This window comes from Caulobacter sp. Root1455 (genome assembly GCF_001426905.1).
Classification (GTDB): Bacteria; Pseudomonadota; Alphaproteobacteria; order Caulobacterales; family Caulobacteraceae; genus Caulobacter.
In genome coordinates this window covers 56,802-112,166 of record NZ_LMFQ01000020.1, presented here as the reverse complement: position 1 = coordinate 112,166, position 55,365 = coordinate 56,802, and the positions used below count along the sequence as shown (strand labels likewise).

55 protein-coding genes, 1 tRNA gene and 1 pseudogene (2 of these 57 running past the window's edge) are annotated in these 55,365 nt (G+C 68.9%); 31 read left to right on the top strand and 26 right to left on the bottom strand.

The genetic code is table 11. The annotated features are described in order from the left end of the window. Window positions 1-1,000, bottom strand: partial view of a GH92 family glycosyl hydrolase gene (locus tag ASD21_RS09970; protein WP_056440182.1) — the start only. 1,337 nt of this gene lie to the left of the window's left edge; 1,000 of the gene's 2,337 nt are visible here — the first part of the coding sequence; its start codon is at window positions 998-1,000; its stop codon lies off the left edge, out of view. A 246-nt stretch (window positions 1,001-1,246) separates the two neighbouring features. Further along, window positions 1,247-1,915 carry a hypothetical protein gene (locus ASD21_RS09965; RefSeq protein WP_056440180.1) on the bottom strand — a complete coding sequence of 223 codons (669 nt, stop codon included), beginning with the start codon at window positions 1,913-1,915 and terminating at the stop codon, window positions 1,247-1,249. A gap of 501 nt (window positions 1,916-2,416) precedes the next feature. On the opposite strand from ASD21_RS09965, the pseudogene ASD21_RS25235 reads away from it, so the two are divergent. From ASD21_RS25235 to ASD21_RS09950, 4 genes and pseudogenes are all read left to right on the top strand, one after another. After that, window positions 2,417-2,484: pseudogene (locus ASD21_RS25235) on the top strand (hypothetical protein); the annotation flags it as partial. Window positions 2,485-2,972: 488 nt separating this feature from the next. Next, entirely contained in the window at window positions 2,973-3,881 is a 909-nt protein-coding gene (locus ASD21_RS09960) for a hypothetical protein (RefSeq protein WP_156398342.1), read from the top strand. Window positions 3,882-3,986: 105 nt separating this feature from the next. Next, a complete protein-coding gene (locus tag ASD21_RS09955; RefSeq protein WP_056440176.1) occupies window positions 3,987-5,261 on the top strand; it encodes a glutamate-5-semialdehyde dehydrogenase in 1,275 nt (424 codons plus the stop codon). Beyond that, window positions 5,227-5,880, top strand: coding sequence for a nicotinate-nucleotide adenylyltransferase (locus ASD21_RS09950; RefSeq protein WP_056440174.1), 654 nt, complete (start codon window positions 5,227-5,229; stop codon window positions 5,878-5,880). The genes ASD21_RS09955 and ASD21_RS09950 overlap by 35 nt, the downstream gene beginning before the upstream one ends. 34 nt (window positions 5,881-5,914) lie before the next feature. Here ASD21_RS09950 and ASD21_RS09945 read toward each other — a convergent pair whose 3' ends face one another. Further along, window positions 5,915-7,018 (bottom strand): hypothetical protein, encoded by a 1,104-nt coding sequence (locus ASD21_RS09945; RefSeq protein WP_056440172.1) that lies wholly within the window; start codon window positions 7,016-7,018, stop codon window positions 5,915-5,917. A gap of 269 nt (window positions 7,019-7,287) precedes the next feature. Here ASD21_RS09945 and rsfS point away from each other — a divergent pair, with 269 nt between their 5' ends. The 6 genes from rsfS to ASD21_RS09915 all read left to right on the top strand — a co-directional run bounded on the left by rsfS (window position 7,288) and on the right by ASD21_RS09915 (window position 13,366). Beyond that, window positions 7,288-7,716, top strand: coding sequence for a ribosome silencing factor (gene rsfS / locus ASD21_RS09940; RefSeq protein WP_162250233.1), 429 nt, complete (start codon window positions 7,288-7,290; stop codon window positions 7,714-7,716). Between the two features lie 157 nt (window positions 7,717-7,873). Then, on the top strand, window positions 7,874-8,338 hold the full coding sequence (rlmH, locus tag ASD21_RS09935; protein WP_056440170.1) for a 23S rRNA (pseudouridine(1915)-N(3))-methyltransferase RlmH: 465 nt from the start codon (window positions 7,874-7,876) through the stop codon (window positions 8,336-8,338). 231 nt (window positions 8,339-8,569) lie between these two features. Next, window positions 8,570-9,643, top strand: a complete 1,074-nt coding sequence (locus tag ASD21_RS09930; protein ID WP_056440168.1) for a murein hydrolase activator EnvC family protein — start codon at window positions 8,570-8,572, stop codon at window positions 9,641-9,643. A gap of 143 nt (window positions 9,644-9,786) precedes the next feature. Beyond that, window positions 9,787-11,178, top strand: coding sequence for a S41 family peptidase (locus tag ASD21_RS09925; RefSeq protein WP_056440166.1), 1,392 nt, complete (start codon window positions 9,787-9,789; stop codon window positions 11,176-11,178). Between the two features lie 239 nt (window positions 11,179-11,417). Further along, on the top strand, window positions 11,418-12,209 hold the full coding sequence (locus tag ASD21_RS09920; protein WP_056440164.1) for a tryptophan 2,3-dioxygenase: 792 nt from the start codon (window positions 11,418-11,420) through the stop codon (window positions 12,207-12,209). Continuing rightward, on the top strand, window positions 12,185-13,366 hold the full coding sequence (locus tag ASD21_RS09915) for a class V aminotransferase (RefSeq protein WP_056440162.1): 1,182 nt from the start codon (window positions 12,185-12,187) through the stop codon (window positions 13,364-13,366). Before ASD21_RS09920 ends, ASD21_RS09915 begins: the two co-directional genes overlap by 25 nt. A 163-nt stretch (window positions 13,367-13,529) precedes the next feature. Here ASD21_RS09915 and ASD21_RS09910 read toward each other — a convergent pair whose 3' ends face one another. Continuing rightward, window positions 13,530-15,131 carry a GH35 family beta-galactosidase gene (locus ASD21_RS09910; RefSeq protein WP_056440159.1) on the bottom strand — a complete coding sequence of 534 codons (1,602 nt, stop codon included), beginning with the start codon at window positions 15,129-15,131 and terminating at the stop codon, window positions 13,530-13,532. Window positions 15,132-15,298: 167 nt separating this feature from the next. On the opposite strand from ASD21_RS09910, the gene ASD21_RS09905 reads away from it, so the two are divergent. Genes ASD21_RS09905 through ASD21_RS09890 form a run of 4 tightly spaced genes read left to right on the top strand, consistent with a single transcriptional unit; the run spans window position 15,299 to window position 19,474 of the window. Next, window positions 15,299-16,477 carry a divergent polysaccharide deacetylase family protein gene (locus ASD21_RS09905; protein ID WP_056440157.1) on the top strand — a complete coding sequence of 393 codons (1,179 nt, stop codon included), beginning with the start codon at window positions 15,299-15,301 and terminating at the stop codon, window positions 16,475-16,477. Then, complete coding sequence (locus ASD21_RS09900; protein WP_156390681.1) at window positions 16,474-16,989, top strand: RNA pyrophosphohydrolase; 516 nt, start codon at window positions 16,474-16,476, stop codon at window positions 16,987-16,989. Before ASD21_RS09905 ends, ASD21_RS09900 begins: the two co-directional genes overlap by 4 nt. A 27-nt stretch (window positions 16,990-17,016) precedes the next feature. Further along, the gene (locus tag ASD21_RS09895; protein ID WP_056440153.1) at window positions 17,017-18,675 is read left to right on the top strand and encodes an alpha/beta hydrolase; all 1,659 of its coding nucleotides are present in this window, start codon (window positions 17,017-17,019) and stop codon (window positions 18,673-18,675) included. A gap of 49 nt (window positions 18,676-18,724) precedes the next feature. Next, window positions 18,725-19,474, top strand: a complete 750-nt coding sequence (locus ASD21_RS09890; RefSeq protein ID WP_156398341.1) for an alpha/beta fold hydrolase — start codon at window positions 18,725-18,727, stop codon at window positions 19,472-19,474. 15 nt (window positions 19,475-19,489) lie between these two features. Here ASD21_RS09890 and sugE read toward each other — a convergent pair whose 3' ends face one another. The 3 genes from sugE to ASD21_RS09875 all read right to left on the bottom strand — a co-directional run bounded on the left by sugE (window position 19,490) and on the right by ASD21_RS09875 (window position 21,428). Further along, window positions 19,490-19,813: a quaternary ammonium compound efflux SMR transporter SugE gene (sugE, locus tag ASD21_RS09885; RefSeq protein ID WP_056441114.1), complete on the bottom strand. Its 324-nt coding sequence runs from the start codon at window positions 19,811-19,813 to the stop codon at window positions 19,490-19,492. Window positions 19,814-19,996: 183 nt separating this feature from the next. Beyond that, entirely contained in the window at window positions 19,997-20,728 is a 732-nt protein-coding gene (locus ASD21_RS09880; RefSeq protein WP_056440149.1) for a hypothetical protein, read from the bottom strand. A 169-nt stretch (window positions 20,729-20,897) separates the two neighbouring features. Next, entirely contained in the window at window positions 20,898-21,428 is a 531-nt protein-coding gene (locus tag ASD21_RS09875) for an NMCC_0638 family (lipo)protein (protein WP_056440147.1), read from the bottom strand. 303 nt (window positions 21,429-21,731) lie between these two features. Between ASD21_RS09875 and ASD21_RS09870 the strand changes: the two genes are divergently transcribed. Both ASD21_RS09870 and ASD21_RS09865 read left to right on the top strand, forming a co-directional pair. Beyond that, window positions 21,732-22,094, top strand: a complete 363-nt coding sequence (locus ASD21_RS09870; RefSeq protein ID WP_056440145.1) for a response regulator — start codon at window positions 21,732-21,734, stop codon at window positions 22,092-22,094. A 58-nt stretch (window positions 22,095-22,152) separates the two neighbouring features. Then, window positions 22,153-24,996, top strand: a complete 2,844-nt coding sequence (locus tag ASD21_RS09865; RefSeq protein ID WP_327019759.1) for a PAS domain S-box protein — start codon at window positions 22,153-22,155, stop codon at window positions 24,994-24,996. A 109-nt stretch (window positions 24,997-25,105) separates the two neighbouring features. On the opposite strand, the gene ASD21_RS09860 is transcribed toward ASD21_RS09865, so the two are convergent. From ASD21_RS09860 to ASD21_RS09815, 10 genes are all read right to left on the bottom strand, one after another. Beyond that, window positions 25,106-25,366 carry an ATP synthase F1 subunit epsilon gene (locus ASD21_RS09860; protein ID WP_056440141.1) on the bottom strand — a complete coding sequence of 87 codons (261 nt, stop codon included), beginning with the start codon at window positions 25,364-25,366 and terminating at the stop codon, window positions 25,106-25,108. Then, on the bottom strand, window positions 25,366-25,614 hold the full coding sequence (locus ASD21_RS09855; protein WP_056440139.1) for a hypothetical protein: 249 nt from the start codon (window positions 25,612-25,614) through the stop codon (window positions 25,366-25,368). The genes ASD21_RS09860 and ASD21_RS09855 overlap by 1 nt, the downstream gene beginning before the upstream one ends. After that, window positions 25,614-27,236 (bottom strand): F0F1 ATP synthase subunit beta, encoded by a 1,623-nt coding sequence (gene atpD / locus ASD21_RS09850; RefSeq protein WP_056440137.1) that lies wholly within the window; start codon window positions 27,234-27,236, stop codon window positions 25,614-25,616. The genes ASD21_RS09855 and atpD overlap by 1 nt, the downstream gene beginning before the upstream one ends. A gap of 55 nt (window positions 27,237-27,291) precedes the next feature. Further along, window positions 27,292-28,179 (bottom strand): F0F1 ATP synthase subunit gamma, encoded by an 888-nt coding sequence (locus ASD21_RS09845; protein WP_056440135.1) that lies wholly within the window; start codon window positions 28,177-28,179, stop codon window positions 27,292-27,294. Window positions 28,180-28,186: 7 nt separating this feature from the next. Next, on the bottom strand, window positions 28,187-28,816 hold the full coding sequence (locus tag ASD21_RS09840) for a pseudaminic acid biosynthesis-associated methylase (protein WP_056440133.1): 630 nt from the start codon (window positions 28,814-28,816) through the stop codon (window positions 28,187-28,189). 8 nt (window positions 28,817-28,824) lie between these two features. Further along, entirely contained in the window at window positions 28,825-30,357 is a 1,533-nt protein-coding gene (atpA, locus tag ASD21_RS09835; protein ID WP_056440131.1) for a F0F1 ATP synthase subunit alpha, read from the bottom strand. Between the two features lie 47 nt (window positions 30,358-30,404). Beyond that, complete coding sequence (locus tag ASD21_RS09830; RefSeq protein WP_056440129.1) at window positions 30,405-30,959, bottom strand: F0F1 ATP synthase subunit delta; 555 nt, start codon at window positions 30,957-30,959, stop codon at window positions 30,405-30,407. Window positions 30,960-31,171: 212 nt separating this feature from the next. Next, window positions 31,172-31,408: an acyl-CoA thioesterase domain-containing protein gene (locus tag ASD21_RS09825; protein ID WP_056440128.1), complete on the bottom strand. Its 237-nt coding sequence runs from the start codon at window positions 31,406-31,408 to the stop codon at window positions 31,172-31,174. Window positions 31,409-31,579: 171 nt separating this feature from the next. Beyond that, the gene (locus ASD21_RS09820; protein WP_056440126.1) at window positions 31,580-31,915 is read right to left on the bottom strand and encodes a CC_3452 family protein; all 336 of its coding nucleotides are present in this window, start codon (window positions 31,913-31,915) and stop codon (window positions 31,580-31,582) included. 219 nt (window positions 31,916-32,134) lie between these two features. After that, window positions 32,135-33,340: an FAD-dependent oxidoreductase gene (locus ASD21_RS09815; RefSeq protein WP_056440124.1), complete on the bottom strand. Its 1,206-nt coding sequence runs from the start codon at window positions 33,338-33,340 to the stop codon at window positions 32,135-32,137. Window positions 33,341-33,558: 218 nt separating this feature from the next. Here ASD21_RS09815 and ASD21_RS09810 point away from each other — a divergent pair, with 218 nt between their 5' ends. The 5 genes from ASD21_RS09810 to ASD21_RS09790 all read left to right on the top strand — a co-directional run bounded on the left by ASD21_RS09810 (window position 33,559) and on the right by ASD21_RS09790 (window position 37,817). Continuing rightward, a complete protein-coding gene (locus ASD21_RS09810; protein ID WP_056440122.1) occupies window positions 33,559-34,857 on the top strand; it encodes an acyl-CoA dehydrogenase family protein in 1,299 nt (432 codons plus the stop codon). Between the two features lie 193 nt (window positions 34,858-35,050). Then, the gene (locus ASD21_RS09805; RefSeq protein ID WP_156398360.1) at window positions 35,051-35,710 is read left to right on the top strand and encodes a LemA family protein; all 660 of its coding nucleotides are present in this window, start codon (window positions 35,051-35,053) and stop codon (window positions 35,708-35,710) included. A 157-nt stretch (window positions 35,711-35,867) separates the two neighbouring features. Further along, window positions 35,868-36,647 (top strand): TPM domain-containing protein, encoded by a 780-nt coding sequence (locus ASD21_RS09800; protein WP_156398340.1) that lies wholly within the window; start codon window positions 35,868-35,870, stop codon window positions 36,645-36,647. Then, entirely contained in the window at window positions 36,647-37,342 is a 696-nt protein-coding gene (locus ASD21_RS09795) for a TPM domain-containing protein (RefSeq protein ID WP_056440117.1), read from the top strand. Before ASD21_RS09800 ends, ASD21_RS09795 begins: the two co-directional genes overlap by 1 nt. Window positions 37,343-37,394: 52 nt before the next feature. Further along, window positions 37,395-37,817 carry a YybH family protein gene (locus tag ASD21_RS09790; protein WP_056440115.1) on the top strand — a complete coding sequence of 141 codons (423 nt, stop codon included), beginning with the start codon at window positions 37,395-37,397 and terminating at the stop codon, window positions 37,815-37,817. Window positions 37,818-37,866: 49 nt separating this feature from the next. Here the strand turns inward: ASD21_RS09790 and ASD21_RS09785 are convergent, their stop codons facing one another. Continuing rightward, the gene (locus ASD21_RS09785) at window positions 37,867-40,254 is read right to left on the bottom strand and encodes a TonB-dependent receptor (RefSeq protein WP_056440113.1); all 2,388 of its coding nucleotides are present in this window, start codon (window positions 40,252-40,254) and stop codon (window positions 37,867-37,869) included. A gap of 335 nt (window positions 40,255-40,589) precedes the next feature. On the opposite strand from ASD21_RS09785, the gene ASD21_RS09780 reads away from it, so the two are divergent. Further along, a complete protein-coding gene (locus tag ASD21_RS09780) occupies window positions 40,590-41,777 on the top strand; it encodes an acetyl-CoA C-acyltransferase (protein WP_056440111.1) in 1,188 nt (395 codons plus the stop codon). Between the two features lie 248 nt (window positions 41,778-42,025). After that, window positions 42,026-42,160, top strand: coding sequence for a hypothetical protein (locus ASD21_RS25055; RefSeq protein WP_268760966.1), 135 nt, complete (start codon window positions 42,026-42,028; stop codon window positions 42,158-42,160). Here ASD21_RS25055 and ASD21_RS09775 read toward each other — a convergent pair. Beyond that, window positions 42,157-42,684, bottom strand: a complete 528-nt coding sequence (locus ASD21_RS09775; RefSeq protein ID WP_235524867.1) for an HPP family protein — start codon at window positions 42,682-42,684, stop codon at window positions 42,157-42,159. The two genes, ASD21_RS25055 and ASD21_RS09775, sit on opposite strands and share 4 nt — an antisense overlap. A gap of 194 nt (window positions 42,685-42,878) precedes the next feature. Between ASD21_RS09775 and ASD21_RS24435 the strand changes: the two genes are divergently transcribed. After that, window positions 42,879-43,019, top strand: a complete 141-nt coding sequence (locus ASD21_RS24435) for a hypothetical protein (RefSeq protein WP_200941417.1) — start codon at window positions 42,879-42,881, stop codon at window positions 43,017-43,019. A 123-nt stretch (window positions 43,020-43,142) separates the two neighbouring features. On the opposite strand, the gene ASD21_RS09770 is transcribed toward ASD21_RS24435, so the two are convergent. After that, complete coding sequence (locus ASD21_RS09770) at window positions 43,143-43,604, bottom strand: COG3650 family protein (protein ID WP_056440109.1); 462 nt, start codon at window positions 43,602-43,604, stop codon at window positions 43,143-43,145. Window positions 43,605-43,650: 46 nt separating this feature from the next. Here ASD21_RS09770 and ASD21_RS09765 point away from each other — a divergent pair, with 46 nt between their 5' ends. From ASD21_RS09765 to ASD21_RS09755, 3 genes are all read left to right on the top strand, one after another. Then, entirely contained in the window at window positions 43,651-44,778 is a 1,128-nt protein-coding gene (locus ASD21_RS09765) for a DNA cytosine methyltransferase (RefSeq protein WP_056440107.1), read from the top strand. 148 nt (window positions 44,779-44,926) lie between these two features. Then, the gene (cysK, locus tag ASD21_RS09760) at window positions 44,927-45,913 is read left to right on the top strand and encodes a cysteine synthase A (protein WP_056440105.1); all 987 of its coding nucleotides are present in this window, start codon (window positions 44,927-44,929) and stop codon (window positions 45,911-45,913) included. A gap of 43 nt (window positions 45,914-45,956) precedes the next feature. Then, on the top strand, window positions 45,957-46,412 hold the full coding sequence (locus tag ASD21_RS09755) for a very short patch repair endonuclease (protein WP_056440103.1): 456 nt from the start codon (window positions 45,957-45,959) through the stop codon (window positions 46,410-46,412). A gap of 82 nt (window positions 46,413-46,494) precedes the next feature. Here ASD21_RS09755 and ASD21_RS09750 read toward each other — a convergent pair whose 3' ends face one another. The 3 genes from ASD21_RS09750 to ASD21_RS09740 all read right to left on the bottom strand — a co-directional run bounded on the left by ASD21_RS09750 (window position 46,495) and on the right by ASD21_RS09740 (window position 49,053). Then, entirely contained in the window at window positions 46,495-48,273 is a 1,779-nt protein-coding gene (locus tag ASD21_RS09750) for an ATP-binding protein (RefSeq protein WP_442856959.1), read from the bottom strand. Window positions 48,274-48,435: 162 nt separating this feature from the next. Next, a complete protein-coding gene (locus ASD21_RS09745) occupies window positions 48,436-48,726 on the bottom strand; it encodes a DUF167 family protein (RefSeq protein WP_056440101.1) in 291 nt (96 codons plus the stop codon). A 6-nt stretch (window positions 48,727-48,732) separates the two neighbouring features. Continuing rightward, window positions 48,733-49,053 (bottom strand): YggT family protein, encoded by a 321-nt coding sequence (locus tag ASD21_RS09740; RefSeq protein WP_156398338.1) that lies wholly within the window; start codon window positions 49,051-49,053, stop codon window positions 48,733-48,735. A 124-nt stretch (window positions 49,054-49,177) separates the two neighbouring features. Here ASD21_RS09740 and ASD21_RS09735 point away from each other — a divergent pair. From ASD21_RS09735 to ASD21_RS09720, 4 genes are all read left to right on the top strand, one after another. After that, a tRNA-Ala gene (locus ASD21_RS09735) sits at window positions 49,178-49,253 on the top strand. A gap of 154 nt (window positions 49,254-49,407) precedes the next feature. Next, entirely contained in the window at window positions 49,408-51,618 is a 2,211-nt protein-coding gene (locus tag ASD21_RS09730) for a penicillin acylase family protein (protein ID WP_235524866.1), read from the top strand. A 60-nt stretch (window positions 51,619-51,678) separates the two neighbouring features. Next, complete coding sequence (locus ASD21_RS09725; RefSeq protein ID WP_056460369.1) at window positions 51,679-52,140, top strand: hypothetical protein; 462 nt, start codon at window positions 51,679-51,681, stop codon at window positions 52,138-52,140. 13 nt (window positions 52,141-52,153) lie between these two features. After that, window positions 52,154-52,543, top strand: a complete 390-nt coding sequence (locus tag ASD21_RS09720; protein ID WP_056440095.1) for a hypothetical protein — start codon at window positions 52,154-52,156, stop codon at window positions 52,541-52,543. Window positions 52,544-52,572: 29 nt separating this feature from the next. Here ASD21_RS09720 and ASD21_RS09715 read toward each other — a convergent pair whose 3' ends face one another. From ASD21_RS09715 to ASD21_RS09705, 3 genes are all read right to left on the bottom strand, one after another. Then, complete coding sequence (locus ASD21_RS09715) at window positions 52,573-54,351, bottom strand: heparinase II/III family protein (protein WP_082554707.1); 1,779 nt, start codon at window positions 54,349-54,351, stop codon at window positions 52,573-52,575. Between the two features lie 9 nt (window positions 54,352-54,360). After that, window positions 54,361-55,020: a ribulose-phosphate 3-epimerase gene (rpe, locus tag ASD21_RS09710; protein ID WP_056441102.1), complete on the bottom strand. Its 660-nt coding sequence runs from the start codon at window positions 55,018-55,020 to the stop codon at window positions 54,361-54,363. A gap of 91 nt (window positions 55,021-55,111) precedes the next feature. Next, window positions 55,112-55,365, bottom strand: partial view of an RsmB/NOP family class I SAM-dependent RNA methyltransferase gene (locus tag ASD21_RS09705; RefSeq protein WP_056440091.1) — the final stretch only. It continues 1,027 nt past the right edge of the window; only the last 254 of its 1,281 coding nucleotides appear in the window; its start codon lies beyond the right edge, outside the window; it ends in the stop codon at window positions 55,112-55,114.

Below are 55,365 nucleotides of genomic sequence, written 5' to 3'. Positions count from 1 at the left end.
GCGCGGTGTAGACGCTGGTGCGCATCTCGGAGGGCGCGGCGATCTCGACCGCGCCCAGGGCCTTCTCCCAGTCAGCTCTGGTCCGGGCCCGCAGGCCGTCGAAGTCGAAGCCCTTCTCGTCGCTGTCGAGGTTGAGAACCGCGTTGGCCTCGCTGACCGACGAGAGGGCCACCTTGGCCACCAGCGGCCCGTCGATCGTCCCGAAGTCGAAGACCCCGACCAGGGCCCGGCCCTCCATCTGGGCGCGGTCGAAGGCGGTGCGGCCTGGCTGGGCGAAACCCTTGTAGGGAACGGCCTCTTCCTTGTTGTACAGCGCCTTGCCGACCAGGGGCTTGTCGAAGCGGATGGCGAAATAGAGCTGGCGGCCCGGGGCCCAGCCGCGGGTCTCGCGCATGCCCGTCACCGTGCCGTCCTCGGCCACGCGGATCCGCGACCAGCTGACCTTGCCCGGATAGTTGTAGATCGAGGTGCGCAGGTCGAGCAGCACCTGGGCCCGCGCGCCCTTGGCGAAGCTGTAGCGGTGCAGGCCGGTGCGCAGGCCGGCCGTCAGCTCGGCCCGCACCTGGCTGTCGGTCAGGGTCACGGCGTAGTAGCCGGGCTGGGCGACTTCGCCGTCGTGCGAAAAGCGCGAGCGGTAGCCCGAGCCGGGCTTGTCGGCCTCGCCGGGCTCCAGCTTGGCCTCGCCGCTGACCGGGGCCAGCAGGATGTCGCCGAGGTCGGAGTGGCCCGAGCCCGAGAAGTGGGTGTGCGAGAAGCCCAGGATCGTCGGGTCGCTGTAGCGGTAGCCGGCGGCGCGGGCGTAGCTCTGCTTGAACGGCAGGATGTCGGTGTCGGGGCTCAGTTGCACCATGCCGAACGGGGCGACCGCGCCGGGGAAGGTGTGGCCGTCGCCGCCCGTGCCGATGAACGGGTCGACGGCCTCGTAGGGGGTTTTGTCCTGGGCGAAGGCCGCAGACGCCGACAGCGCCGCGATCGCGGCCAGCACCAGTCCAAGACGCATGGGATTCTCCTCCGACTTCGACCCGGACCCTAGCCGGAGGCGACGGGCGGCGTCACTCGATTTGGGAAGTTTGGTTTCGTAAGTCTCCTCCCCTCCAGACCCTGCCCCCGTGGGGGGAGGCGATCGCGCAGCGATCGGTGGGGGGAGTGTCAGGATCGTCGATCCGGGTAGTGGCCGCCATCCGATCACTCCCCCCTCCGTCGCCCTTCGGGCGACACCTCCCCCACGGGGGGAGGACCTTGAACCTCAGAACAGGGCCACGGGGATCATCAGCGCGACGAAGAAGACCAGGGCCTGGACCAGCGCCCAGACCGCGATCCCCGCCGCCCGCAACGGGCCGATCGCCAGGCGGCCGGCGAACCAGCGGGTCTGGGCGGTCAGGAACCAGGCGATCCCGGCCAGCATCAGCAGCAGGCCGTAGACATTGGGGATGTCGTGGCGCTGGAAGATGATCCCGCCGCCGATCACGATCACCGCGCACGGCCCGGCCAGGTAGCACTGGGCGTAGAACGGCGGGCGCAGGCTCTCGCGCGACAGCCGGATGCCCTGGCGGCGCAGCAGGGCGACGGCGGCGACCAGCGGGATCAGGCTGAAGATCAGGGCGCGGAACAGGGCCGCGTTCTGCGGCGAGGCGAAGATCGCGTGCTGCAGCGTCCCGCCGCCTTGCGGCTGGGGCAGGTGCGCGGCCAGGGCGATCAGGTTCATCAGCACGACGGTGATCAGCAGGAACAGCGGCGGCGTCAGGCTGTCGTCGTAGCGCCCGGCCTCGTCGTCGCCTTGCTCGGCGTCGGAATAGGCCATGGTCTCCAACGGCCGGACCAGCACCCGCCACAGGGTCAGCGGATAGAAGACCAGCCACGACGTCGCCTCGAACAGGAACTCCTCGAAGCTGCGCAGGAGTTTCATGAAATCCATGCGGCCCTCGCGTGGCGCGCCGGAGTCGGGGCCCGGCGGGGGGACTTTGGCGGGGATGGCGGCGGGCGGCAATCGGGGGAAAGGCTGACCCGACGAGGTCCTCCCCCCGTGGGGGAGGCGGCCGAAGGCCGGTGGGGGGAGGTGTAGGATCGGCGATCCGGGTTGCGGTCATCTGCCGATCACTCCCCCCTCCGTCGGCTACGCCGACACCTCCCCCACGGGGGGGAGGGACTTGGACACACGGCTTCTCGTTCTCACGCGGCAAGCCGCTGAGGAGATGGAAAGGGTCGCGGAGCGCCGGACATCGTCCGGAGTTTGAAAAAGAATACCGTTTCGACGAAGCCCGATCGCTCCGCGCGGTCGTTATCCGGAAGCCCGCGACGCCTGCTGCTAGGTCAGCCCTCACGCCACGCCGTTTCTGTGTTCCATGCCCGGCCGGCCCTGGAGACGTGAGGTTTGACGAGGTCCCTACGCACGCGAACCCCGCCGCCGACAGAGCTTCCCGCTCGATCGCCCCCCGCCGCCGCATCGGTCGCTGGCCATGCGCCCTTTCCTTGCGTCGAGGTGGGATCAGGATACGGGCGATTGGGAGGGTGAGGACCAAATCGGGTCGAGAAAGTTTATCGCGTTGAAATCGTGGGGGTTTGTTGGCTATGCACCAAGCATAAACCCCTTCCCTCCCCCTCGCGGGGAGGGCGGCCCTGGCAGCGCCAGGGTCGGGTGGGGGGCTGCTGAGTCGGCAGAAAAGTCTCGCGTCCGACACCCTGCACCGATCCCCCACCCGTCGGCTTCGCCGCCACCCTCCCCACAAGGGGGAGGGACTGGGCGTTTGTCGGAAAAGCCCCTGACGTCATCGCCAGCGGCGAGGCCGCGCCTTGAAACCTTGATGGCGAGCCTGCTCTGTCGTCGCGGCGGCGCGACGCGCCGTCCTTGACACGGCCAGACGCCAGAGCTCCGATCCACCAAGGCTTTAAGGCGCGGCCCCATCCGGGGCGGATGGGTCGCCTGACTGGAACCTGAGCGTTGCACGCCACCTCAAGCCGTGCTGACCTCAGACATGAAAGCTTGGCTGATAGCGCTTCTGGCGCTGACACAGATGGGGGCGGCCACGCTGCCCGCGCCGTCCGAACCTTCTCCCGACGATCGAGTTCCACTGGTCGCGATCATCGCGAACCCGTCACTCTATGACGGCCGCCATGTCGAAACCTCCGGTTACCTGAACCTCGAACTCGAGGGTGACGCTCTCTATGTGGGTAAGGACGATTTCGACGCGTTCCAAACTCAGAACGGCGTCTGGTTCAGCGTCCCCAGGATGGACCGAAGCGCTCGGCGTTCGCTAGCTCGCCACTACGTCCACGCGTCGGGCACATTTCACGCCGATCCGAAGGGCGCCTATGGCGCATACCGCGGCACGCTCAGCGTCGAAGGCGTGGAAATCGCCGCCACGCGTCGGCAACTTTCGTTTCTCTACGAGCAGTCCCTATCACCCATTCCATTGCCCTGGCCGCCGGTCATTGGGCTCCTGGTTGGACTTACGGCTTTCGTCTATGGCGGTCACATAATCCGTCGCGCCCTCACGCGTCGCGACGGCGAAAGCCCCCGACTCTCAGCCCACGCTTTTCGCGGTCAATCACGCGCCTGGCTGCTGCTGGTGTGCCTCGTTAGCCTGTTCATGGCGCTTCGGCTGATCGGCAGCGCCCAGATCGTTTCAATGCCGCGTGTTTTTGGCCTTTTCGACATCTGGTTCGCCTTCAGCGTCGTCGAGTGCGTAGTCGGCGCCTGCGGCCTGGCCGCCATGTGGGCGGCTCATGCGACAAGGCGCAGAACCCTATGCGTGATCGCCATCGTTCTGCAGTTGATCGCTCCGGGCGCCCGGGAACTGATGCGGATGGACACGTGGCAAAGTCAGATGACCTACCCCTTTGTCCCCCATGCCAAGGTCTATACCTGGCTTCGCCACCCTTAACCCCCAGCCCCGCTAACACCCCCACCACCCTTTCCCCATTCCCCACACGCCCCAAAGCGCCTAGGTAAGCCTCACTCTGAGCATATCCGGGATCGGAAGGATGGCATGGACGACGCGGGCATGAGCTTGCAGGCGACGATGACGGCGATGGGACAGGCGGCTCGGCACGGGGCGCAGGCCCTGCGCGTGGCCACGCCGGACCAGCGCACCGCCGCCCTGCGCGCCATGGCCGCCGCCATCCGCGCCGACGCGCCCGCCATCCTGGCCGCCAACGCCCGCGACCTTGAAAAGGCCGGGGCCGGCGGCCTGACCGCGCCGATGGTCGAGCGGCTGATGCTGAACGCCGAGCGCCTGGAAGGCGTCGCCGCCGGGGTCGAGGCCGTGGCCGCCATCCCCGACCCGCTGGGCGTCGAGACCGCCCGCTGGACGCGTCCCAACGGCCTGGACATCGCCCGGGTGCGCACCCCGATCGGCGTGATCGCCATGATCTTCGAGAGCCGGCCCAACGTCACCGCCGACGCCGCGGCCCTGTGCGTGCGCTCGGGCAACGCGGTGATCCTGCGCGGCGGGTCCGAATGCATCCAGTCCAACCTCGCCCTCCACGCGGCCATCGCCAAGGGGCTGAAGGCGGCGGGGATCTCGACCGACGCGGTGCAGATCGTCCGCACCCCCGACCGCGACGCGGTGGGCGCGATCCTGGGCGGGCTGGACCGCACGATCGACCTGATCATCCCCCGGGGCGGCAAGAGCCTGGTCGCCCGGGTTCAGCGGGAGGCCCGCGTGGCCGTGCTGGGCCACCTGGAGGGCCTGAACCACGTGTTCGTCCACGCGGCGGCCGACCCCAAGAAGGCCGTCGACATCGTGCTGAACGCCAAGATGCGCCGGGTGTCGGTGTGCGGCGCGGCCGAGACGCTGCTCGTCGACCGCGCGATCGCCGACAAGCTGCTGCCGACCATCGCCGACGCCCTGATCAAGGCCGGCTGCGAGCTGCGCGGCGACGGTCTCTCGCGGGCCATCGAGCCCACGATGAAAGCGGCCGTAGAGGCCGACTGGTCGACCGAATATCTGGCGCCGGTGATCTCGGTGGCCGTGGTCGACGGGGTGGAGGGCGCGGCCGCCCACATCGCCGCCTACGGCTCGGGCCACACCGACGCGATCGTCACGGAAGACGCGGCGGCCGCCGAGCGGTTCGTCGCCCTGGTCGACAGCGCCATCGTGCTGGTCAACGCCTCGACCCAGTTCGCCGACGGCGGCGAGTTCGGCTTCGGGGCCGAGATCGGCATCGCCACCGACAAACTCCATGCCCGCGGTCCGGTCGGGGCCGAGCAACTGACGACATTCAAATATGTGGTTCGCGGGACCGGCCAGACTCGTCCCTGAGGCCGGCCGGCCCGCCGCGCAGCGTCTTGGGCTCCATCTGGAGCCGGGCATGCGCGTCGGGTTGTTCGGCGGCAGCTTCAACCCGGCGCACGAGGGCCACGCCCACGTCGCCGAGACGGCGCTTCGACGCCTGGAGCTGGACCGGGTGATCTGGCTGGTCTCGCCGCAGAACCCGCTGAAGTCGGCGCACGAGACCCGGCCCCTGGTCGAGCGCATGGCCGGGGCGCGCCGCTGGGCGCGGGGCGGCGGCATGATCGTCTCCGACGCCGAGACGCGGCTGGGCTCGCAATATACCATCGACACCCTGCGGGTGCTGCGGGCCCGCTATCCGGGCGTGAAGTTCGTCTGGGTGATGGGCGCCGACAGCCTGGCCACCTTCCATCGCTGGCGGGGCTGGACTCAGATCATGCGCGAGGTTCCGGTGGCGGTGATCTCGCGGCCCTGGATCGCCCTGAAGGCCCGCACCTCGCCGGCCGCCCGCCGCTTCGCCTGGGCCCGCCGGCCCGCCAGCGCCGCGGCGATCCTGGCCGACGCCACCGCCCCGGCCTGGGTCTACCTGACCGGCCCGCTGAACTTCGCCTCGTCGACGGCCCTGCGCGGACGGCAGACGAAGGGGTAGCTCGCCGCTCCGCTCGAGAGCGGCGAGCCCGCCTCTAGGCCAGCGCGAGGGTCACCGACCGCGCGACGCCGTCGCCCCCCTTGAGCCAGAGCCTCAGGTGGGTGTTGTCGGCGATCTCGAACGTCATGTCGCCAGCATTGACCAAGGTCGGGTTCGACGAAGGCTGGAACGTCAGGTGTCCACCCACATAGAAGCTCTCGGCGATGGCGGTCAGGTGGCCGCGCCCGCTGGTGGTCGTGCCGCCGCCGGCGATCAGTCGGACGTCGAAGTCGTTGCCGTTGCCCGACGAGTTGAAGTCGACCAGGGCGTTGCCGGCGACCGTCTTGGAGCCCAGCTCAATCTGGGACGACACCCCGGTGATCTGGACGTTGCCGTTGACGTCGACCTTGAAGTTGGGGGCGGCGAAGGCGGCGTCGGAGAAGGTGAAGCCGCGCAGATCCACGCCGTTGGCGACCTGTCGCGGCCCGCCCGCCGCCCATTCGCTGCCGAACAGGGTGGTGGAGCTCCCGACGGGATCGCTTCCGCTGCGGTCGGTGAACAGCACGCCGTAGCGCCAGCCCACGGCCCCGCCCTGGGCGCCAATCCAGCACGCGGCGTCGACGATCGCCGCGGCGTGGTGAAGGCCCGAGATCAGGCTGGCCGCGCTGGCATAGGCGTAGCTCGAGCCGGCGTAGGAGAAGACGTCCGCCTCGATGGCCGAGACGTTGAGCCAGTTGGTGGCCCCGGCGCCCATGTAGGCGGCGGCCGACATCCCGAACAAGGCGCCCTTGGCGGTCGTCACGGCCAGGCCCGTGCCGTTGTCCGAGCTGAAGGCCGTCCCGAAGCCGGTGACGCCTACATAGTTGCGGTTCAGGTTCGACGTCGAGGTCGGCTGGTCCATCTGGAAGCTGCCGAACACGGCCTGACGGGCGCCGGTGTTGTTGGAGCCGTCGGCGATCAGGTCGTAGCGCAGGCCGTTGAAGAAGTCGTTGTGGGTGTCGCGATTGGTCCTGGCGAAGAAGTTCACGTCGCAGTTGGAGGCGATCTCGTTCGCGTCGCGAGCGGTCGTGACGGTCCCCGAGAACGCGCGGGGCGAGCCCTGGACGTCCCCGTTGGGGCTCATGTCGTGGCGGATCAGGCCGAAGGTTTCGGTAGGCATTTCGAATGTCCTCGTTGGTGTGGAATTTGACCAGGACAGGATCGCCGAGAGCCACGCCAGATTCGGTCGCAACGTGAACATAAAGAGAACATTTTAGAGACTCGGAGTCGGCGAGCGCTCGGCGAAAAGCCATCGATAGCGCGTTCGTCGACGGACCTCGGCGAACGCGCGAGGCCGTCGAAATCGCGCACGTCCACGTTCCCCCTCATCTTTTCGAGTCTTCCATGCTATGGGAGCTATTGCGCGAACCCCATCAAGGAGCATTTCCGCTGCGTAGCGACCCCGCGCCCCAGGCGCACGAGGGAACGGTTTCCCCCGAAACCTCGACCAAGAACGAGTCCGAGCTGGACCTGAGTATCAAGGCGCTCGAGACCCTGATCCTGTCGCGTCTCGACGACGACAAGGCCCAGGACATCGTCCACATCGACCTGACGGACAAGAGCTCGGTCGCCGACAGCCTGATCGTGGCGTCCGGCCGTTCGCATCGTCACGTCGGCGCCCTGGCCGACCACATCATCCGGGCGCTCAAGGAGAGCGGCTTCGGCAAGGCGCGGGTCGAAGGCCTGCCGCACTGCGACTGGGTGCTGATCGACGCCGGCGACGTGGTGGTCCACCTGTTCCGCCCCGAAGTCCGCTCGTTCTACAACATCGAGAAGATCTGGGCCGTCGACGCGCCGCACCGGATGGCGTCGAACTAGGCGTTCGCGGGGCCGCCCTCGTCCTTCGACAAGCTCGGGATGAGGGCTATTTATAGTCTGCGTCACCCTTGAAACCTCATCCTGAGCTGGTCGCCCATTCTTGCTTCGGATCGGCTTAGCCGATCCGGGGGACACGGGGTTTCAACGCAGGGCCTTGATGAAGATCACCCTCCTCACCGTCGGAAGGCTCGGCCGCATGGTCGAGGCGCAGCTGGCCGTGGACTACGCGTCCCGGGCCACCGCGTCCGGCCGCGCCCTGGCGCTGGGACCGGTCGAGATCGTCGAGGTCGAGGCCCGCAAGCCCGGCAAGGCCGCCGAGGCCGAGGTGCTGCGTCCGCACCTGGATGGCGCCTACGTCGTCGCCTGCGACGAGCACGGCAAGGTGCGGCCCAGCCGGGCCTTCGCCGAGCACCTGGGTCGGCTGCGCGACGACGGACACCGCAGGATCGTGTTCCTGATCGGCGGGGCCGACGGCCTGGATCCCTCGATCCTGGACGCGGCCGACGAGAGGCTGGCCTTCGGACCCCAGACCTGGCCCCACGCCCTGGCCCGCGCCATGCTGGCCGAACAGGTCTATCGCGCCGTCACCATCCTGGCGGGCTCGCCGTACCACCGGGATTAGGGTTCGCATCCTAACGCCCGTCATCCTCGGACTTGTTCCGAGGACCCCTAGGCCCGCCGCGCTGCCCGTTGGCGCGAGGCCGCAATCTCACAGCTCTACGGCCCATCGTTCTCTCGGCTGAAACAGGGGTCCTCGGAACAAGTCCGAGGATGACGGGCAGTGAGAGGATGACGACCGGTGGGGGATGGGTTTGGGTTGTCGCTGAAACTCAATGCAGGCATTGATCGCCCCATGTCGCGTCGCGTCGTCCTGATCACCGCCAGCCTCCTGGTCGCCCTGCTGGGCGCGGGCGGCCTCGTCGCGGCCCAGGTCGGCCAGCGCGGGTCGATCAGTCCGAAAGCCCCCACAAGCCAGAAAGCCCGGGACGAGCAGGCCGCCGCCGAGACCCGCCGCGAGATCGTCGACCTGCGCGGCGAGCTGGACGCCCTGGGCCGCCAGCGGGTCGACGCAGGCGACGACGTCGACCTCAAGCGCGCCCGGCTGGAGGCCCTGCACCAGCGCGAGTCGGCCCTGACCGCCGAGCTGGGCCGCGACCGGGGCCAGCTGGCCCGGCTGCTCAGCGCCCTGCAGCTCTTCCGCCGCGATCCGCCGCCGGCCCTGCTGGTCAGCCCCGGCGACGCCCGCGACGCGGTGCGGGCCGCGATCCTGATCCGCGCCATGACCCCCGAGCTGCAGGCCCGCGCCGACGGCTACGCCCGCCAGGCCCGCGCCGTCGCCGCCCTGCGCCGCGAGGCCGCGGCCGCCTCCGAGCAGCTGTTCACCGCCGAAAGCCTGGTCGCCGACCGCAAGGGCGAGCTGGAACGGATGATCGTCGAGAAGACCCAGCTCGAGCGCGCCTACGCCCAGGAGGCCCTGACCGGCGACGACCAGGGCACGCTGGGGGCGCTGACCGACGCCCTGTCGCCCAAGCCGGCGACCGGCCCGCTGAGCCTGAGATCGCCCGCCCCCGGACCGCTGGCCCGGCGCTTCGGCCAGGTGATGCCGGCCGGCGGCCGCGCGGCCGGCCTGACGATCCGCACGGAAAAAGGTCACGTCGTGGCCAGTCCCGCCGCCGCCGTGGTCGAATACGCCGGACCGCTGAACGGCTGGGGCACGGTCTTGATCCTGCGCGCCCAGGGCGCCTACCATCTGGTGCTGGCGGGAATGGACGAGGTTTCCGTCGGACCCGGACAATCTGTCGCACCCGGCGCGACCGTTGGCCGGATGGCGGACCATGGATCTTCGGAGCCAGAACTCTATTTCGAGGTCAGGGAAGATGGCGCCCCCGTCGATCCTGAGCGTTGGTTGAAACAGGGATCGCGGTAAACGGCTTTTTCAGCGATGATGGCCGTCAAATGAACAAAGCTCGGCCTCAGTAACGGGCGGAGCGATAAGTTTGAATGCGACGCTTCGGCGTCGAAAAAAGTTTAATGCGACGCTTCGCGTCGTCAGGGAGCCTTCCAGGCCACATGCGCAAGTACCTGCTCATCGGTGTTTCGGCCTTCGTCCTCGGCGCGGGGACCATGGCCTATGTCAGCCCCATCGCCCAGGCGACCAGTTCGACCAAGGGCCAGACCTACAAGATGCTGGAGCTGTTCGGCGACGTCCTGCAGACGGTCGACGCCCAGTACGTCTCCGAGGTCGACAACAAGAAGCTGATCGAGGCGGCGCTGGACGGCATGCTGACCAGCCTGGATCCGCATTCGGGCTACCTGTCGCCCGACAGCTTCGAGGACATGCAGGACACCACCCGCGGCGAATACGGCGGACTGGGCATCGAGGTCACCAGCGAGGACGGCGTGGTCAAGGTGATCTCGCCGATGGACGGCACGCCCGCCTCGCGGGCCGGCATCCAGGCCGGCGACTACATCACCTCGGTCAACGGCCAGTCGGTGCTGGGCCTGACCGTCAACGAGGCGGTCAAGCAGATGCGCGGCCCGGCCGGCGAGTCCGTCACCCTGACCATCGCCCGCGACAAGACCGACCCGTTCGACGTCAAGCTGACGCGCGAGATCATCAAGCCCAAGGCCGCCATCGCCCGGATGGAAGGCGACTACGGCTATGTGCGCCTGCCCGGCTTCAACGAGAAGGCCACCGACGCCCTGACCACGGCGATCACCGACCTGAAGGCCAAGAACCCCAACATGAAGGGGCTGATCTTCGACCTGCGCAACAATCCCGGCGGCCTGCTCGACCAGGCCGTGGGCGTCTCGGACGTGTTCCTGGACGGCGGCGAGGTGGTCAGCCAGCGCGGCCGCGACCCGCGCGACATCCAACGCTACAACGCCAAGCCCGGCGACCTGCTGAACGGCCTGCCGGTGGTGGTGCTGATCAACCAAGGCTCCGCGTCAGCGGCTGAAATCGTCGCCGGCGCGCTCCAGGACCGCCATCGCGCCGAACTGGTGGGCATCACCAGCTTCGGCAAGGGCTCGGTGCAGACGGTGATCCCGCTGCGCGGCGGGGCCGACGGCGCCCTGAAGCTGACCACGGCCCGCTACTTCACCCCGTCGGGCCGCTCGATCCAGAAGACCGGCATCGCGCCCGACCTGGAAGTGGCCCAGACCAAGGACCAGGCCCAGGACATCGCCAACCGCGTGTGGTTCAGCGAGGCCAGCTTCAAGAACGCGCTGAACGCCGACGAGGGCAAAAGCCGCCAGGGCGTCCACACGCCCGCCGAGGCCCCGCCCGCCGGTTTCGACGAGAAGAAGGGCGACTTCCAGCTGCAGCGCGCGATCGCCGTGCTGCAGGCCGGCTCGGTCCAGTCGGTGCCGAAACTGCCCAAGCCGGCCGCCAAGATCGCCGAAGTCACCGCCAAGGCCGCCGCCGCGGCCGGCAAGGGCCCGCCGATCGAGAAGAAGTAGACCCGTTTCCTTCCTCCCTTGCGGGATGAGGGGGCGCACGGACGCAAGACGCCGCGACAGCCGAAAGGCTGGTCGCGGCGTTTCTGTTCTCCGCCCCCTCGCCCGACCGCCTTCGGCGATCCCGAAGCGGCCGCTTGTTCTGCTTTGCGCGGGCGCCGCGAAACATCGTTTCGCGCCCGAGGCGATCCCCGAGCAAACGAGGACAAATGTGCCGCCCCGAACCGCCTAGGGTCGCCCTCATGGCGCAAGACATGACTTACGCGCGGTACCTCGCGCTGGACCAACTGCTCGCGGCTCAGCAGCCGTTGAGCGACCGTCACGATGAGATGCTGTTCATCGTCATCCACCAGGTCAAGGAGCTGTGGCTCAAGGAGATCATCCACGAGGTGCTCCTGGCCATGCGGCTGATCGCGGACGGCGACGTCGAGCCGGCCTACAAGGCCCTGGCCCGGGTCTCGCGGATCCAGACGGTGATGACCCTGTCGTGGGATGTGCTGGCGACGATGACGCCGGCCGACTATCTCAGTTTCCGGGGCGAGCTGGGCTCCAGCTCCGGCTTCCAGTCGCACCAGTTCCGCACCCTGGAATACCTGCTGGGCCTGAAGGACCAGAGCTTCCTGAAGTTCCACGCCGAGGGCTCGGACGCCCTGGCGCAGCTGCAAGCGGCCCTAGAGGCGCCCAGTCTCTATGACGTCGCCATCGCCCAGCTGGCCAAGGCGGGCCTGGCCGTGCCGGACGCGGTGCTGAACCGCGACTTCGCCCAGGCCTACGCGCCCTCGCCCGAGGTGGAGGCCGCCTGGCTGGAGGTCTATCGCGACACCCCGCGCTATTGGGAGCTGTACCAGCTGGCCGAGAAGCTGGTCGACCTGGACGACGCCCTGGTCACCTGGCGCCACAAGCACGTGCTGACCGTCGAGCGGATCATCGGCGGGCGGCCGGGCACCGGCGGCACCGACGGCATCGGCTACCTGGCCTCGACCCTGCGCCGGCGTTGCTTCCCCGAGCTGTGGTCACTGAGAACCAAGCTGTGAGCCTGGCGCGCAAGGACCTGTTCTCGCGCGCGCTGAGCGTTCCGGATCGGCTGCACATGGCCGCCCATAGCCATCATCTGTGGCCCGACGTCACCCTGGCCGCCCAGGTCGAGGCGTGGGAGGACGCCGCGATCCTGGCCGACCATAAGTGGGACAAGGCGCTGGGCCAGGTCTATCCGGCCGCCCAGGGCCTGGTCGCCCGCGAGCTCTCCTTGCCCTCGCCCGACAGCGTCGTCTTCGCGCCCAACACCCACACCCTGCTGGCGGTGCTGGTGTCGGCGGTCGGCAGGCGGCCCGTCCGGGTGCTGTCGACCGACGGCGAGTTCCACTCGTTCCGCCGCCAGGCCCAGCGCTGGGTCGAGGCCGGCGAGATCGCGCTGACCCTGGTGGAGAGCGACGGCCCAGACTTCGCCGAACGGTTCCTGGCCACCGCGCGTGAGGGTCAGTTCGACCTGATCTTCGTCAGCCATGTGTTCTTCAAGAGCGGCTTGGTCTTCGATCGCGTCTGGGAATTGGCCGACCTGGCCAGGCCCGAGGGACCGTGGGTGGTGGTCGACGGCTATCACGGCTTCCGGGCCGTTCCGACCGACCTGTCGACCGTGGCCGACCGGATCTTCTACTTGGCCGGCGGCTACAAGTACGCCATGGCGGGCGAGGGCGCGGCGTTCCTGCACGCGCCGCCGGGCTTTGGCCCGCGCCCGGCCCTGACCGGCTGGTACGCCGAGTTCGGCGACCTGGAGGGCCCGCCGGGCGGGGTGGGCTATGGGCGCGACGCTGGCCGCTTCCTGGGCGCGACCTTCGACCCGTCGGGTCTCTACCGCTTCGTGGGGGCGGGACGGATGCTGGAGGCCGAGGGCTTGACCACGACGGTGGTGGCCGAGCACGTGGCCGGCCTGCGGCGGAGCCTGCTGGCCCGGATCGCCGCCGGCGCGGCCGGGCCGCTGAAGGACGCCGTCGTCCTCAACCCGCCCGGAGACGGGCCGCAGGCCCGCTTCCTGGCCCTGCGCCACCCCAGCGCCCAGGCCTGGAAACTGGCCCTGGCGGCCCAGGGCGTGGTGGTGGACGTGCGCGACGACGTGCTGCGGGTCGGCCTTTCGATCTATCACGACGAGGCGGACCTGGCGGCGTTCTGCGCGGCCTGCGGGACCTTGGTCTAGGGCGATCGACATTCACGCTGAGTGCGTGGTCCTCGTCCTTCGACAAGCTCGGGATGAGGACCATTTACAGGTCGGAGTCGTAGAAAAACCTCATCCTGAGTTTGTCGAAGGACGAGGTTTTCACCCCAGACGCTGGATGCCGATACGCTCCAAGGAAGCGCCCTCACCGATACCGGTAGAGCCGCACCCGCTGGACGTCCAAGCCGTCCGGGGCCAGGCGCACATGCCGTCCCTGGTGCGTCTGGTCGCCGTTCAGCCAGCGGCCCTCGCGCCAGACGCCGTTCTCGTAGCGGCCTTCGCGCACGCTCTCGATGCCGGCGATCTCGCCCGGCCGGGTCGAGGCGAAGGTCAGGGTGATCCCCGCGCCCGCCACCAGGAACTCGTCGGGCGACAGCCGGATCACCAGCCCGCCATGCGTCTTGACGTCCTGCTTGTCGCGCGGGGTCCAGGGATCGACGAAGCCGACCGTCAGCTTCCAGTCGCCGAACACGGCTTCCTGGGCCTTGTCGTCGACGGCGCCGTCGAAGGTCACGGGCGGGCGGAAGCCGCGCATCGTCCCCTGCCCCCGGTTGGCCAGGATGACCGGCGAGAGCGTGTCCAGCAGGGCGTAGGCCTTGGACAGCGAGCTGTTCTCCGGCTGGTCGACCGACTCGATCGAGAACGGCGAGAAGCCGATGGCGTCGTGCTCGCCGAACGCCCACAGGGCGTTGGCCGGCGCCTCGGGCTTGCCGGCGTTGTTGGCCTCGGGGATGAACAGCGGATTGCCCGGCCGGTCGTAGGGGGCCGCCCGACGGGTGAAGTCGGAAAAGTAGATGTCCGGGGCCTGCAGATCGATCGACGGGGCGGCGGCCCGCCACACCTCGAACAGGTGCGGCAGGGGGCCGGCGCTGGGATAGCCGCCCGGCGCCGCGCCCGGCCTGTTCAGCGCGGCGTTGACGTACATCGGCAGCGGATAGGCCCGCTTGCCGGCGGCGGCCACGGCCTCGACATAGCGGCCGAACGACCAGGCCTGCCACAGCTCCTCGGTCGCCGGCCCGGTACCGAACACCGTCTCCCAGTCGCCCGAACCGGTCTTGCCCAGCGCCTTGAGCAGGGCCGGCGGGACCGGCTTTTTGAACTCGGCCTCGGCCTGGGCCGCGTGGTCGCGGGCCTGGGGGATCATGCCGACCTCGTTCTCGACCTGGACCATGATCACCGTGCGGCGCTCGCCGTCGACGGCTTTCAGGTGGGCCATCAGGGCGGCGAAGGCCTTGGCGTCGGCGGCCTGGTTGGCCGGGCTGACGGGCGACAGGATCTCCAGCGCCGTCCCCTCGGCCGTGCGGGCCCGCGGGAAGCGGGTCGTGTCGCGCTTGACCCAGGCCGGGGCGTAGCTGGACATGCTGTTCTTCCAGCTGCCGAACCACAGCAGGACCAGCCGCGTGTCATGGGCGCGGGCCTGGGCGATCACGCCGTCGACGACCGTGAAGTCGAACCGGCCCTCGACCGGCTCGATCTGGTCCCAGCTGACCGGGGCCAGCAGGGTGTTGAGGTTCAGGGCCTTCAGGGTCGGCCATTGGGCCGCCAGATAGTCCAGGCTCGAGGCGCTGGAATTGCCCAGCTCGCCGCCCAGGATCAGGAACGGCTTGCCGTCGACCAGCAACTGGGTCGTGTCGCCCTGGCGGGCCAGGCGCGGAATGTCCTCGGCGGCGGCGGGCGTGGCCAGCAGGCCGGCGGACAGCGCCAGCGCGCCCAGAGTCGAGACAAGGATCGGGAGGAGGGATCGCATCGGAGGTCAGATGATCCCATGCGAATGGTCGGATCAATGATGAAGATCGACCGTCCTCGTCCTGGCCCCTCCTCCCGGGCTTTCAGGACGTTTTTGGAGGGCCGCGCGCCAGTCCGTCGCACCCCTCGTTAACCATATGTTCGAAGCTTGCCGGCTATCTGGCTCCCATGGCCGTGACCTTCTCTCGCAAGCCCGCCTACAGCGTCGCCGTGTCCGCGGACGACCGCGAGCACGGCGATCTGCGCGCCAGGATCCTGGCGGCGGCGGCCAATCCGTTCATCGGCGCCAGCGCCGCGGCCTTCCTGTTCCTGCTGAGCCTGGCCCTGCTGGTGCTGGTGACCGGCGATCCCAACAAGGGCTCGCCCCTGGTGCGCGCGCCGCTCGACAAACTCGGCACGACCAAGAACATCCCCCAGGGCTGGCGGGAGGCCCTGGTCCCCGAGGGCGACCGCGAGGCGCCGCTGCTGCCCGGCGCCCTGGACCTGTCGAACCTGCCGTTCCTGGGCCACGCCGACGAGCCCGCCGAGGCCGACGCCATCGTTGCCCCCTCGCCGATCGCGGCCGTCACCGGTCCGCTGCCGGCCGCGCCGCTGGCCGGCCTCTACGCGCCCGGTCCCGGCGGCGGCGTCCTGCCGGTGATCGCCGCCGACGGCCGCACGGCGGCCGAGGCCTACGCCCGCCCGTTCACCGCCGACGGCCGTCCGCGCGTCGCCCTGGTGATCGGCGGCCTGGGCCTGAACCCCCAGACCACCCGCGCGGCCATCGAGACCCTGCCGCCCGAGATCACCCTGTCGTTCGCGCCCTATGCCGAGGGCCTGCAGGGCTGGATCGACCTGGCCCGCAGCCACGGCCACGAGGTGCTGCTGGAAGCGCCGATGGAGCCGGTCGACTATCCCGCCAACGATCCGGGCCCCTACACCCTGATCGCCGCCAACCGGCCCGAGGACACCGTGCGCAAGCTGGAGTGGCTGATGTCGCGCGCCACCGGCTATTACGGCCTGACCAACTATCTGGGCTCGCGCTTCGTCACCAGCGACACGGCGATGACCACCTTCACCCTGGCCCTGAAGGCTCGCGGCCTGGCTTTCATCGACGACGGCCAGGCGTCCCTGCGCGGCGGTCCGATCCCCCGCGCTTCGGCCGACCGGATCATCGACGACGAACTGGCGGCCGGCTCGATCGACGGCCAGCTGAAGATGCTGGAGGTCGGCGCGGCCGGTCGCGGCCAGGCCCTGGGTTCGGGCTTCGCCTATCCGGTGACGATCAACCAGGTGCGCCTCTGGGCCGCCGGCCTGGCCGGGAGGGGCTTGCAACTGACCCCCGCCTCGGCCATGGCCAAGCGATGAGCGCCGGCCACACGCCCCCGTCTTCGCCTTTGGGCGAGACCCATCCCGATCATCGCCCCAATGTCGGCGTCGTGCTGTTCCACCCGGACGGCCGCGTCTGGCTGGGCAAGCGTCACAACCAGCCGCCGCCCTACAACTGGCAATTTCCGCAGGGCGGCGTCGACGACGGCGAGGATCTGCTGGCCGCGGCGCGTCGCGAGCTGGCCGAGGAGACCGGCGTCACCTCGATCGAATATCTGGGCCGCACCGAGAACTGGCTGATCTACGACTTTCCCGCCGACTTCGCCGCCTCGAAGAAAGCCCGTGGATTCAAGGGTCAGAAGCAGGTCTGGTTCGCTTTTCGGTTCCTCGGCGACGAGTCCGAGATCGATCTGGAGGCCGACGCCCATGTCGAGTTCGACGCCTGGAAATGGGGCGCTCTCGACGAAACGCCCGAACTGATCGTACCTTTCAAACGAGCGGTATACGAACAGGTCGTTTCCGCGTTTGGTGGGTTCGCGCGCGGCGGCTGAAATCTTGCCGCGCTGGAGGGGTAGGGCATGGCGGACACGATCCTGCTGATCCACGGCTACGGTTGCGCCGGGGACGTCTGGGATCCCATGGCCGCGCGGCTGCGGGCCGAGGGCTACCGCGTCGTCGCGCCGACCATCCGCTCGGCCGTGCGCACGGTCGACGGCCCCCGGGCGGGCCTGGCCGGCCTGACCCTGGCCGACTATGTCGCCGAGATGAGCGCCCTGGCCCAGGCCCTGGCCAAGGAGGACGGCAGGCGGCCGATCGTCTTCGGCCACTCCATGGGCGGACTGATCGCCCAGAAGGTCGCCGAGGCCGGCCACGCCGATCGCCTGGTGCTGTTCGCCCCCGCCTCGCCGGCCGACGCCCGCGGCAAACCCAAGCTCTCGCCGGTCTTCACCTTCCTGAACATGGCCCTACAGTCCAAGCCCGAGACCAGGGCGGGCAAGATGTGGAAGACGGGCTTCAAGTTCGGCGTCATGAACGTCGTGCCGGCCCCGCGCCACGACGCGCTGTACGCGACCATGGTCCACGACAGCGGGCAGGTGCTGGCCGACCTGGCCTGGCCGCACAAGGATCCGAACAGGGCCGCCCATGTCGACGCCGCGAAAGTGACCGTCCCCGTGCTGGTCCTGGCCGGCGCCCTGGACCGCACCACGCCTCTCGAGGACGTGCAGAAGGTCGGCCGGAAATATCCGGCCGCCGACTTCAAGATCTACCCCAACAACGCCCATTACCTCATAGACGAGCCAAACACGATGAGCATTCTCGACGACGTGATCGCCTGGCTGACGGGCAAACCGAAAGCCGCACCGGCCCCGCCCGCGGCTCCCAAGCCCGCTTCGACGCCGGGGCCCGAACCCGTGAAGGCCGCTGAGCCCGCGCCGGCTCCCGCCCCGGCTCCGGCCAAACCCGTGCCGACCCCGGCCGCCACGACCCCCGCCGCGAAGGCCGCGCCCCCGAAGGCCGCGCCGAAGGCCAAGGCCGCGCCCGCCAAGAACGCCGGCGCCCCCGTCGAACGGTTTGGCCCGGGCACGAAGGGTCCCAAGCCAGACGAACCCACCCCGAGGTCGGCCGCCAAGGTTCCGGTGAAGTCCGTCGCCGCGCCGAAGGCCCCGGCCAAACCGAAGGCCGCCGCCAAGCCCGCTCCGGCCAAGGCGGCCGCGCCCAAGGCGGCGCCGGCCCCCAAGGTCGCCAAGGCCGCGCCGGCCCCGAAGCCGGCGGCCGCGAAAGCCCCGGCCAAACCCAAGGCCCCCGCCAAGCCTGAGGCCAAGCCCGCCGCCGCCAAGGCTCCGGCCAAGACCGCCGCGCCGAAGCCGGCCGCCAAGGCCGCCCCGGCCGCGAAGGCTCCGGCCAAGACCGCCGCTCCCAAGGCCGCGCCCAAGCCCGCCGCCCCCGTGAAGGCCCCCGCCAAGGCCGCCGCGCCGAAGGCCGCTCCGGCTCCGAAGGTCGTCAAGACCGCTCCGGCCGCCAAGCCCAAGGCCGCGACGGCGAAAGCGCCCGCCAAGGCCGCGCCCGCCCCCAAGGCGCCGTCGGCTCCGAAGCCGGCCGCCAAGCCGAAGGCCGCGGCCAAGCCCGCCGCCGCCAAGGCTCCGGCGAAGGCGGCGGCCTCGAAGCCCGCCCCGAAGCCAGCCAAGGCCCCTGCGGCAAAGTCGACCGCCAAATCTTCACCCGCGCCGAAGAAGTAGCGTGTAGGCTGAACCCTCGGCGCTTTGGCCGAACGAACGGGCGGGACGCGTGGCGACTCCGGTGATCATGGTGCACGGCGCCTTCTGCGGCGGCTGGACGTTCGATGCGTTCCGCCGACCGTTCGAGGCCGCCGGCCACGTCGTCCAGACCCCTGACCTGCTGGGGCATGGCGACGGGGCCCTGGTCGCCGGCCGCTCGATGGCCGACTACGCCCAGCAGGTCGCCGCGCTCTGCGAGGCCTGCGACGCGCCGCCGATCCTGGTCGGCCACTCGATGGGCGGGCTGGTGGCCCAGATGGCGGCGGCCCGCGCCCCGGTGTCGCGGCTGATCCTGCTGGCCCCCTCGCCGCCCTGGGGGATCACCGGATCGTCGCTGGAGGAAGCGGCGTCGGCCGTCAGCCTCTACGCCCTGGGCCCCTACTGGCTCCAGGCCGTGGCGCCGGACTACGGCGTGGTCGAAGGCTACACCCTGGACCGCCTGCCCCGTGACCAGCGCAAGGCGCTTTACGGCCGCATGGTCGCCGAAAGCGGCCGGGCGCTGTGGGAGACACTGAACTGGTTCATGGACCCGTTCATGACCACCCACGCCGGACCGGTGGGCGTTCCGACCCTGGCGATCGCCGGGGGCAAGGACGTGATCCATCCGGCGGCCACCGTTCGCCAGACCGCCGCGCGGCTGGGTGGATCCTGCGAGGTCTTCCCGGCGATGAGCCACTGGCTGCCCGGCGAGCCGGGCTGGGAGGCCGTCGCCGAGGCGTGCCTCGACTTCATCGCCGACGAGAACCGCGCGGCCGCCTGAGGCCACGTTCCGTGTTCAGTGGGTCGGGGTGAACAGCTTCAGCCCCAGGATGCCCGAGACGATCAGCGCCAGACAGACCAGCCGCCCCGCCGTGGCCGGCTCCTTGAACAGCAAGATGCCGACGATGGCCGTGCCGACCGCGCCGACCCCGGTCCACACCGCATAGGCCGTGCCCAGCGGCAGCGACTTCACCGCCCAGCCCAGCAGGCCCATCGAGGCGACCAGGCTGATCCCGGTCAGGACAGTGGGGATCGGGCGGGTGAAGCCTTGCGTGAACTTCAGGCCCACGGCCCAGCCGATCTCGAACAGACCGGCGACGAAGAGGATGACCCAGGCCAAGACCGGCTCCTGCGGCAAGCGTTTTCAAGCGAAGTGGAAACCGGTTCGCGTGAAGAAAACGCGCCCCAAAAAGGGCGAGCGGGGTCGTCCCCGGAAGAATAGGAAAAGGCGCGGGGTCGTCCCCGCGCCTTTGACTAGATAGGACCACCGGACCGGAGAGCAAGCCCCCGGCTCCGACGCCGCTTAGCGGCTGGTGGTGCTGTACAGGATCTGGGCCCGCTCGAAGTTCTTGCCGATCGAGCTGTCGTCCAGCTTCTTCAGGCGCATGTAGACCAGGCCGGCGTGGCCGTCGGCCCAGGCGTCGTCCCACGAGACCGTCAGGCGCTTGACGTCGCTGACCGTCAGGTCGTTGCGGATCAGGCGAAGCTGCGGCTTGTTCTCCCAGGTCGCCCAGTCGTGCAGGGCGTTGGCCAGTTGCTGGGCCTGGGCGTCGCCCTGGGCGTACTGGATGGTGACGGTGCAGACGTTCTTGTTCGAGCCGGGGTTGTCGACGGCGATCAGATACGGCTTGCCGATATCCATCACCCACTGCTCTTTTTTCTTCTTCATGCCGGCGGCCTTGGCCAGGGACGGCACGTCGCCGCCGACCACGGCCGGCTTGCAGACCTTGTCCAGCACGCCCAGCAGCTGCAGCGAGACCGGGTCGGTGGTGGGCGGACCACGGGTCGGCGCGACATATTCCGGGGCCTGGCCGGCGGGCGGCGCGGCCACGGCGGGCGTCGCCATCATGGCGTCGGCCGGGGCGGCGGGGGCGGCCGGAGCAGCCGGGGTCTGGGCGGCCGGGTCGGCGACCGGCGCCGGCGTCGCGGCGGGCGCGGCGGCGGGCGCGGTCGGAGCCGTCGGAGCGGTCTGCTCCTGGGCGACGGCGGTGGAGACCGCGCCGAGGGCGATCAGGCTGGCGAGCGCAAGGCGCATGGTCGAGTTATCCCCGTTAGGCAAGAGGTCGGCATTAAAACCGACAGGCGTTCCCTCGCAACCCTTATGGTGACGGATTAAGGCGGAGAATGGGTCACAGGTGTAATTTTCTCGCCCCACGGGTGCGGCGTGACGTCTCAGGGGCGAAAGTCAGAGGCCGCCAAGCCGCTCAGGGCTTGGCGGTGTTCAGCAGGAAATTCGGGGCGTCGGGGAAATTGGCCGCCACGACGTCCATCTTCAGGCCCGGATAGGCCGGCGACACATAGTGGCCCTGCTGCATCAACTGATCGCTCTCGCTGATCTTGACGAAGCCGGAGCCGACGGCGATGCCCGCGTGGATCGTGATGGCGCGCAGCAGCTGGGCGAAGGCGGCGGGGTCGCTGGTGACCGGCTGGGCGCCGTCGTAGTAGCCGACCTGGCAGAAGCCGCCCTGCGGCGACTGGGCCAGGTAGAACCGCGCGTTGGCCGGCGACACCCAGACCTTGGTCGCCGGTCCCTGCCACATCGCCTTGATCGAGGCGGGCGCCGGCTTCCAGCCGAGCTTGGCGGCCGAGACAGCCACCGCCGCGGCGTTGGTTCCGGCGGGCAGGCAGACCGACTTGAAGACGTCGACCACCTCCTGGCGATAGGTCGGAGCGGCCTGGGCCGAACCGGCGGCCAGCAAGGCCGTCGAAATGAGGATGGTCGCCAAAGCCCGCATCGGTGTTTCCCCGGCGCCCGGACGGCGCGGTCGGCAGCTTAAGCGCAATCGCGGGGTCGCAGAACAACGTTATGTGACGCCGCGACCTTGGGCCAGACGCGGTGGGCGTCACCGCCCGGCGCGCCGAATTTACTTTCCGTGCAACCCGACAGGGGTTCGGTGCTATTCAAGGCGGGTTCCGCGCCCAGGACGCATTTGTCGTCCTCGGTATTTCTCCAGCCCCATGCTCGGTGTCGAGCGCGCGGTCTGTCGGAAGCGGGCAAGGTGCGTTCTCTTGAAGCAGTCAAGTCGTTCGAGCGTCTGATGGCGGTCGTTCTCGTCGTCGAAGATGAAGTCTTCATTCGCCAGGCGGCGGAGTGGGCGATCGAGGATCTCGGTCATACGCCCCTGATGGCGGAGGATCTGGCCGGCGCGCTGACCCACCTCTCCACCGCCGACCACATCGATGTTCTGTTCGTCGACATTCGCCTGAACGCGCTGTCGCTCGGCGGATACGAGGTCGCCAATCAAGCCATCACCCTGCGGCCGGGTCTGCGGGTGCTCTACACTTCGGGCCGCCCCTTGACCCCCGAGATGAGCGATCTGTTCGTCGGCGGCGGCCAGTTCATCCAGAAGCCCTATTCTCCCGAGCAGCTTGAAATCTCCGTGGGCAAGCTGCTGCACTAGGGCCCCGTGATCCTTCAAGTCGAGGGCATGGTCGGTCTGTTCCGAGTCAGGAAACGTCATCTCAAGCCCCAAGGCGGCGCCGAGCGACCGGCAGTCACGCACTCAGACCGCGAAGAGCCCCGCGGCGGGTCAGACCGAGGAATCCATCGTCAAGGCCGGCGCCCTGCAGAGCGCCATCTTCAACAGCGCCAACTTCTCCAGCATCGCCACCGACGCCAAGGGCGTGATCCAGATCTTCAATGTCGGCGCCGAGCGGATGCTGGGCTACACGGCCGCCGAGGTGATGAACACCATCACGCCGGCCGACATCTCCGATCCACAGGAGCTGATCGCCCGGGCGCGGGCCCTGAGCGCCGAGCTGGCGACGGACATCACGCCCGGCTTCGAAGCCCTGGTGTTCAAGGCCTCGCGCGGGATCGAGGACATCTACGAGCTGACCTACATCCGCAAGGACGGCACGCGGTTTCCGGCCGTCGTCTCGGTCACCGCCCTGCGCGACGCGGCCGGGGCGATCATCGGCTACCTGCTGATCGGCACCGACAACACCGCGCGCAAGGAGGCCGAGGAGGCGCTGCTCAAGGCCGGCGCCCTGCAGAGCGCCATCTTCAACAGCGCCAACTTCTCCAGCATCGCCACCGACGCCAAGGGCGTGATCCAGATCTTCAACGTCGGCGCCGAGCGGATGCTGGGCTACACGGCCGCCGAGGTGATGAACACCATCACGCCGGCCGACATCTCCGATCCCCAGGAACTGGTCGCCCGCGCCCGGGCCCTCAGCGCCGAGCTGGCGACCTCGATCGAGCCGGGCTTCGAGGCCCTGGTGTTCAAGGCCTCGCGCGGGATCGAGGACATCTACGAGCTGACCTACATCCGCAAGGACGGCACGCGGTTTCCGGCCGTCGTGTCGGTCACGGCCCTGCGCGACGCGGCCGGCGCGATCATCGGCTACCTGCTGATCGGCACCGACAACACCGCGCGCAAGCTGGTCGAGGAGCAGCAGAAGCGGTCGGATCAACGCCTTCGCGACCAGCAATTCTACACGCGCTCGCTGATCGAATCCAATATCGACGCTCTGATCACGACCGATCCGGCGGGCATCATCACCGACGTCAACAAGCAGACCGAGGCCCTGACCGGCTCGACCCGCGACGAGCTGATCGGCGCGCCGTTCAAGGACTGCTTCACCGATCCCGAGCGCGCCGAGGCGGGCATCAAGCGCGTGCTCGCCGAGAAGTCGCTGACCGACTACGAGCTGACGGTTCGAAGCCGCGACGGCAAACAGACCGTGGTCTCCTACAACGCCACCACCTTCTACGATCGCGGCCGAACGCTGCAGGGCGTCTTCGCCGCCGCGCGCGACGTCACCGAGCGCAAGCGGGTCGAGGCCGAGCTGCAGCAGGCCAAGGCCCACGCCGAGAGCGCCAGCGCGACCAAGTCCGACTTCCTGGCCAGCATGAGCCACGAGATCCGCACGCCGATGAACGCGGTCATGGGCATCGCCGATCTGCTGGCCAAGACCACGCTGACGCCGGAGCAGGACAAGTACGTCCAGATCTTCCGTCGCTCGGGCGACAACCTGCTCAACCTGATCAACGACATCCTGGACCTGTCGAAGGTCGAGGCCTCGCAGCTCGATCTCGAACAGACCGGCTTTTCGCTGAGCGATCACCTGGAGAAGGCGATCGAGATGGTGTCGGCCAAGGCGCAGGAGAAGGGCCTGACCCTGACCTGCGCGATCGCCCCCGGTGTCAGCAACGACCTGGTCGGCGATCCGACCCGTCTGCGCCAGGTCCTGCTCAACCTGCTGGGCAACGCGATCAAGTTCACGGAGGCCGGCGAGGTCGCCCTGAAGGTCGAACGGGATCTCGACGGCCGCGTGCCGACCGCCTTGAGATTCTCGGTGTCCGACACCGGCATCGGGATCGCCGACGACAAGCTTGGCCGCGTGTTCGAGCGCTTCACCCAGGCGGATTCCTCGACGACCCGGCGCTTTGGCGGTTCGGGCCTGGGGCTGACGATCTCCAAGCGCCTGGTCGAGCTGATGGGCGGACGGATCGGGGTGACCAGCGTCGTAGGCCAGGGCAGCGTCTTCGAATTCTCGGTGCCGTTCGAGGTCTGGGCGGCCGCCAACCGGCCGGTCAGCGCGCCCGTGGGCCATGGCCCCGAAGCGCCCTTGCCGCCGCTCCGTATCCTGATGGCCGAGGATTCCGCCGACAACTGCACGATCGCCCTGGCCTATCTCGAGGACACGCCCTACCTGATCGACGTGGCCGAGACGGGGCTGATCGCCTGCGAGATGTTCAAGGCCGGACACTACGACCTGCTGCTGATGGACCGGCAAATGCCGGTGATGGACGGCCTGACCGCGACGCGGGCGATCCGCGCCTGGGAAAAGGCCCATGACCGTCAGCCCACCCCCATCATCGCGCTCACGGCCTCGGCCCTGAAGGGCGACCGCGAGACCTGCCTGGCGGCGGGCTGCACGGCCTATCTGACCAAGCCGATCAAGCAGGACGTGCTGCTGCAGGCGATCAAGGACTATTCGGCCGTCTCGCCGCCCCTCCCGCAAGGCGCCGATCCGTCTACGGACGTTGTCGAGGCCCCCAAGCCCTGGCGGCCGAGCGCGCGGCTCGCGGCCCGCGTTCCGGCCTATCTGGAGAGCTGTCGCGAGCATGTCGTCGCCATGGGCGACGCGCTGAACCGCGACGACTTCGAGGCGGTGATCCTTCTGGGGCACAACATGAGGGGGTCCGGCGGCGCGTTCGGCTTCCTGGCGATCACCGACTTCGGCGCGAGCCTCGAGCAGGCCGCCGAGGACGCCGACCTGGCCGCCTCGCGCCGGCTGGTCGGCGAACTCTCGCGGTACCTGGACATCCAGCGCGCGACGCCGCCGGTGGCCTGAGAGGGCCCGGAGGCCGTCGGCGATATCCGCGCCGCCAAACACAAAACGGCCCGGACGCTTTCACGCCCGGGCCGTCATGTCTCGAGCCCGAAGGCGGGTCTTCGCGGCCTTAAGCCGCCTCGACCGCGTGTTCGGCCAGGATCGTGAAGCCGTCGGGACCGACGTCCGCGAACCCGCCCTGGATGTCGAACAGGCGGACCTTGGCGCCGTCGCGGACCGTGACCCGGCCTTCGCGCAGGGTGGTCATGAACGGGGCGTGGCCCGGCAGGACGCCGAAGTCGCCTTCCGCGCCCGGGGCGTCGACCTGATCGACCTCGGCCGAGAACAGTTCGCGCTCGGGCGCGACGAGGGAGAAGTGCAGCTTAGCCATTATTCCACGATCTCCACGGCGCCGAGCGCCGCCTCGATGTCTTCGTCGGTCTGGATCTCGGTCCCGCAGAACGGGCAGAAGCGGATGGTGGCCAGCACGACGCCGGTTTCACCATCCTCTTCCCGATGACCCAGATTGAGCAGGATCAGACCGCTGTCATGCTCGATCAGCGAGGCTTCGGGGTCCGAAGACACCGCATCCTCGAGTTCTTCGCAGCAGAAGTTGATCAGCTCGAGTTCGTCGGTCATTACGCTTCGCCAGCCAGCTTTTCAGCCTTGGCCACCGCTTCTTCGATCGGGCCGACCATGTAGAAGGCGGCTTCCGGCAGGTGGTCGTACTCGCCGTCCACGATGCCCTTGAACGAGCGGATGGTGTCCTTCAGCTGGACGAAGGCGCCGGGCGTGTTGGTGAACTGCTCGGCGACGTGGAACGGCTGGGACAGGAAGCGCTGGATCTTGCGGGCGCGGGCGACCGTCAGCTTGTCCTCTTCCGACAGCTCGTCCATGCCCAGGATGGCGATGATGTCCTTCAGGGCCTTGTACTGCTGCAGCACTTCCTGGACCGAACGGGCCACGTCGTAGTGCTCTTGGCCGATGATCAGCGGGTCCATGATCCGCGAGGTCGAGTCCAGCGGATCGACGGCGGGGAAGATGGCCTGGGCGGCGATGTCGCGGCTCAGAACGGTGGTGGCGTCCAAGTGGGCGAACGAGGCGGCGGGCGCCGGGTCGGTCAGGTCGTCGGCGGGCACGTAGATGGCCTGGACCGAGGTGATCGAGCCCTTGTTGGTCGAGGTGATGCGCTCCTGCAGGTTGCCCATCTCGGTGGCCAGGGTGGGCTGATAGCCCACGGCCGAGGGGATGCGGCCCAGCAGAGCCGACACTTCGGCGCCGGCCTGGGTGAAGCGGAAGATGTTGTCGACGAACAGCAGCACGTCCTTGCCTTCTTCATCGCGGAAGTACTCGGCGATGGAGAGGCCGGTCAGGGCCACGCGGGCGCGGGCGCCCGGGGGTTCGTTCATCTGGCCGTAGACCAGGGCGCAGCGGCTGCCTTCGGTCGAGCCGTTGATCTTCGGGTCCACGTTGACGTTGGACTCGATCATCTCGTGATAGAGGTCGTTGCCTTCGCGGGTGCGTTCGCCCACGCCGGCCAGAACCGAATAACCGCCGTAAGCCTTGGCGATGTTGTTGATCAGTTCCTGCATGGTCACGGTCTTGCCCACGCCGGCGCCGCCGAACAGGCCGATCTTGCCGCCCTTGGTGTAGGGGCACATCAGGTCGATGACCTTGATGCCCGTGACCAGCACTTCAGCCGTGTTGGTCTGCTCGGCGAAGGACGGGGCGTCGCGGTGAATGGTGCGATAGATGTCCGACTTGATCGGGCCCTGCTCGTCGATCGGCTCGCCGATGACGTTCATGATGCGGCCCAGGGTGCCGGGACCGACCGGAACGCGGATCGACTCGCCGGTGTCGCGAACTTCCTGGCCGCGGACCAGACCTTCGGTGGCGTCCATGGCGATGGCGCGGACGGTGTTCTGACCCAGGTGCTGGGCGACTTCGAACACCAGGCGCTGGCCCGAGGCGATGTTGACGGTTTCCAGGGCGTTGAGGATCGCCGGCAGCTCGCCGGTGAACTCGACGTCGACGACGGCGCCGATGACCTGCACCAGCTTGCCGGTGCCGGCGCCGATGGTGTCGGGCTTTTCGCGGGTTCCGGCGACCTTCGAAGCGGGCGCGGCCTTGGGGGCGGCGGGCTTCTTGGCGGCGGCGGTCGCGGCGGCGGCCTTGGGAGCGGCGGCAGCCTTCGGAGCGGCGGGCGTCTTCACGGCGGCCGGCTTGGCAGCGGCGGGAGCCTTAGCGGGGGTCTTGGCCATGGCGTTCAGTGTCTTTCGTGCGTCTTCTGCGGGCGTTTTATGGTGAGGTTCAGGATCAGACGGCTTCGGCGCCGGAGATGATCTCGATCAGCTCCTTGGTGATCTGGGCCTGACGTGAGCGGTTATATTCGAGGGTGTAGCGTTTGATCATGTCGCCGGCGTTGCGCGTGGCGTTGTCCATCGCCGTCATCTGGCTGGCGTAGAAGCCGGCCATGTTGTCGAGCAGGGCCGACAGGATCTGGACTGTCAGGTTGCGCGGCAGCAGGGTCTCGAGGATGGCCTCTTCCGAGGGCTCGTACTCGTAGACCGCCTGGGCGCCGCCTTGGGCCGCGGCCGGGGCGCCGCCGCCGTCGACCGTCGCCGGGATCAGCTGCAGCGCGGTCGGGATCTGCTGAACCACCGACTTGAAGCGGCTGTAGAACAGGGTGACCACGTCGACGTCGCCAGCTTCGTAGAGCTGGGTGACGACGTCGGCGATCGGCTGGGCGACCGTCAGGGTGAACTGGCGATAGGCCGACAGGTCGAAGTTCTCGACGATGCGGTCGCTGTAGAGGCGGCGCAGCTGGGCGGTCGACTTCTTGCCGATGCAGATGATCTTCACGTCCTTGCCCTCGCGGACCAGGCTGTCGATCTTCTCGCGCGCGGCGCGGACGATCGACGAGGTGAAGCCGCCGGCCAGGCCGCGGTCGGCGGCGGCGACGATGATCAGGTGACGATCGTCGCGGCCGGTGCCGGCCAGCATCGCGGGCGCGCCGTCGCCGGACACGCCGGCCGCCAGGTTGGCGATCACCGCCGCCAGACGCCGGGCGTAAGGACGGGCGGCCTCGGCCGCGTCCTGGCTCCGGCGCAGCTTCGCGGCCGCCACCATCTGCATCGCTTTCGTGATCTTCTGCGTCGCCTTGACGCTTGCGATCCGATTGCGCATTTCCTTTAGGCTTGCCATCCGCCTATCAGACCTTCCTAAACAACCACCAGGTGCTGTCGTCCATCACGGTCGTTCTTCTCCAGAAGAACCCGTAATCGACCAACTGCAGATCTGGGAACATATCCATGTAGAGCGAGCCAAAATCGTTCTTGAACAGAAGATCTTGTTCGCCACGGTAGGTAATCGTTTCGGCCTTCGGCGAAAAATACTCGGAGCAGAAGACGTACTTGGAAGCCACGCGGTGCACTTCGCGCATCGTCGCCTCCAGCTGGCTGGGATCGACGTGGATCAGGACGCCGGCCGTGAAGGCCATGTCCACCGCGCCGTCGGCCAGCGGGATGCTGTGACCGAAACCCTCGAACAACCGCTCGGCCGGCAGGACGCCGTTCTCGACCAACTTCGCTCGAGCTGAAGCATTGGGCTCGATGGCCCATTGCTCCATGTCCGACAGCGCCTGAATGCCCAGCAGGTTGAGACCCACGTTCGGGCCGACCTCCAGGACGCTCTTGGGCATGTCGCCGGTCATGCGTCGAAGAACCTCGCCCCAAACCCGCGCGCGGCCGCGAACAGCCTCGGCGCTGGCGCCGCTACGTTGCGTGTAGCGGTCGCCAAATTCGCCGGACCATGCGTCCAAGGATTTGGGTGCGTTGGCCATCGATCGCCTTAGGCGAAGGTCGCCGAGAAGCTGTCGAGCACGCTCTTCAGCGTGTTCTCCAGATCCTTGTCGAGGGCCTTCTTGGTGCGAATGTTGTCCAGCAGGTCCTTGTGCTGGCTGTGCAGACGGGCCAGCAGCTCGCTTTCGAAGCGGCGGACGCTGCTGGTCGGGATGCCGTCCAGATAGCCGCGGGTGCCGGCGTAGATCACGCAGACCTGCTCTTCGACGGCTTGCGGCGCGTATTGCGGCTGCTTCAGCAGCTCGGTCAGGCGCTCGCCGCGGGCCAGCAGCTTCTGGGTCGAGGCGTCCAGGTCCGAGCCGAACTTGGCGAAGGCGGCCATTTCGCGATACTGGGCGAGCTCGCCCTTAATCGCGCCGGCGACTTGCTTCATGGCCTTGATCTGGGCCGACGAACCGACGCGCGACACCGAGATGCCGACGTTCACGGCCGGGCGGATGCCCTGGTAGAACAGGTCGGTTTCCAGGAAGATCTGGCCGTCGGTGATCGAGATCACGTTGGTCGGGATGTAGGCCGACACGTCGTTGGCCTGGGTTTCGATGATCGGCAGAGCCGTCAGCGAGCCCGAACCGTTGTCTTCGTTCAGCTTGGCGGCGCGTTCCAGCAGGCGCGAGTGCAGATAGAAGACGTCGCCCGGATAGGCTTCGCGGCCCGGCGGGCGGCGCAGCAGCAGCGACATCTGGCGATAGGCGACGGCCTGCTTGGAAAGGTCGTCATAGATGATCAGGCCGTGCAGGCCGTTGTCGCGGAACCACTCGCCCATGGCGCAGCCCGAGAACGGGGCCAGGTACTGCAGCGGGGCCGGCTCGGAGGCCGAGGCCACGACGACGATGGTGTATTCCAGGGCGCCGTGCTCTTCGAGCGTCTTGACGATCTGGGCGACGGTCGAACGCTTCTGGCCGATGGCGACATAGACGCAGTAGAGCTTGGCGCTCTCGTCCTTGCCGGCGTTGGCGGCCTTCTGGTTCAGGATGGTGTCGATGGCGACGGCGGTCTTGCCGGTCTGACGGTCACCGATGATCAGCTCGCGCTGACCGCGGCCGACGGGGATCAGGGTGTCGATCGACTTCAGGCCGGTCTGCACGGGCTCGTGCACCGACTTGCGCGGAATGATGCCTGGCGCCTTGACGTCGACGCGGCGACGCTCGGTCGAGACGATCGGGCCCTTGCCGTCGATCGGCTCGCCCAGCGGGTTGACGACGCGGCCCAGCAGGCCGCGGCCGACCGGAACGTCGACGATCTCGCCGAGACGACGGACTTCGTCACCTTCCTTGATGGCCTGGTCCTGGCCGAAGATCACGGCGCCGACGTTGTCGCGCTCGAGGTTCAGGGCCATGCCCTTCACGCCGGCCTTCGGGAACTCGACCATTTCGCCGGCCTGGACGTTGTCCAAGCCGTAGATGCGGGCGATGCCGTCACCGACGGACAGCACCTGACCGACGTCCGAGACGGCGGCTTCTTCGCCGAAATTGGCGATCTGCGACTTGAGGATGGCCGAAATCTCGGCGGCGCGGATGTCCATGGCTGTCTTGGGCTCTCTGCGTTTTATCTTTGAGGCGGCTTATACGCTTAGGCGCGCTTCAGGGCGAATTTCAGGGAATCGAGCTTCGAACGGAGCGAAGCGTCGAACAGGCGGGAACCGACACGCACCTTGATGCCGCCCAGGATGGACGGATCGACGCGGGTCGAGATTTCGGGGGTCTTGCCCAGGGCCGAGGCCACGGCGGCCGAGACGCCCTTCAGTTGGGCGGCGCTCAGGGCGCTGGCGGTCACCACCTCGGCGGTGACGACGCCGCGATGCTGGGCCGACATTTCGATGAAGGCGGTGATGGCGCCCATCAGGTCGCCGGAGCGGCCGTTGCTGGCCACCAGGCCCAGGAACTTGGCGGTGAGCAGCTGGAAGCCGGCCTTGACGGCGACGGCGGTCAGGCCCTTGGCCTTGTCCTCGGCGCTGAAGGCCGGGCTATCGAGCAGGCGGCGCAGGTCGGTGCTGGCGGCGACCATGGCGCGAAGCGATTTGAGATCGGCTTCGACCTTGGTCAGCTGGTTATTTTCGATCGTCAGTTCGAACAGGGACTGCGCATAGCGCTGTCCCGCATCCGTCGCCTTGGTTTCGTCCGCCACTTGTTCCGCCCGGTGCGTTGCAATCGCCGCGGACAAGAAGTTTAACTCTCATCCCGGCTTAAAGGCTTGAACGCGCTCTAGAAAAGCGCAAGGAGGGCGGGCGCTCTCGCGCCGCCCCGTCCGAAGCCGCGTGCCTGATAACACGCGTCCTTCGCAGTCGCAACCGAGGCCGATGCGTAAGGTTTGCCGGGGTTTTGCGAAAACCGTGGCCGCTAGGTCGGGCTGACCCTGCGGAACACGGCCGAGGCCGCCGCGACCATCGCGCCGTCCGTCGTTCGGGCCTCGGCCTGGGCGAAGACCAGGCTGCGGGTCGAACGCTCGATCCAGGCCTTGGCGGCAACGGGTTCGGCGGCCGGACCGTAGTCGACGGTCATCGAGGTGGGTTCGGCGTCGGGCCCGGCGATCTCGCGCAGGGCGGCTTCCAGCAGGGCGGCGGTCGAGGAGGTCATGGAAGGTCCCTTAGTCCGAACCCCGCCCAACAATAAAGGGGGCCCCATGATAATGGGGACCAAGAAAAAAGGCGGCGGGACCGGCCCGCCGCCCCATCAGGCGAATGTTCGAGGAAACAGCCGGACGGGGCGGGGGAGCCCCAAAAGCGTCCGGGTACTGAAAGGGCGCGCCTACTTCGCGGCCGTTTGCACGCCGGCCTTGGCCGAGGCGTTGCAGCGGGTCAGGTCGTCGGCGTCGAGCGACTTGGCGTCGCCGCCGAAGGCGGCCACGGGGCCCACTTCCTTGGCGAGCGCCTTGCAGGCCACGGCGGTCAGGGCCCGCGACGGGGCGGCGGTCGAGACGCACTCGGCGCCGTCGCAGATGAAGACCGCGCCGCCGGCGACGACCTTGGTCTTGGCGGCGACCGGGTTTTCCAGGGCGACCGCGATGCGGCCGTCGGCGAAGGCCGAGCCGGCGAACAGAGAGACGGACAGGGCGGCGACAGCCGCCAGGGATTGGAGCTTCATGGAAAGCCCTCCAGCGAATTCAGGGAGTGGGAATGATCGATGATCGGCGAAAAGCTGTACTGGTCGTTCAAACCCGGGGGATGTTCAGCATCGGTATCCCCACCGATGCTTCGGGTCAGAACTAAGCACTGCTTAGATATCAGCGTTCAGAATTATCGCAAGCGAAAAGTATTTCGCATGAGCATTTTTTAATGAAACGCTTGTTTCAGGCGACGGTTGTCAGCCCCCGCTGGACGCCCTGGCGTAGAGTCCGGCGATCGTCGCCACCGCGTTCTCCGCCTCCGCCCGGTCCGGCCGCTCGACGTCGACGCCGTAGCCCCACATGTCGCTGTCGCCCACCTGCTGCACGACGATGCCGTCGGGCCGCGGCAGGACCGAGACATGCTTGTAATAGAGTCCGTAGCGAACCTCGGGCTGCGGGGCCAGCCAGGCGATCTGGCCGCGCACCGGGGTGATGGTTTCGTCCTTCCACAACGCCCGCGCGCCATAGCCGGTGCAGTTGACCACCACCGGCTCGCTCAGCCGCGCCAGGTCGGCCGGGGTGTCGAAGGTCATGGCCACGATCTTGCCGCCCTCGGCCAGGAAGTCGCTGGTCAGCATGTGGGCCAGGTCGGTGACGTTGAACTGCATCGAGGTCCCATGCCGCACCCGGCTCACGGGAAACGGATGCGAGCCGGCGGGCAGGTCCTGGAAGCCGGGCACGATGTCGTGCAGGCGATCGCCGTATTCCGCGAAGTGGATCGCTCCGGCGGGATGGGAGCCGCGCGGACCGCCGCCCGCGCCGTCGAACAGGGTGTAGCGGTCGCTCCACGACACCGGCTCGCCGGGCAGGCCCAGCAGGGTCTGGTAGGTGGCGTAGGAAGTGCGGGCCATCTCCTCCCACAGGGCTGGAAAGCCGGGCGCGACCTTGTCGGCGTCGGCGACGCGCGAGTCCGGCGACCAGGTGCCGGTGGCGCGGAACGAGCGCGTCTGGGGCGTGCGCTCCTTGGCGTAGATCGTCACCTTGGCGCCGGCCCGCTGCAGCAGTAGGGCCGAGGTCAGGCCCAGGGCGCCGCAGCCGATCACCGCCACCGCCCTGGTTCCGCCCTCCAGCGCCTTGCCGGCGGCGATGGTGCTGGAGCCCCACGACAGCGACCAGCCGCTGCCGCCGTGGCCGTAGTTGTGCACCACCCGCTTGTCGCCGACGGTTTCGACGTCGAGGCGGGGCCCCGCGGCGCGAAACGGCCGCAGGCAGACGGTGATCTTGGTGATGCGGTCGGCGCTCATCCGCAGCGGGGCGAGCGGCGGGACCACGAAGGCCGGACGGGATGGCGCGATCAGGCCGGAGGCTCCCCCCTGGGTCACGCATCCGGCCAGGCTGGTCGCGCCCAGACCGCCCAGTCCCGCCAGCACGGCGCGGCGGTTGCTCAGTCTCGTCTCGCCCACGCGCGTTCCTCCGGGTCATGATCGCCTCGGGACCCTAGCGGTCCGAGCTCCGCCGCGCCAAGCCATGGCCGCGACGGGATCGGAGACGCGTCCGCCCTGCCCGCCTGGAAGGCAGGCTGGGCCCGCGTTCCGTCACGTCAGACTTGGCGAGGCCGAAGGGCGGTCCATATTCGCCTGAGACGAGCCCGAACGGGGCCAGCCATAGGGAGAACGCGGCCATGGATTTCAACCTGCCGCCGGAACTGACGGCCTATCTGGCGACGCTCGACGCGTTCATCGCCGACCAGATCGCGCCGCTGCAGGCCGAGCACGACAACGAGCGCTTCTTCGACCACCGCCGCGAATGGGCCCGCACCGACTGGGACGGCGGCGGCCTGCCGCGCCGCGAGTGGGAGGAACTGCTGGCCAAGGCCCGGGGCATCGCCGACGCCGCCGGCCACTACCGCTTCGCCCTTCCTAAAGAGTACGGCGGCCAGGACGGCTCCAACCTCTGGATGGCGGTGATCCGCGAGCACCTGGCGGCCAAGGGCCTGGGCCTGTTCAACGACCTGCAGAACGAGCACTCGATCGTCGGCAACAATCCGTTCGTGCTGATGATCCGCGACTTCGGCCGACCCGATCAGCAGCACCTGATCCCCGACATGCTGGACCGTCACGCCTTCCGCCCGACCTTTGGCCTGACCGAGCCCAACCACGGCTCGGACGCCACCTTCATGGAGACCCGGGCGGTGCGCGCGGAGCACCACGGCCAGAGCGGCTGGCGGATCGACGGCGAGAAGATGTGGACGACGGGCATGCACGCGGCCACCCACTGCGCCCTGTTCGCCCGCACCAGCGGCGAGGACGGCTCGGCCAGGGGGATCACCTGCTTCCTGGTGCCCGCCCACGCGCCCGGCGTGAAGATCGAGGAGTATCTCTGGACCTTCAACATGCCCACCGACCACCCCCGGGTCAGCTTCACGGGGGTGTGGGTTCCGGACGAGGCGATGTTCGGGCCGGAGGGCGGCGGCCTGGCCCTGGCCCAGCACTTCGTGCACGAGAACCGCATCCGCCAGGCGGCGTCGAGCCTCGGCGCGGCGACCTTCTGCATCGAGGAAAGCATCAGGTACGCGCGGACGCGCAAGCCGTTCGGCAAGGCCCTGGCCGAGAACCAGGCCATCCAGTTCCCGATCGTCGAGCTGTCGACCCAGGCCGAGATGCTGCGCCTGCTGATCCGCAAGACCGCCTGGGAGATGGACCAGATGACCAAGCCGGAGGTCGAGAAGCGGCTCTCCGACAAGGTGTCGATGTGCAACTACTGGTCCAACCGCCTGGTCTGCGAGGCCGCCGACCGGGCCATGCAGATCCATGGCGGCCTGGGCTATTCGCGCCACAAGCCGTTCGAGCACATCTATCGCCACCACCGCCGCTATCGGATCACCGAAGGCAGCGAGGAGATCCAGATCCGCAAGGTGGCGGCCTGGCTGTTCGGCTACATGGGTCCGCGCAAGGCGGCGTTCGCGGCGGAAGAGGCCTGACTCGCGCTGGACTTGGGACCGGACAAGGGCCCCGACCACACCTCTGCCGTTTCCGGGATGACAAACGCGCGCATTGCGCGAAAATGCAAGCTCAGGTCGTCACCGCGTTTGCATCGGCGGGACGCTCCTCGCTAGTGTGCGTCCACCCATAGAACCACCCGCCGTCAGAACGATCCACCGGATCCAATCAGGCCTGAAGGGACTCCTCATGCGGATGCTCAGAACCCTCACCCGTCTCGCCCCCGTTATCGCCGTGAGCCTGTTCCTGGCCGGCTGCGGCATCAACACCATCCCCACCCAGGACGAGGCGACCAAGACAGCCTGGGCCGAGGTGCAGAACCAGTATCAGCGGCGGTCCGACCTGATCCCCAACCTGGTGGCGACGGTGAAGGGCTACGCGGCCCAGGAGAAGGGCGTGCTGGTCGAGGTCACCCAGGCCCGAGCCAGCGCCACCCAGGTCAAGGTCGACGCCTCGACCATCACCGACCCGGCCCAGTTCCAGCAGTACGCCGCCGCCCAGGACAAGCTGTCGGGCGTGTTGGGTCGGCTGATGATGATCCAGGAGAGCTATCCGGAGCTGAAGTCGAACCAGAACTTCCTGGCCCTGCAGAGCCAGTTGGAAGGCACCGAGAACCGGATCTCGATCGCCCGGCGCGACTACAACAACACCGCCCAGGTCTACAACACCACGCTGCGGACCTTCCCCAGCATCATCTGGGCCAAGACGCTGTACGGCTCGCAGAAGCCGGCCCAGCTGTTCCAGGCCACGGCCAACGCCCAGTCGGCGCCCAGCATCGACTTCAGCGCCCCGCCGGCCCCGTCGGCCAACACCCAGCCCGGCCCGGCGAACTAGCGTGAGCACGACCGCTCTTTCCCTTCTCCTCCCCCGCGAGGCGGGGGAGGTGGCGCGTCGCCATCGGCGACGTGACGGAGGGGGCGCTCCGGTCACCGCACGACGCCCCCTCCGTCATGTCGCGTATCCGCGCCATGCCACCTCCCCCGTTTCACGGGTGAGGAGTTGGCTGCTCGCGGCGTTCATCCTGCTCCTCGCGACCCCCGCCCTGGCCGCCGCCCCCGCCTTCCCGGCCCTGACCGGCCGGGTGGTCGACAACGCCAACATCCTGTCGCCCCAGGTCGAGGCCGAGCTGACGACCAAGCTGGAGAACCTGGAGAAGACCACCGGCCGCCAGCTGGTGGTGGCCACCGTGCCCGATCTGCAGGGCTACGAGATCGAGGACTACGGCTACCAGCTGGGCCGCACCTGGGGCATCGGCCAGAAGGGGACCAACACCGGCGCCCTGCTGATCGTCGCCCCGACCGAGCGCAAGGTGCGCCTGGAGGTCGGCTACGGCCTGGAGCCGATTCTGACCGACGCCCTGTCCAGCCTGATCATCCAGACGACCGTGCTGCCGAAGTTCAAGGCCGGCGATCTCGAAGGCGGGGTCACGGCCGGGACCGACGCGGTCATCGCGCAGCTGGCCCTGCCCGACGAGGAGGCCAAGGCCAAGGCGGCCCAAGCGTTCAAGGTCTCGCAGGAGGCCGATCGCAACACCGGCCCCTCGCCAATCCTGGCCTTGCTGATCCTGTTCGTCGTCATCGTGGTGCTGAGCCAGATGTTCGGACGTCGCGGGCGGCGGGGCGGCGGCGGACTGGGCTCGGCCCTGCCCTGGATCATCCTGAACGGGATGCTCAGCGGCGGCGGCGGCCGCCACGGGGGCGGCGGCGGAGGGGGCGGCTTCTCCGGCGGCGGCGGCTCGTTCGGCGGCGGCGGATCTTCAGGGAGCTGGTGATGAAAAGCCTTTCGCAAGCCGACCAGGACCGCATCGCCAAGGCCGTGGCCGACGCCGAGAAGACCACCGCCGGCGAGATCTATTGCGTGCTAGCCCCCGAGGTCGGCGACGACCGCTCGGTTCCGCTGATCTGGGCGGCCAGCGCGGCGCTGCTGGTCCCGGCCCTGGCCCTGCTGGCCGGCTTCCGGCCCGAGATGCTGAGCCGGCTGTTCGGCGGCTGGAGCATCGGCCACGCCGCCGCCCAGGACGTCGCCATCCTCTCGGCCCTGCTGACCTATGTCGGCCTGCAGGCGGCGATCTTCGCCGTCGTCGCCGCCCTGGTCTGGATCCCCGCTGTGCGCCGAGGGCTGATCCCCGGCGCCGTCAAGACGGCCCGGGTGCGCCAGGCGGCCCTGGACTATTTCCTGGCCAAGGATCTGCACACGACCCGCCACCGCACCGGCGTGCTGATCTTCGCCGCCCTGGCCGAGCACCGGGTCGAGGTGATCGCCGACGAGGGCATCCACGCCGCCGCGCCCAAGGCGGTCTGGGACGAGGTGGTGGCCGACATGGTGGCCGGACTGAAGAACGGCCGCATCGCCGACGGCTTCGTGGCCGCCATCGCCCGGACCGGGGCCATCCTCGCCGCCCACGTCCCGCCGCGCCCCGACGACGCCAACGAACTGCCCGACGGCCTGACCGTGCTGCCGCGCTGAAACAAACCTCCAGCGCCGTCGCGCGTTCTCGGCGGGTGATCAGGAGGTTTCGATGACCGATCAAGACGACTTCACCGCCTTCCTCGACCAGCGTCGGAAGGTCGCGCGGGCCTATGTCAACGGCGACGCCGACCCGCTGACCGAGATCGCCGCCCAAGCCAATCCGGCCACCTTCTTCCCGCCCAGCGGCGGGTGCGAGCAGGGCGCCGGCCACGTCACCGCCGTCAACGTCCGCGGCGCCCGAAGCATGGCGGCCGGCGGCGAGACGACGCTGGAGATCCTGCACAGCCAGGCCAGCGGCGACCTGGCCTACTGGACCGGCCTGCAACACGCGTCCGTCCGCTTCGTGGGAAAGGACGAACCGGCGCGGATGAGCCTGCGCGTCACCGAGATCTTCCGGCGCGAGGACCGCGACTGGAAGATGATCCACCGGCACGCCGATTTCCTGTCAGAGCCCCAGCCTCGGCCGAAATGAAAAGGGGCGACCGGTTTCCCGATCGCCCCTTTCTGTCCCAGGTCCGCGCTTAGAACGACTTGCGGATCGTCAGACCGGCGGTGCGGGGCTGGCCGATCGTATAGCCCAACCGGGCCCGGCCGCCGCGCTCGCGGTCGAACGACAACAGCGGGTTCTCGTCGAAGGCGTTGTTGACATAGGCGATCAGGTCCAGCCCGTTGTCCATCTGCAGGCCGGCGCTGAAGTTGACGATGTCGTAGCTGGGCAGTTGCAGGTCCAGCACGGTGGCGTCGTTGCCCGAGGCCCCGCCGAACGGCAGGCCCGAGACGAAGGAGCGCGGGTTGTTCTCCTGGTCGCTGGCCTGGGTGTAGCGGTCGCCGACATGCTGGTATGAGGCGGTGACATAGCCGTCCATCGTGTCGGTCAGGGTCCGCGTATAGGTGGCGTTGATCGAGATCTGGAACTTGGGCACCGAGGGCAGGCGGTTGCCTTCGCGGATGCCGCCGATCACCGTCCCTGTTCCGTCGCGCACCGTGGAGTCGAACTCGGCCTCCAGCAGGCTGCCCGAGACGCTGAGGTCGAAACCGGGCGCCAGGCGGGCCGACAGCTCGCCCTCGATCCCCTTGGTGTGGGCCTTGGGCACGTTGAACACCACGCGCGACGAGCACGAGCCGGCGTCCAGCGTCGTCTGCAGATTCTTGATGTCGGTGTAGAACACCGCGCCGTTGAAGGTGACGCCGCCGAACCGCGACTTCACCCCGCCCTCGTAGTTCCACAGCGTCTCGTCGTCATACGACTGGAAGCCGCCGAAGATCGCCGCGTCCTGCGGCGTGCAGAGCGGCAGGTTCAGCGGGTCGTTGACCCCGCCCAGCCGGAAGCCCTTGGAGGCCTGGGCGTTGAAGGTCAGGGCCGGGGTGGCCTTGTAGCTGAGCAGCAGGCGGGGGGTGAAGCCGTCGGACGAGGTGTTGTCGACCTGGTCGTCGCCGTTGGCGAACAGGCCGCCGGAGGTGAAACGGCGCTCCTCGTTGAAGTCGTAATAGCGTCCGCCGGCCGTCACGGTCAGCTTTTGATACTCGTAGCTGGCCTCGCCGAAGACCGCCTTCTGCTCGATGTCGTAGGGCAGCGAGGCGTTGTAGGGCGAGTTGAGCGGGAAGCCGTTGGCCACGGCCGCCGAGGTGCCTGCCCCCAGGGTCGCGTCGGTATAGGCGTCGTAGCCGGGCGTCGGCAGCCGCTGGTTATAGACCCGGTCGACCTTCGAATAGAACGCGCCGACCAGCCACTGGAACGGGCTGTCGTTGTCCGAGCTCAGGCGCAGTTCCTGGGTGAACTGCTCGAGGTCCGTGGTGTCGACCAGCTTGGACGGCAGGGTGACGGCCGCGTCCGGGAAGCCCAGGTCCACCGACACGCTGCCGGTCAGGGCGCTGGCGTCGCGATTCACGTCGATCTTGCGGTCGATATAGCTGGTGACCGAGGTCAGCTCGACGGCGTCGAAGCCGAACGAGGCGGTCAGGTCGCCCAGGAAGGTCTTGTCGCCGAAGCTCTCGTCCAGCAGCAGGTACTGCTCGCGCTCGCCCATCGTGATGGCCGGACGGGTGGTGGTGAACGGGTTGGCGAACAGGTTGAACGCCTCCTGGCGGTTGAAGCCGCCGGCGTGGATCTCCTGATAGACTAGGCGCGGCGTGATGCTGATGGCGTCGGTCGGCTGGAACAGCAGCGAGACCCGGCCGCCGCGGCGATAGCCGTCGTTGACGTTGTTCTTGCGCGTGCCGCCCTCGCCCAGGGCGTCGACGAAGCCGGCGTACTGGGTGTCGTAGCCGACCACCCGCAGGGCCGCCTTGTCCGACAGCGGCAGGTTGACCGCGCCCTTGATGTAGCCGCCGACGTCGCCGCTTTGCAGCACGTTGAAGTTGGCCTCGACCACGCCCTCCTGGGCGCCCAGCTTGGGCTGGTTGGTGATGTAGCGGATGGTGCCGCCGACCGAGCCGGAGCCGAACAGCGTGCCCTGCGGGCCGCGCAGGGTCTCGACGCGGTTCAGGTCGAACAGGTCGACGTCGGGCGTGAACAGCGACAGCGAGATCACCGACTCGTCGAGATAGACCCCGACCTGCTCCTTGACGCCCGGCTGGTCGCGGACCACCTGGCCGGCCGAGACGCCGCGCACCGACACCTGGCTCTGGCCCGGGCCGAGGTTCTGGATCGTCAGGCTGGCGACGTTGCGCGAGAGGTCCTCGAGCGTCACAGCGCCCGACTTCTGGATGTCGGCCTCGGTCTGGGCGTTGATCGAGAACGGCACGTCCAGGATCGTCGCGTCGCGCTTGGTGGCGGTGACGATCAGCTCCTCGACGGTGTTGGACTGTTGGGCGAAGCCGACCGCCGGCAGGGCGATCGACGCCGCCAGGGCGGTCGCGGCCAGCAAGGCATGCCGACGATGGATTGAGCTAAGGGTCGTGGGGCGCATGAATTCCTCCCGCTTATGTTTTTTAGCGGCCATTGATTATAATTATTGGCCACAACCTAAGCGTTCTTGCCCGAATCGATGAAAGTCAACGCCAAACTAAACCGTGGCTTAGATGCACGGATTTTTCCCAAAGACGAGTGGATTGCGGGCAACAATGTCCCGAGTTCTCTTCGTGATAACGCAACGTAATGGTCAAGCTCTAAAGCTTTGCCTGGTGAATGTTACCGCTATCACGATCTGATCTGCTTTACGTGCGCGTGACCTTTCGCGGAGGGAAATCCCGGTCTAGGGTGGCCGCCAATTCAAACTAACGTTTTAAAGGGGAGTGCGCCCAAATGCGCGAAGCGGTCATCGTCTCTTACGCCCGGACCGGCCTGGCCAAGTCCGTCCGCGGCGGGTTCAACAACACCCACGGCGCGGCCATGGCCGGCCACGCCATCCAGCACGCCGTGTCGCGCGCCGGCCTCGAAGGCGGCGAAGTCGAAGACGTGGCCCTGGGCTGCGGCGGCCCCGAGGGCGCCACCGGCATGAACGTCGCCCGCAACGCCGCCATGTGGGCCGGCCTGCCGGTCACCGTCTCGGGCCAGACCATCAACCGCTTCTGCTCGTCGGGCCTGCAGGCCATCGCCACGGCGGCCAACTATGTCCGCAACGACGGCGCCAATGTCGCCATCGGCGGCGGCGTCGAGTCGATCTCCCTGGTGAATGCCGGCGGCCACATGAACCGCTTCCACATCACCGAGGAAAAGCTGCTCAAGACCCATCCGGCCCTGTGGATGGCGATGATCGACACCGCCGACATCGTGGCCAAGCGCTACAATGTCAGCCGCGAATACCAGGACGAGTATTCGCTGCGCAGCCAGCAGCGGATCGCCGCCGCCCAAGCCAGCGGCTTGTTCGACCAAGAAATCGTGCCGATGGCCACCAAGATGAAGGTGGTCAACAAGGAGACCAAGGAAGAGAGCCTGGTCGACTACGTGGTCTCCAAGGACGAATGCAATCGTCCGGAGACCACCCTTGAGGGCCTGGCCAAGCTGGAGCCCGTCAAGGGTCCGGGCAACTTCGTCACCGCCGGCAACGCCAGCCAGCTGTCGGACGGCGCCGCCGCCGTGGTGATCATGGACGCCAAGGAAGCCGCCCGCCGCAACCTCGAGCCGCTGGGCCTGTTCAAGGGCTTCGCCGTCGCCGGCTGCGAGCCCGACGAGATGGGCATCGGCCCCGTCTTCGCCGTGCCGCGCCTGCTGGAACGCCACGGCCTGAAGGTCGACGACATCGACCTGTGGGAGCTGAACGAGGCCTTCGCCTCGCAGTGCCTCTACAGCCGCGACCGCCTGGGCATCGATCCGGAGAAGTACAACGTCAACGGCGGCTCGATCGCCATCGGCCACCCGTTCGGCATGACCGGCGCCCGCTGCGCCGGCCACCTGCTGCTGGAAGGCAAGCGCCGCAAGGCCAAGCTGGGCGTGGTGACCATGTGCATCGGCGGCGGCATGGGCGCGGCGGGTCTGTTCGAAATCTTCTGACAGCAGCTGGGGACAGGCGCATGCGCCTGTCCCCAGCCACCGCACGGATTAAGTCGAAACTTACTTGCCAAGCCCCTGAATTCTTCACGAATTCAGGGGCTTAATTCATTCTCGCCTTGGTTGCTCACCGCCTGAAGGTTGCGCCGAATTAATGATGAGCCCGGTTGATCCCCGGCGGAACGCCGTTATTTAAGCCGTCCGGAACACGGCCTCCCCCACCAGCGCGCCGCCAGACAAAGATCAAGACCATGGCCGCCAAGGCCCTCTTCCCCCTCGCCGCCGTCCTGTCGGTCGTCATCGGCCTGCTGCTGCCCGTCCCCGGCGCCGGGCGTCAGGACCTCGACGCGCGCGGCCATTACGAGCTGATGGACGTCGGAAACTAAGGCTCGCGCTCGGGTTCCGGCCGGGGAACGACCCGGTCGGTCAGCTTTCGCCAGACGAACGAAAACCCAGCCAGCAGCATCGCGCCCAGCAGGATCACGCTGAACAGGTAGCCGATCTTCAAGCCCAGATTCACCACCAGGAAGGCGTCGACCGCCGCCGGCGGGTGGAAGACCTTCAGCCGCAGCATGGCGATCACCGCCAGCCCCACCGCGACCGCCGCCAGGGTCGGCGAGGAGCCGCCGACCAGCAGGACCAGATAGCCGGCCAGGGCCGCGGTCAGGTGTCCGCCGATCAGGGCCTTGGGCTTGGCCGGCTCGGAGCGCGGCGCGCCCATCACCAGGGCGATCGAGGTGATGAAGGGGATCTGCCAATAGGGGATCGCCGTCAGCCGCGAGGCCAGGACCAGGGCCCCGACGCAGAACGCGGCGCCGAGCCCGGCGAAGGCCATCCATCCGGCGACGGGGGTGCGAAGGAAGCGGCGGGCGCCCCGCGCTCCGGCTTGCAGCGTCTCTTCGGCGGTCACGTCCCCTCCCCCCAAGGTCCAGCTGAAGCGCCAGCATGGTTCGCGCGCGGGGCCGGATTCGGCAAGGTCGAGAACGGTGATCAACGAATTTCAGGGATGCGGGACGGCGCCCTCTTGAACGCCCACGAACCGCAACCATCTTTGTTGCTGATCAGCCGCTCCTCGGCGGAGATCGTTCAACAGGACCCGCCGTCATGGCCGCCCCCGTCAAGGCCCTCTTCGCCCTCGCCGCCGTCGCCGCCGTCTCGATCGGCCTGCTGCTGCCCGTCCCCGGCGCCGTGCGCCAGAACCTCGACGCGCGCGGCCATTACGAGCTGATGGACGTGGGGAACTAGCGACCTGTCATCCCGGACAAGCGCGCAGCGCGAAGATCCGGGACCGCCGCAAGCGCGGCGCTCACGCGTCGGTCCCGGCTCTTCGCTACGCTACGGCCGGGATGACAAAGCATTGTTGGAATTTTACGGCCTCGGCTGGGCGTCCAGCTCGGCTGGCCGCGCCGCGCAGCCCTTCAGCACCTGGCCGTTGATCGTCACCTCGGCGCGATAGCCGTACCGCCGGTCCGACATGCCGTCCGAGCAGGGCTCGGGCCGCAGCTTGAACACCAGACCGCCCACGCCCCAGACGCCGGCGTCGCCCTCGAGCCGGACGCCGGTGTTGGCCGCGCCGACGTCCGGCTGGCCGGCCCGCGACAGCGTCAGGCCGTCGTCCTGGATCCGCCCGCCCCAGAACGGCTCGGTCCCGACCAGCCGGAAGTCGCCGGAGAAGTCCGGTCCCGGCGGGGCCGAGGCCGGGGCGTCGGCCGGGGCGGTCGAGGCCCCCTCGGACGCGCCCATCGGCGCCTCGCCGCAACCGGCGAGCATCAGGATCAGGCCCAGGGTCGGGCCCAGGGTCAGGCAAAGAGCGGCGGCGGGACGAAGCATGGCGGCGCTATCCTCGGATGGGCGGCTCACGCTAGACTCCCGCGCGATGAATCGGAACGCCCCTCCCGTCTTCTACGAGTTCTTCGCCGGCGGCGGCATGGCGCGCCTCGGCCTGGGCGAGGCCTGGACCTGCGCCTTCGCCAACGACTTCGACCCGGTCAAGGCCGCGACCTATCGCGACAACCACCAAGACGCCGCGTCTCACTTCCACCAGGGCGACGTCTGGAAGATCGCTCCCGCCGACCTGCCCGGACAGGCGGATCTGGCCTGGGCCTCCAGCCCCTGCCAGGACTTCAGCCTGGCCGGGGCCCGGGCCGGCCTGCAAGGCGGCCGGTCCTCGGCCTTCTTCGGCTTCTGGAAGCTGATGGAGGCCTTGTCCGCCGAAGGCCGCGGCCCCGACACGGTGGTGGTCGAGAACGTCGTGGGTCTGCTGACCTCGCACGGCGGCGCCGATTTCACCGCCCTGTGCCGCGCCCTGGCCGGCCAGGGCTACCGCTTCGGCGCCCTGGAGATCGACGCCGCCCGCTTTGTCCCGCAGTCGCGGCCCCGAGTGTTCGTGATCGCCACGCGCCTGCCGGTCGACGGCCTGACGGGGACCAGCCCGTTCCAGACCCGCGCCGTGCGCGAGGCCCACGCGCGCCTGCCCGCCGAGCTGGCGGCTGCCTGGACCTGGTGGGGCCTGCCCGCCCCGCCGGCCAGAAACACCGATCTGGCCGCCCTGCTCGAACCCGACGACCAGATGACCTGGCGGACGGACGAGGCGACGACGACCCTGCTGGACATGATGGCCCCCGCCCACCGCGCCGCCGTCGAGGCCCGCGTCCAGAGCGGCGAGCGGGCGGTCGGCGCGGTCTTCCGGCGGATGCGCAGCGGCGAGCAGCGGGCGGAGATCCGCTTCGACGGCCTGGCCGGCTGCCTGCGCACCCCGCGCGGCGGCTCCTCGCGCCAGACCCTGCTGGTGATCGACGACGGCAAGGTCCGCTCGCGCTTGCTCAGCCCCCGCGAGGGCGCTCGGCTGATGGGTCTGCCCGAGGCCTATCGCCTGCCCAGGAGCGCCACCGCCGGCCTGCATGTGATCGGCGACGGGGTGGCCGCGCCGGTGGTGCGCTGGCTGTCGGAGCGGCTTCTGACTCCGCTCGCCCTCAGGAAATCTGCGCCGCTCGCCGCCGAATGAGCCGCTGACACGCCAAAACCCACGGCCTAAGGTGGATTAGACCCGGAAGCGCGATAGCCGAAAGTGGTTGCCGGTTTCGGCGGTTATCGCGCTTCCCGAACTAACCCCCCTTTTGGGGGCCGACCAATCCAGCCAAGCGAGACTTCCCATGGACGACGCCTCCTCGATCTACGACGCCGCGCGGTTCAAGCGCGCCGGGCGCGGCAAGATCTTCGACTCGATCCTCGACACGGTCGGCGACACGCCGCTGGTCCGCCTGCCCAACCTGACCGCCGAACTGAAGCCCAAGGGCACGGTCGTGGCCAAGCTGGAGTTCTTCAACCCGCTGGCCTCGGTCAAGGACCGCATCGGCGTGGCGATGATCGAATATCTGGAGGCCAAGGGCCTGCTGAAGCCGGGCGGCGTGATCGTCGAGCCGACCAGCGGCAACACCGGCATCGCCCTGGCCTTCGTGGCCGCCGCCAAGGGCTACAAGCTGACCCTGGTCATGCCCGAGAGCATGTCGATCGAGCGTCGCAAGATGCTGCTGCTGCTGGGCGCCAAGCTGGAGCTGACCCCGGCCGAGAAGGGCATGCGCGGCGCCGTCGCCCGGGCCCAGGAGATCATCGACGCCACGCCCGGCGCGGTGATGCCCCAGCAGTTCGAGAACACCGCCAACCCGCTGATCCACCGCGTCTCGACGGCCGAGGAGATCTGGAACGACACCGCCGGCGCCGTGGACGCCGTGGTCTCGGGCGTCGGCACCGGCGGCACCATCTCGGGCGTCGGCCAGGTGCTGAAGGCCCGCAAGCCGTCGGTGAAGATGGTCGCGGTCGAGCCCGAGGCCTCGGCCGTGCTGTCGGGCGGCGCGCCGGGCCCGCACAAGATCCAGGGCATCGGCGCCGGCTTCGTGCCGGGCATCCTCGATCGCGGGGTGATCGACGAGATCATCCAGGTGTCGAACGACGACAGCTTCGCCATGGCCCGAAAGGCGGCCTCGACCGAGGGCCTACCGGTCGGCATCAGCTCGGGCGCGGCCCTGACCGCGGCCTTCGACCTGGCCATGCGCGACGACTACGCCGGCAAGCTGATCGTGGCGATCATCCCCAGCTTCGCCGAGCGCTATCTGTCGACGGCGCTGTTCGAAGGGCTCTGATCCCGACCTGCTCCCCTTTGGGCGGCGGGGACGTTACGACGCCATGAGCGACGTCTTCGACCCCGCCAAGCGCTCGGCCGTGATGGCCCGGATCAAGAGCCGGGACACCAAGCCCGAGCTGTTGCTGCGCCGCCTGCTGACCGATCTCGGCGCGCGTTACCGCCTGCACCGCAAGGACCTGCCCGGCTCGCCCGACGTGGCGATGCCGGGCCGGCGGCTGGCGATCTTCGTGCACGGCTGCTTCTGGCACGGCCACGACTGCCCGCGCGGCTCCCGCGTGCCCAAGACCAACCGCGACTACTGGCTGGCCAAGGTGGCGCGCAACACGGCCCGGGACGCGCGGAACCTCGCCGACCTCACCGCCGCCGGCTGGCGGGTGGAGACGGTGTGGGAATGTCAGATGAAGGATCAGGCGGCGCTGAAGGAGAGGCTGGCGAAGGTGCTCGACAGCCCTCCCCCTGTGGGGGAGGCGGCCGAAGGCCGGTGGGGGGTGTCTTAGGCCGTTCGATCCTGCGGGCGGGAAGATCCCATTACTCCCCCCTCCGTCGGCTGCGCCGACACCTCCCCCACGGGGGGAGGACCTAAGCCGCCGCCCTCGCCGCCGCCGCCGGCAGCACTTCGCTGAGCGCCGCGTGCAGCTGGCTGGGATCGATCGGCTTGGCGACGTGGGCGTTCATGCCGGCCGCGTGGCAGGCCTCCCAGTCCTTGGCGGTGGCCGAGGCGGTGACGGCGATCACCGGGATGTCGCGATTGGGGCCGTCGGCGGCGCGCAGCTGGCGCGTGGCGTCGCGGCCGTCCATGCCCGGCATGTAGACGTCCATCAGCATGACGTCGAACACCTCGGAATGCAGCAGCTCCAGGGCCCGCTCGCCGGACTCGGCCAGGGTGGGCTGGATGCCGAACGACTGCAGGACCAGCTCGATGGCCCGGCGGTTGACCACGTGGTCGTCGACCACCAGGACCCGCGCGCCCTCGATGACGGCCCCGCCGGCTCGGGCGTCCGGCGCTTCGGCGGCCTCGACCCGGACTTCCAGCCGGAAGCGCGCGCCCTTGCCGGGCTTGCTGGTCACCGTCAGGTCGCCGCCCATCAGCCGGGCCAGTTCGCGGCTGATCACCAGACCCAGGCCCGAGCCGCCGTGCTCGCGCGCCACGTTCGAGGCCAGTTGGTCGAACGGCGTGAACAGCCGCGCCACCTGCTCTTCGGCCAGGCCGCGCCCGGTGTCGGCGACGATCGCCTCGAACATCAGGTGATCGCCGGCCTCGCGCGTCGACAGCCGCACGGTGACCGCGCCGCGCTCGGTGAACTTGATGGCGTTGGACAGCAGGTTGTTGAGCACCTGGCGCAGCCGCATGGAATCGCCCGCAACCCACCGAGGAAGGTGCGCCGCGCCCTCGACCCGCAGGCGCAGGCCCTTCTTGTTGGCGTCTGGCCGCCACAGACGCAGGGTGTCGGCCATGGCCTGGCGCAGATCGAACGGAGCCTGCTCGACCGCCATCCGCCCGGCGTCCAGGCGTGACAGGTCCAGCAGATCGTTGAGCAGGGTGCGCATCATCGCGCCGGCGTCGCCGATCAGCTGGGCGTGGATCTTGGAGGCGGCGTCGGGCACGTCGCTGTGCAGGCGCGCCGCCCCGGCCAGGATGGCGCTGATGGGCGTGCGCAGCTCATGGCTGATCATGGCCACGAAGGCCGACTTGGCGGCGACGGCTTCCTCGGCCTCGTGGCGGCGGCGCTCGGCCTCCTCCTTGGCGGCGGCCTCGGCGGTCAGGGCCTTTTCCAGCGTGCGGGCGGCCACGGCCACCGAGACGATCAGCAGCAACACGCCGCACCACAGGGCGCTGGCCAGGGGTGCGTTCGGATTGGCCGCCCGGGCCACGAACGGCACGATCAGCAGATAGACGACGTGCGGGGCGGCGGCCGAGATCGTCGCCGACCTCAGGCTGGAATTGACGACGATGACGTTCAGCAGGGCGCCGGCCAGCAGCATGCCGCCCAGGGTCGGCGCGAAGCGCACGGCCGAGCCGAACAGCGGCAGCGACAGGGATCCGAAGATGATCGAGGTGATCGCGGGCATGGCCGCCACGGCCCACCGCAGGGCGCGACCGGGATGGGGCTGCCGCAGCAACCGGCGGATCAGCAGCAGCTCCAGCAGCTGGGCGGCCGCATAGGTCCCGGCCCACAGCCAAGTCCAGGCGGCGCCCATGAAGACGTGCAGCATCAGGGCGATCATCACCGTGGCGAGGACGCGCAGATGGAGATTGCCGCGACGCGCGAGCGCCGCCCTCACCTCTCCCGACTGATGTCGTACGTCGCCCACACAGCCCCCCGTGCCGCGCGGTCCCCACCGCGCGCCGAAGCCCATAGCATGAAACAGTGTCGCTAAGAGGGGGTGAAAAACCTGATTCGTTGACGTCTTTTTCTCGGACCACGGATCGAACCTGCCCCCGTTCCCGATCGGAACAGGTATTTTCAGGTCGCGGGCGGCGGCGTGTTGAGATTCACGATCACGCCTTGTCTGGACAGGTCACGAAGCGGTCTCGGGGGGCGGTCCCACGGCGCGGGCCAGCGACAACGCGTCGCAGCCGCCCAGATCGACCAGCTTGAGTCGGGCGCCGGCCCCCGAGACGATGGACAGGGACGACTTGGGCACGCCCAGGGTCTTGGCCAGCAGGGCCAGCAACGCGGCGTTGGCCGCGCCCTCGACCGGCGGGGCGGCGACCCGCACCTTCAGATAGGGCCGGCCGTCGCCGTCGACCGCCCAGCCGTCGATCGCCTCGCGCCCGCCGCGCGGGGTGAGGCGGACCGCCAGGCGCATGATCCGCTAGTAGCCGCCGACCAGGCGAATGAGCGTGTCGCGCAGGGCCGGCAGCAGGATGGCCCGCACGCCGGTGATGATCAGCAACACGACGATCGGGCTGATGTCGACGCCGCCGAGCGGCGGAATGATCCGCTGGAACGGCCGCAGCACCGGCCCGGTCACCCGGTCGAGGAAGGTGCTGATCTGATAGACCGCCCGGTTGCGCAGATTGATGATGTCGAACGCCACCAGCCAGCTCAGCACGGCCGAGATGATGATCGCCCACCACAGAAGGCTCAGCAGGGCGCCGATGATGAAGAAGACGAAGGTGATGAGGGCGATCATGAGCTTCCCGTCCAAGTGCACCGCTTCTTGCCGCGCCTCGACGGCCCTGGCAAGCAATGGCCGCCGATAGAGCCAACCGGACGCTTGACGAGCCCGCCGCCCCAACGTATTTCCGCGCTTCCTTGGGGCCGTAGCTCAGATGGTAGAGCGCCTCGTTCGCAATGAGGAGGTCAGGGGTTCGATTCCCCTCGGCTCCACCAAGGACCTTCCAGACATCCATTGACCGTTGGCGTCGACCGCCGCCGCGCCCGCTTTTCGCGCGGGATCCGCCTGATCGCGTCCGGCGCCCGCGCGGGTCTGGACAAGGCGCGGGCGGCGCCCGACGGTCCGCTCCCTGGATCGGGAGGGCGTGTCTTGCGTATCGGAAACCTGCTTTTGCTGTCGGCCGCCTGCGCGGCGCTTTCCGCGCCGGCCCTGGCCGCCTCGCCCGCCGCCGACCTGGCCCGCCAGCGCGCCGCCGCGGCGCGCGTCCAGATCGTCCGCGACGACTGGGGCATCGCCCACGTCCACGGCAAGAGCGACGCCGACGCTGTGTTCGGCATGGTCTACGCCCAGGCCGAGGACGACTTCAATCGGGTGGAGGCCAACTACCTGACGGCCCTGGGGCGCACGGCCGAGGCCGAGGGGGAAAAGGCGGTCTGGCAGGATCTGCGGATGAAGCTGTTCGTCGATCCGGCCGACCTTCAGGCCCGCTATGCCCAGAGCCCCGCCTGGCTGAAGACCCTGATGGACGCCTGGGCCGACGGCCTGAACTTCTACCTGGCCACCCATCCGGCGACCAAGCCGAAGGTCATCACGCGCTTCGAACCCTGGATGGCGCTGAGCTTCACCGAGGGCAGCATCGGCGGCGACGTCGAGCGGATCTCGCTGGGCGAACTGGAGGCCTTCTACGGCAAGCCGCAGATGCAGGCCTCAGTCGAGGTCAAGGCCCGCGAGTTCGCCCAGGCCGTCGCGTTTCGCGAACCGACGGGTTCGAACGGCTTCGCCATCGCCCCGTCCAACACCCAGGACGGCCACGCCCTGCTGCTGATCAACCCGCACACCTCGTTCTTCTTCCGCTCCGAGCTGCAGATGACCAGCGACGCGGGGCTGAACGCCTATGGCGCGGCGACCTGGGGGCAGTTCTTCGTCTATCAGGGCTTCAACGCCCATGCCGGCTGGATGCACACCTCCAGCACGGTCGACGTCGTCGACGAGTTCGCCGAGACGATCATCCGCAAGGACGGCAAGCTGTTCTACAAGTACGGGACCGAAGAGCGGCCGGTGACCGTCTCGACGGTCGAGGTTCCCTACAAGGCCGCCGACGGCGCCCTGGCCCGCAAGACCTTCACCGTCTACCGCACCCACCACGGCCCGATCGTTCGGACGGCGGAAGGCAAGTGGGTCGCCTTCGCCATGATGTACAAGCCGGTCGAGGCGCTGGAGCAGTCGTTCCTGCGCACCAAGGCCGTCGACTACGCCGGCTTCCTGAAGGTGGCCGAGCTGAAGGCCAATTCCTCCAACAACACCCTGTTCGCCGACGACAAGGGCGAGGTGGCCTATCTGCACCCGCAGTTCATCCCCCGGCGCGACGATCGCTTCGACTACACCAAGCCGGTCGATGGTTCGGACCCAGCCACCGACTGGAAAGGCTTGCACGCCCTTTCCGAGGCGCCCCACCTGAAGAACCCGCCCAACGGCTGGCTGATGAACACCAACAACTGGCCCTATTCGGCGGCCGGTCCCTACAGCCCCAAACAGGCCGACTTCCCGCGCTACATGGACAGCGTCGGCGAGACGCCGCGCGGGATCCACGCCACGCGGGTGCTGAGCGCGCGCAAGGACTTCACCCCCTCGACCCTGATCGCGGCGGCCTACGACCCCTATCTGACCGCCTTCGCCGACCTGATCCCGACCCTGTCGAAAGCCTATGACGAGACGCCCGACGGCGACCCGGCCAAGGCGCGGCTCGCGCCCCAGATGGCGGCGCTGAAGGCCTGGGACCTGAAGTGGTCGGCGGCCTCCACCGAGACCTCGCTGGCGGTGTTCTGGGGCGAGGCCCTGTGGGCCAAGTCCGCGGGCGAGGCCAAGAAGCAGGGCGTGTCGGTCTACAGGTACATGGCCGAGACCACGACCCCCGCCCAGAAGCTGGAGGCCCTGGCCGAGGCTTCCGATCGGCTGACCGCCGACTTCGGCGACTGGCGCACGCCCTGGGGCCGGATAAACCGCTTCCAGCGCAACGACGGCGCGATCGTCCAGACTTTCGATGACGAGAAGCCCTCGATCCCGGTCCCCTTCGCCTCGGGCCAGTGGGGCTCGCTGGCCTCGTTCGGGGCCAAGCGCTGGCCGGGCACGAAGAAGTACTACGGGACCAGCGGCAACAGCTTCGTGGCCGTGGTCGAGTTCGGGCCGAAGGTGAAGGCCCTGGCGGTGTCCGCCGGCGGCGAAAGCGGCGACCCGGCGTCCAGGCACTTCACCGACCAGGCCCAGCGCTACGCGAACGGCGAGCTGCGGACGGTGTACTTCTATCCCGTCCAGCTGACGGGCCATGTCGAGCGCGCCTACCGGCCGGGCGAGGCCAAGTAGCGAACGCCGCTTGAGCTGGGCGCGATTACAGCCCATGGTTGGCCCCGGGGGAGACATCACATGAACCTTGTCCACGCAATCCGCACCATGGGCCGCGGCGCGAGCGTCGCCGGCCTGGCGCTGGTCCTGAGCGCCTGCGCGCTGTTCGCCCCGCCCTATGACGCCACCCTCGACGAAAAGACCACCAGCGCCTACGAGAGCGTGGCCAAGCTGGCGGCCCAGGCCGAGATGGGCCTCTACCAGGACAAGGCCACCTATCCGGGCGCGGTCGACACCTACGCCACCATCCAGGGAGCCCTGGCGGTGGTCGCCGTGCGCGCCGCCTCGGCGCCGGTGGCCGGCAAGCGGGCCGCGGACGCGCGCGACGCCACAGTTGGCTTCATCAAGGGCTGCAGCGCCCAGGTCTCGGGCCTGGCGACGCTGCACAAGACCTACGGCGTCGTCCCCGGAACCGGGGCGACCACGGCCATGATGGTCAGCTGCGACCAGGCGGCCAAGGCCGTCGGCGCCATGAAGAACTAAGGGGCGAGAACCTATGGTCGACTTCGCGAACCTGAACATCGACAACGTTGACGAGCTGGTCTCGGCGCTGGAGGACGAGCTGGGCGGGGTGTCCACCAAGTGGTGGAACGCCAACAAGTCGGTGGTCGCCGGCTATCTGCGCAGCCTGGCCGAGGCGACGATGCAGACGCGGCTGGCCCTGGCCAACAACCAGATCCCGGCCGAGGCGGCCGACATGATCATGCGCAACCAGCAGCTGGCCTTCAACCAGACCCTGCAGTTCACCAAGTTCATGACCCTGGTCCTGGCCCAGCAGCTGCTGGACGCGACGTTCAAGCTGATCGGCTGGGTGATCTTCAACAAGACCGGCGTGAACCTGGCGCCGAGCCTGGTGCAGCCGACGGGCGCGCCGCCGGCGGCCTGACGAGCTCCGCGAGGGGCGCTCAACAGCCCCTAGTGATCCGCCGCCCGGGCCAGCTTCCAGCGAATCTTGGCGCCCTTCTCGGGGCGGACCTGGCTCTTGAGCAGGATGGCGCCGGCGGGGCGCGACTGGCCGTGGTCGAAATGGGCCGAGGGGGTGATGGCCACGTCGACCGCGTCGTTGCGCAGCCACCAGCCGACATTGGACGGTCCCTTGATCAGCACGCTCTTGCCGTCGCGGGCCAGCGAGGCGCGGGCGTCCGGATGCAGGTGGAAGGTGACCGAGAACGGCAGGTAGCGGCGCGGGCCGTCGGGGTTGGCAGAACCGATCGGGATCAGGCTGTCCTCGCCGCGCAGCTCGTCGGCCTTGAGGTCGAGATAGAGCCGCCGAGCGTGGGTCAGGCCCAGGCGTCGCCAGCCGTCGTGGACGATGTCCAGCCACACCCCGACGTCGGCGTCGTGGCGCTTGACCTCGACCTCGGTGACGCCGTCGACCAGCCAAGGGCCCAGGGCGTCGGAGCGCCAGCCCGAAAGCGGTCGTCCGGCCGAGCCGTCGCCCACCGATACGGTCGAGGCGGCGCCGGAAAGCCGGAAGGCGTTGGCGCCGACAGCCTCCGGGCTCCAGCCGCAGCTGGTGATCAGCCTGTCCTTGCCGAAGACGATCTCGACGGCGGCCGGCTGGGCGCAGGCGGTGACGCTGAGCACGCCGACGGCCGGCGCTCCCGCGTCGGCCATCACCTGCAGGCTGCCGCCCTGCATCTTCTGGTAGCCCACATGCGGCGCGGTCTGGGGCGGGCGCGGTCCGGGGTCGTCATGCGCCAGGGCCGCCGCGATCCGCCGCGGCTCGATCGCCTCGCCGCCCTGGAAGGCGGCCAGGCAGCCGTCGGCCAGGGTGAAGAAGCGCACCGACGAGCTCAGGCGGTCGATGGCCCGGGTCAGCGACTCGGGCTGGGGCCGGCCGCGCTGGCCCAGGGCGTCGTCGAGGGTCAGCAGGTCGAACAACAGCTCCAGCCCCGCCTCGGGCGAACGGCTGGCGTGGCCGCCGTCGGGCAGGACCACGGCGTCCAGCAACGCGTTGACCCGCTTGAGGCCCTGGGTGATCAACCGGTCGCTGGCCTTGCCGGACAGGGCGCAGCCGGCGATCGTGACGACCACGGCCCGCTCGAGCCGGCGGTGCGGCGCGTCCGAGGCCTTGAGCAGTTGGCGGGCGCCGCGGGCGATGTCCAGCGCCATGGCCGAGATCTCGGCGTCGGAGGCTTCGGGCGACAGGGCGCGAGCCGCGCAGGCCAGGTGGAAGGTGCGCCGCTCCAGCCGCTCGCCGCTCCACGAGAACGCGTTCCAGACCCCAAACACCCGACGCCAATCCTGCAGCAGCCGCAGGGCCAGGCGGGCCGAGCCGGGCCCGGCCGCCATCAGGTGCGGCAGCCAGTCGAAACCGTGCAGGGCGGTGGCGAACTGGCGCGTCGGGCTGGCCTGGTCGAAGGGGTCGCCGGTCTCGCCCAGCCGCACGGCGCCGCCGTCCAGCACGAGCAGGCCGTCCAGAAGTTGGCGGCCGCGCTCGACATCGACGGGACGCGGATCGTGGGGATGGGCGGCCAGGCCGACCGGGCGCGGTCGGCTGATAGCGGCGCGGTGCGGCGGCGAGCCGAGCCATTCGCGTTCGAGGTTGCCCTTGATCGACGCGCCCAGCGCCTTGAGGACCACGCCCTTGGTGCGCGCGGCGCGTCCACGGGCCCCAAGAGCACGAGCGGAGGGGCCGCCGGCGAGGGCGGAGGATTTACGGGCGGAACCTGTCGCGGGAGCCCCCTCCATGCCGCTGGATCAGCCGCCCTTCAGGGCGCGGATATTGTCGGCATAGGCGGAGGGACCGCCCTTGAACACCGCGGAGCCGGCGACCAGGGCCGTGGCCCCCGCCGCCACGCATTGCGGGGCGGTGGCCGGGGTGACGCCGCCATCGACCTCGATGATGACGTCCAGGCCCCGCTGGTCGACCATCCTGCGCAGGGCCTCGACCTTGCGCAGCTGGCCGGGAATGAAGCTCTGGCCGCCGAAGCCGGGGTTCACCGACATCACCAGCAGCAGGTCGACGTCCTCCAGGATCCATTCGACGTGATCGATGGAGGTCGAGGGGTTGAACACCACCCCGGCCTTGGCCCCCAACTCGCGGATGCGCTTGAGGGAGCGGTGCAGGTGCGGGCCGGCTTCCGGATGGATGCTGATCAGGTCGGCCCCGGCGGCGCGGAACGCCTCGAGGTACGGATCGGCCGGGCTGATCATCAGGTGGACGTCGAACGGGATCTTGGCGTGCGGCCGAATCGCTTTGACGATGTCCGGACCGAGCGTGATGTTGGGCACGAAATGGCCGTCCATCACGTCGACATGCACCCAGTCGGCGCCGGCCGCCTCGATGGCGGAGACCTCTTCGCCCAGCTTGGCGAAGTCGGAGGCGAGAATGGACGGGGCGATCAGCGGCGCGGTCATGCCCATGGCTTAACGGGCTTGGCCTCGCGCTACAAGCGAGCCCGTTGTCGCGTAGGGTTTACGAGGTCTTTCGCCTCTCAAATCTTGGCGATCAGAGCTTTACGAACCGCGCCGCGAAGAAACCGTCCAGCCCGCCTTCGCGGTGGTGGGGCAGGATCCGCAGGGTTCCGCGCCGGGTCAGGCAGGCGGCGGGGGCGCCGCCCTCCTCCGCGGCGATCGGGTCCAGCGCCATGTCCGGACGGCGGGCGAGGAAGGCCTCGACCTGGGCCTCGCCCTCTTCGGGCTCCAACGAGCAGACGCAATAGACCAGGCGGCCGCCGGGCTTGAGCCGGCCCGCCGAGCTGT

Bases quoted from the DNA above. Each gene is read 5' to 3' on its own strand.
- ASD21_RS09965 (WP_056440180.1), bottom strand. From the start codon at position 1,915: ATGGATTTCATGAAACTCCTGCGCAGCTTCGAGGAGTTCCTGTTCGAG.
- ASD21_RS09960 (WP_156398342.1), top strand. From the start codon at position 2,973: ATGAAAGCTTGGCTGATAGCGCTTCTGGCGCTGACACAGATGGGGGCG.
- ASD21_RS09955 (WP_056440176.1), top strand. From the start codon at position 3,987: ATGGACGACGCGGGCATGAGCTTGCAGGCGACGATGACGGCGATGGGA.
- ASD21_RS09950 (WP_056440174.1), top strand. From the start codon at position 5,227: ATGTGGTTCGCGGGACCGGCCAGACTCGTCCCTGAGGCCGGCCGGCCC.
- ASD21_RS09945 (WP_056440172.1), bottom strand. From the start codon at position 7,018: ATGCCTACCGAAACCTTCGGCCTGATCCGCCACGACATGAGCCCCAAC.
- rlmH (WP_056440170.1), top strand. From the start codon at position 7,874: ATGAAGATCACCCTCCTCACCGTCGGAAGGCTCGGCCGCATGGTCGAG.
- ASD21_RS09930 (WP_056440168.1), top strand. From the start codon at position 8,570: ATGTCGCGTCGCGTCGTCCTGATCACCGCCAGCCTCCTGGTCGCCCTG.
- ASD21_RS09925 (WP_056440166.1), top strand. From the start codon at position 9,787: ATGCGCAAGTACCTGCTCATCGGTGTTTCGGCCTTCGTCCTCGGCGCG.
- ASD21_RS09920 (WP_056440164.1), top strand. From the start codon at position 11,418: ATGGCGCAAGACATGACTTACGCGCGGTACCTCGCGCTGGACCAACTG.
- ASD21_RS09910 (WP_056440159.1), bottom strand. From the start codon at position 15,131: ATGCGATCCCTCCTCCCGATCCTTGTCTCGACTCTGGGCGCGCTGGCG.
- ASD21_RS09905 (WP_056440157.1), top strand. From the start codon at position 15,299: ATGGCCGTGACCTTCTCTCGCAAGCCCGCCTACAGCGTCGCCGTGTCC.
- ASD21_RS09900 (WP_156390681.1), top strand. From the start codon at position 16,474: ATGAGCGCCGGCCACACGCCCCCGTCTTCGCCTTTGGGCGAGACCCAT.
- ASD21_RS09895 (WP_056440153.1), top strand. From the start codon at position 17,017: ATGGCGGACACGATCCTGCTGATCCACGGCTACGGTTGCGCCGGGGAC.
- ASD21_RS09880 (WP_056440149.1), bottom strand. From the start codon at position 20,728: ATGCGCCTTGCGCTCGCCAGCCTGATCGCCCTCGGCGCGGTCTCCACC.
- ASD21_RS09875 (WP_056440147.1), bottom strand. From the start codon at position 21,428: ATGCGGGCTTTGGCGACCATCCTCATTTCGACGGCCTTGCTGGCCGCC.
- ASD21_RS09870 (WP_056440145.1), top strand. From the start codon at position 21,732: ATGGCGGTCGTTCTCGTCGTCGAAGATGAAGTCTTCATTCGCCAGGCG.
- ASD21_RS09860 (WP_056440141.1), bottom strand. From the start codon at position 25,366: ATGGCTAAGCTGCACTTCTCCCTCGTCGCGCCCGAGCGCGAACTGTTC.
- ASD21_RS09855 (WP_056440139.1), bottom strand. From the start codon at position 25,614: ATGACCGACGAACTCGAGCTGATCAACTTCTGCTGCGAAGAACTCGAG.
- atpD (WP_056440137.1), bottom strand. From the start codon at position 27,236: ATGGCCAAGACCCCCGCTAAGGCTCCCGCCGCTGCCAAGCCGGCCGCC.
- ASD21_RS09845 (WP_056440135.1), bottom strand. From the start codon at position 28,179: ATGGCAAGCCTAAAGGAAATGCGCAATCGGATCGCAAGCGTCAAGGCG.
- ASD21_RS09840 (WP_056440133.1), bottom strand. From the start codon at position 28,816: ATGGCCAACGCACCCAAATCCTTGGACGCATGGTCCGGCGAATTTGGC.
- atpA (WP_056440131.1), bottom strand. From the start codon at position 30,357: ATGGACATCCGCGCCGCCGAGATTTCGGCCATCCTCAAGTCGCAGATC.
- ASD21_RS09825 (WP_056440128.1), bottom strand. From the start codon at position 31,408: ATGACCTCCTCGACCGCCGCCCTGCTGGAAGCCGCCCTGCGCGAGATC.
- ASD21_RS09820 (WP_056440126.1), bottom strand. From the start codon at position 31,915: ATGAAGCTCCAATCCCTGGCGGCTGTCGCCGCCCTGTCCGTCTCTCTG.
- ASD21_RS09810 (WP_056440122.1), top strand. From the start codon at position 33,559: ATGGATTTCAACCTGCCGCCGGAACTGACGGCCTATCTGGCGACGCTC.
- ASD21_RS09795 (WP_056440117.1), top strand. From the start codon at position 36,647: ATGAAAAGCCTTTCGCAAGCCGACCAGGACCGCATCGCCAAGGCCGTG.
- ASD21_RS09790 (WP_056440115.1), top strand. From the start codon at position 37,395: ATGACCGATCAAGACGACTTCACCGCCTTCCTCGACCAGCGTCGGAAG.
- ASD21_RS09785 (WP_056440113.1), bottom strand. From the start codon at position 40,254: ATGCGCCCCACGACCCTTAGCTCAATCCATCGTCGGCATGCCTTGCTG.
- ASD21_RS09780 (WP_056440111.1), top strand. From the start codon at position 40,590: ATGCGCGAAGCGGTCATCGTCTCTTACGCCCGGACCGGCCTGGCCAAG.
- ASD21_RS25055 (WP_268760966.1), top strand. From the start codon at position 42,026: ATGGCCGCCAAGGCCCTCTTCCCCCTCGCCGCCGTCCTGTCGGTCGTC.
- ASD21_RS24435 (WP_200941417.1), top strand. From the start codon at position 42,879: ATGGCCGCCCCCGTCAAGGCCCTCTTCGCCCTCGCCGCCGTCGCCGCC.
- ASD21_RS09770 (WP_056440109.1), bottom strand. From the start codon at position 43,604: ATGCTTCGTCCCGCCGCCGCTCTTTGCCTGACCCTGGGCCCGACCCTG.
- ASD21_RS09765 (WP_056440107.1), top strand. From the start codon at position 43,651: ATGAATCGGAACGCCCCTCCCGTCTTCTACGAGTTCTTCGCCGGCGGC.
- cysK (WP_056440105.1), top strand. From the start codon at position 44,927: ATGGACGACGCCTCCTCGATCTACGACGCCGCGCGGTTCAAGCGCGCC.
- ASD21_RS09755 (WP_056440103.1), top strand. From the start codon at position 45,957: ATGAGCGACGTCTTCGACCCCGCCAAGCGCTCGGCCGTGATGGCCCGG.
- ASD21_RS09750 (WP_442856959.1), bottom strand. From the start codon at position 48,273: ATGGGCTTCGGCGCGCGGTGGGGACCGCGCGGCACGGGGGGCTGTGTG.
- ASD21_RS09745 (WP_056440101.1), bottom strand. From the start codon at position 48,726: ATGCGCCTGGCGGTCCGCCTCACCCCGCGCGGCGGGCGCGAGGCGATC.
- ASD21_RS09740 (WP_156398338.1), bottom strand. From the start codon at position 49,053: ATGATCGCCCTCATCACCTTCGTCTTCTTCATCATCGGCGCCCTGCTG.
- ASD21_RS09725 (WP_056460369.1), top strand. From the start codon at position 51,679: ATGAACCTTGTCCACGCAATCCGCACCATGGGCCGCGGCGCGAGCGTC.
- ASD21_RS09720 (WP_056440095.1), top strand. From the start codon at position 52,154: ATGGTCGACTTCGCGAACCTGAACATCGACAACGTTGACGAGCTGGTC.
- ASD21_RS09715 (WP_082554707.1), bottom strand. From the start codon at position 54,351: ATGGAGGGGGCTCCCGCGACAGGTTCCGCCCGTAAATCCTCCGCCCTC.
- rpe (WP_056441102.1), bottom strand. From the start codon at position 55,020: ATGACCGCGCCGCTGATCGCCCCGTCCATTCTCGCCTCCGACTTCGCC.